The sequence below is a fragment of the Phenylobacterium sp. genome (assembly GCF_965284355.1).
Classification (GTDB): domain Bacteria; phylum Pseudomonadota; class Alphaproteobacteria; order Caulobacterales; family Caulobacteraceae; genus Phenylobacterium.
Map to the genome: position 1 here is coordinate 4,316,884 of NZ_OZ260078.1, position 56,020 is coordinate 4,372,903.

A 56,020-nucleotide genomic window follows, 5' to 3' on the forward strand; every position below is an offset into this window, starting at 1 on the left:
CTGGCCTATGAGGAGCGCCCGGTGGAGCTGCTCTATTCCACGGGCGCCGACCGGCTGGACCGGCGGCAGTGGAATCAGGCGGTGAACTACTTCCAGGAAGTGGAACGCCAGCATCCCTATTCGGAATGGTCGCGCCGTTCGATCCTGATGCAGGCCTACGCCCACTATCAGGGCAACGACTACGCCGAGGCGGTGGCCGACGCTGACCGCTTCATCCAGCTGTATCCGGGCAACCCGACGGCGGCCTACGCCCACTACATCAAGGCCATCTGCTACTTCGAGCAGATCGTCGACGTGAACCGCGACCAGGCCGCCACCGGCCAGGCGCTGGCGGCGCTGCGCGACGTGGTCCAGCGCTATCCGCGCACCGAGTACGCCTCGGACGCCCGCCTGAAGATCGACATGGTAAACGACCAGTTGGCCGGCAAGGAAATGACCATCGGCCGCTGGTACCTGCGCCAGGGCGACACCCTGGCCGCCACCAACCGCTTTCGCACGGTGGTCGACCGCTACCAGACCACCAGTCACACGCCCGAGGCGCTGTACCGACTGGTCGAGAGCTACCTGACCCTGGGTCTGTTGGAAGAGGCCAAGCGCAACGGCGCGGTGCTGGGCTACAACTATCCGGGCGATCCCTGGTACAACGACGCCTACAAGCTGCTGACGTCCAAGGGCCTGCGTCCGGCGGTCGAGCCCAAGTCGGGCAGTGGGGGCATGTTCCGGCTGCCGTTCACCCGCGACAAGAGCAAGACGGTCGCCCCGCCCGAGGCCAAGGACACGAACGTCGCGGTCCAGGCCAGCAAGGAAGCCGACAAGAAGACGATCTTCCGCCTGCCGTTCGGCAAGAAAGAAGACAAGCCGCTGCCGGCCCCCGCGCCGGAAACGCCCCCGTCCTGAACCTGGCGGCGGAATAACGCCGCGGCCCTTCTAACCCACTTGATTCCAGGCGATCCTCCGCAGCGATGCTGATCGGTCTGCAGATCCGCGATGTGGTGTTGATCGAGGCCCTGGACCTGTCCATCGGGCCGGGCCTCACTGCGCTCACCGGCGAGACCGGCGCGGGCAAGTCCATCATCCTGGACGCCTTGGGGCTGGCCACCGGCGCGCGCGGCGACGCCGGCCTCGTGCGCCGAGGCGCCCCGCAGGCGGTCGCGACCGCCATCTTCGCGCCGGCGCCCGCGCATCGGGTCTGGGATATTCTGGACGAGAAGGGCCTGACCTACGCCAAGGACGAGGATCTGGTCCTGCGCCGTTCGCTCAGCGCCGACGGCCGCAGCCGCGCCTTCGTCAACGATCAGGCCACGGGCGTCGGCGTGCTCAAGGAGCTGGGCGAGGCCCTGCTGGAAGTGCACGGTCAGCACGAGACCGTGGGCCTGCTCGACGCGCGCACGCATCGCCCATTGCTCGACGCCTACGGAGACCTCGACCGCCGGCGCCAGGCCGTCGCCGGCGCCTGGGCCGCCTGGCGCGACGCGCGAGATCGGGTCGAGACCCTGCGCGCCGACGCCGACCGGTCGGCGGCCGAGATCGAGGAGCTGACCTTCCGGCTGTCCGAGCTGGACCGGCTGGATCCCCGCGACGGGGAGGAAACCGCGCTGGCCGAGGAACGTGCGTTGCTGGGCGCCGCCGAGAAGGCGCTGTCGGACATCGGCGTGGCGCGCGACACCTTCGACGGGCTGGGCGGCAAGGTGGCGCAAGCCATCCGCGCCTTGGAGCGCGCCCGAGAGCGCGCGTTGACCGCCGGCGCCGCTACCGACGGCCCCGCCGTCACCCGCCTGGCCGCCGCCGCCGAGGCTCTCGACCGCGTGCTGGTCGAGGCGGGCGAGGCCGAGGCCGCCATCGACAGCGCCGCCGCCGCCTTCGACTTCGAGCCCGACCGCCTGGAGAAGACCGAGGAGCGGCTGTTCGACCTGCGCGGCCTGGCGCGCAAGCTGAATGTGGCCGTCGAGCAGCTGCCGACCCTTCGGCTCCAGTTCGCTGAGCGCCTGCGGGCCGTGGAGAGCGCCGACGAGACGCTGAAGGCCGCCGAGACCCAGGCCGCGGCCGCCCGCGCCGGCTACCTCGACGCCGCCAGGGCCCTGTCAGCTGACCGCCGCGTCGCCGGGGACGCCCTGGCCGCCGCCGTAATGGCCGAGCTCGCGCCGCTCAAGCTGGAGAAGGCCCGCTTCCGCGTCGCGGTCGAAGCCCTGCCCGAGGATCGCGCCGGTCCCACCGGCCTCGACCGCGTGGCCTTCGAGATCGCCACCAACCCCGGCGCGCCGTTCGGCGACCTGGGCGCCATCGCCTCGGGCGGCGAACTGGCCCGCTTCGCCCTGGCCCTGAAGGCGGCCCTGGCCGGCCGCGGGACGGGGCCCCAGCCGCTGATGATCTTCGACGAGGTGGACCAGGGCGTCGGCGGCGCGGTAGCCGACGCGGTGGGCTTGCGCCTCAAGCGCCTCGCATCGGCTGCCCAGGTTCTCGTGGTGACCCACAGCCCGCAGGTCGCCGCCCGCGCCGAAGCCCACTGGCGCATCGCCAAGGCCGGCGGCGCCGGCCAGGGAAGCGAGGGCCATGTCCGCACGGCGGTGGAGGTCCTTTCTCCCGCCGACCGCGAGGAAGAGATCGCCAGAATGCTGGCCGGCGCCCAGATCACCGACGCCGCGCGGGCCGCGGCGCGAGCGCTGATGGAAGCTTGAGCGTCGCCGCCTTTCGTGGCGGGAGCAGACGCCTCCGCACGGGGCAGAGGTCAGCGGAGGGCGGCGGAGGACAGGGCCCTCCGCCGGACGAGGTCACACCGCGAGCCGCCGGCGGCGGAGCGCGTGGCCGGCGAAGCCGAAGCCCCCGACCATGAGCGCCCAGACGCCCGGTTCGGGCACAGCGGCCCCGACGGCGACGTTGCGGCTCAGGAACCCGGCGCCGACGCTGTCCTGCGTGCCCGCGAACACCGTCTTCTCCTCATCGTACACGACGTGGAACGTGTTCATGGCGTCCATCAGGCCGTTGCGGTTCGAGATCGCCTGGAGGCTGGCCACGACCACGAAGCTGTCGCCCGGATTGAGACGGATGGCGCCTCCGCTGCAGCTCTGCGAAAGACCGATGCTCTGGTGATACTCGCCCGCCGCGAGGCCCGAGCTATTGAAGCCGCCGACAGCGATCACGCCAGCGGCCCCGCAGTCCGGAAAGCCGATCCCTGAGTTGCTGATGATGTCGATGGCGGATGCGCCAGGCCCGAACGCCGCGGTCACCGTGCTGACGCGCAGGAGGGAGAGCACAACGTTCAGCCCGCCGTCGCCGGCAAACTCATTGGCGCCCTGCGGGCCGGCCTGGTCGCCGGTCGTCTGGAAGTGCAACAGGCCTTCTAGGGCGAAATCGATCGCCGCTTCGCCCTCATAGGTGAAGCTGCGGAAGGCCGTGGCCGAGGCGCCCGTTCGCGTCTCCGCACCAGCTCCGGCGGCCAGCCGCACCGTCGGAAGGTAGTCGTCGCTGAATGTCACCTCGGCAGCCCCGGACGCGCCGCCAAGCAGGGTCGGGTTGGCCGACAGACCCTGGCCATATCCGCCGAAGTACTGGTGCGGCTGCAGCCGGGCCGCGCCCACAACACAGGTGGTCACGGACGTCGGACACGGCCGATTGGTGACGACGGCCCCTGAGCCGTAGACGTCCTCTGCCGCCGCCGCGCCCGGAGCCGCGGCAAAGGCGAGCGCGATGGCCGCCGCCGAAACCGCCGACCGCGTGTACAGCCAGCCCGCCGCTTTGAAACTGATCCTCATGAACCCCCCGTTGTTCAGACCGGATGTTTCCGGTTCTCGTCACAAGTTTCGCCAATCGAACACAGTTGGCAATTGAGATCGCGTGGAGCGGGAACTGCGACCGTGCTTTGCAAGTCATGCGAGGTGTCGCACTCGAGGCGAAAACTCGAGACGGCCAGCCTGAATTCGGCGCTTCATGAAGTCTACTCTCAGAAACCTGAGATTGAGTTTCTGGACTTCGACCCGATGTGCGCTCTGGCGCGGGCCTGAGGCGCCCTTCGGAAGACTCGGCGTAGCGTCCGCGCGTCGGGCGCCGCGCAATGTGGCCTTACGCGATCCGCGCTCCACGGCTACAGCTTCGGCCATGGCCGCCCTGAGTCCCGTCGATCAACTCACCGAAGCCGAAGCTGTCGAGGAACTCACGGCGCTGGCCGACGAGATCGCGCGGCACGACATCGCCTATCACCAGCACGACGAACCCGAGATCTCGGACGCCGACTACGATGCGCTGAAGCGGCGCAACGCCGAGATCGAGGCGCGTTTCCCGCATCTGGTCCGCGAGAACTCGCCGTCGCTGAAGGTGGGCGCGGCGCGGTCGGAGAAGTTCGGCGCCGTCGAGCATGGCGTGCCGATGCTCAGCCTCGACAACGCCTTCGCCGACGACGAGGCGGCCGAGTTCGACGCCCGCATCCGCCGCTTCCTGCGGCTCTCGCCGACCGAGACCGTCGGCTACACGGCCGAGCCGAAGATCGACGGCCTGTCGTGTTCGATCCGCTACGTGAAAGGCGAACTCGTCCAGGCGGCCACCCGCGGCGACGGTCGGGTCGGCGAGGATGTCACCGCCAACGTCCGCACTATCGGCGAAATCCCGCACAGGCTGGCCGGGTCAGGCTGGCCTGACGAGATCGAGGTGCGGGGCGAGATCTACCTGGGCCATGAGGAGTTTGCGGCGCTCAACGCCGCCGCCGCCGAGGCCGGCCAGAAGACCTACGCCAACCCCCGTAACGCCGCCGCGGGCTCGCTCCGCCAGATCGATCCCACCATCACGGCGGCCCGCCCGTTACGCTTCTTCGCCTATGCCTGGGGCGCCCACTCGCAGCCGTTTGCCCAGACCCAGTGGGAGGCGCTGCAAAAGCTGAAGGCCTGGGGCTTCCAGACGACGCCCCAGAGCGTGCGGGTCGAGAACGCCGCCGGCCTTCTGGCCGCCTACGCCACGATGGAACAGGTGCGGCCGCATCTCGCCTATGACATCGACGGCGTCGTCTACAAGGTCGACCGCCTGGACTGGCAGGGCCGCCTGGGCTTCGTCAGCCGCGCGCCCCGCTGGGGCATCGCGCGCAAGTTCCCGGCCCAGCAGGCCCGCACGATTCTGGAAGCCATCGACATCCAGGTGGGCCGCACGGGCGCCATCACCCCGGTGGCGCGGCTGCATCCGGTGACGGTGGGCGGCGTCGTCGTCGTCAACGCCACGCTCCACAACGCCGACGAGATCGCCCGCAAAGGCCTTCGTGTCGGCGACACGGTGATCCTGCAGCGGGCCGGCGACGTGATCCCCCAGATCGTCAGCGTCGTCGAGGATGAGCCCCGCGGGCCGGAGCCGTTCGAGTTCCCCACCCACTGCCCGTGCCCGCTCCACACCGAACTGGTGCGCGAGACCACGGCGGCCGGCGCCGAGACCGTGGTGCGCCGCTGTTCCGGCGAGTTCGCGTGCCCGTTCCAGAGGCTGGCCCACCTGCGCCACTTCGTCAGCCGCCGCGCCTTCGACATCGAGGGCCTGGGCGAGAAACAGCTGACCACCTTCTCGGAAAAGGGCTGGCTCAACTCGCCGGCCGACATCTTCCGCCTCAAGGACCGCCGAGACGAGATTCTCACGCTGGACCGGTTCGGCGAGACCAGCGTCGGCAACCTGCTGGCCAGCATCGAGGATCGCCGCAGCATCGAGCTGGACCGGTTCATCTACGGCCTGGGCATCCGCCACGTCGGCGAAACCACCTCGACGGCGCTGGCGCGACACTTCGAGACCGTGGCGCGGTTCGTCGAGACCTCGAAGCTGGCGGCGGACCAGATGGCGGGGCCGCTTTACGCCGAGCTGTCCGACCTGGACGGCCTGGGACCCACGGCGGTCTCGGCGGTGCTGGAGTTCGCGCGGTCGGGGCAGGGGCTGCTGGTCCCGCCGGACCTCTCGCTGGAAGCCCACCTGCGGCTGGCCATTCCCAAGCTGAACTCCAGAGCCCGCGCCGCCCTGGAGGCCCGCTTCGGCGACTGGGCCAGTTTCGAGGCCGGCGCCCGGCAGGCCGCCGCGGAGACCCCCGGCGACGCCTTCCTCGAGGTGGCCTCGGTGGATGCGGTCGGCGTGGTGGCGGCCCGGATGATCGCCGAGTTCTTCGCCGAGGCTCACAATCGCGCCCTGGTCGATGACCTGCTGGCCGAACTCAGGGTTATCGACGCCGAACGCCCCAAGACCGACACCGCCGTGGCCGGAAAGACGGTCGTCTTCACCGGCAGCCTGGAGCGCATGACCCGCGACGAGGCCAAGGCCCAGGCCGAGCGGCTGGGGGCCAAGGTCTCGGGCTCGGTGTCGAAGAAGACCGATCTGGTGGTCGCCGGCCCCGGCGCCGGATCGAAGCTGAAGGAGGCCGAGAAGCACGGCGTCCAGGTGCTGACTGAGGATGAGTGGATCGCCCTGGTGGGCGGCTGATGGCGACCACCGAAGAGATGCTGCTGATCGGCTTCGACCGGCTGCGCTGTCATCTCCTGAACCTGGCCGAACTGATCTTTCTCGAAGTGCTGGCCCGTGAGCCGGAGAACCCGACCGCGCTGCGCCTGCTGGGCGTCGTCCGCTGCAAGCTCGGTCGCGGGCACGACGGCGTCACGCTGCTCCGTCAGGCGGCCCAGCGCGCGCCGGGCCTCGAGGTGATCTGGAACGACCTGGCCGTGGCGTTGCGCGATGCGGGCGAGCCTGACGCCGAGGCCGCCCGCGCGCGGGCCGTCGCCCTGCGCGATCCGGCCGCCGCGCCCCTCGCGCCGCTGGCGGGTCTCGTGTTCGCCAGCGAGCGTGCGGTCCACCCCTTCGAGCTGGCCGACTACCGATATACCGCCACCCTGCGGCACGGCGCCGGCCGGGCATCGCACCCTGAGCTCTCGGCGATCCTGGAGCGCGGGCGCGACCGCTACGCCGCCTTCATCGGCGAGATGGGCGCGCTGCAGGGCGACTTCGCGCAGATTCCGTTAGGCGGCAGCTACGAGTCCGTGGACCCGTTCTGGTTCAATGCCTGGTTCCACGCGCTGGACGGCATGGCCCTGACGACCATGTTGAAGCGGCGCAACCCGAAGCGCTTCTTGGAGATCGGCTCGGGCGTCTCCACCAAGTTCGCGCGGCGCGCCATCGACCTCTACGGACTGCGCACGCGGCTGACCTCGATCGATCCCGAACCGCGCAACGCCGTGGACCAGCTCTGCGACCAGGTGATCCGCCGGCCGCTGGAACAGTGCGACCCGGCGATGTTCCAGGCGCTGGAGCCGGGGGACATCCTGTTCCTCGACAGCTCGCACCGCGCCTTCCAGGGCTCGGACGTCACGGTCTTCTTTACCGAGATCCTGCCGCGGCTGACGCCCGGGGTGATTGTGCAGGTCCACGACATCTACCTGCCCGACGACTACATCTCGGGCCACCTGCGCCAGTTGTGGAACGAGCAGTACCTGCTGGCGGTCGCGTTGCTGTTCGGGCCCGATCGGTTCGAGATCCTTTTCCCCTGCTGGTGGGCCGGTCGTGATCCGGCGCTTAGAAGCCAGGCCCGCGCGGCGATCTGCCAGGGCCCACTGGAGACGGTCGACCTCTACGGCGCCTCGTTCTGGATGCAGGTGAAGGGCTGATCGGTCAGCCAGGGCTTCCCTTCCGCTTCGTGAAGCTGGTGGTTTGTGGCAACGGCTGGGGCCCCGCCCGGAGGAGACAAGATGAGCAACGCGTTCGAGACGGCCTGGAGCTGCTTCTCCGTCACCCTGGAGGGTCGGGTCGCCCACATCCGGCTCAACCGGCCTGAGGCGTACAACGCCATGAACCGGGCGTTCTGGAACGAGCTGCCGGCCATCGTGCGCGACATCGACGATAACGCCCGGGCCCGCGCCATCGTCATCTCCTCCACCGGGAAACACTTCTCCGCCGGCATGGATCTGCAGAACTTCGCCGGCGTGGGCGAGGCTGGCGCGCGGCCGGGAGATCGCTGGGTGCAGGCCGAGGCCTCGCGCCACCACCTGCGTTCGTTGCAGGACACCTTCTCGTGTCTGGACGAGGCGCGCATCCCCGTGATCGCCGCCATCCAGGGCGGTTGCATCGGCGGCGGCGTCGACCTGACCAGCGCCTGCGACATCCGCTACGCCAGCGCCGACGCGTTCTTCTGCGTCCAGGAGATCAACATCGGTATGACCGCCGATGCGGGGACGTTCCCGCGGCTCTGCAAGCTGATTCCGCAGGGCTGGGTGCGCGAGCTGGCCTACACCGGGCGACGGATGCCCGCCGCCCAGGCGCTGCAGATCGGCCTGGTCAACGCCGTGCTGCCCGACCACGAAGCCGTCGTGGCCCATGCGCTGGCGGCGGCCGCCGAAATCGCCACGAAGGCGCCGCTCGCGGTGGCCGGATCGAAGGTGATGATCAATCATGCCCGCGAGCATGGAACCGCCGCGTCGCTGGACTACCTGGGCGCCTGGCAGGCGGGCATGTTCGCGGGCCCGCACATGGCCGAGGCGTTCAAGGCCAAGCAGGAGGGCCGCGAGCCGGACTTCCCCGATCTCGTCCCGATCCACCGCGGCATGTGACCGCGCGGTTCAGCCCGGGTTGTTGGCGGTCACGATCCAGGTCGCCGAGTCGAGCCTAACGCCGTCGGGGCCGTCATGGGCCGACAGCGCCGCGCGGACGGCGGCGATCACCGCGTCGCGCTGATCGGGGTTCTCCCTGAGGAGAGCTCCCAGCGGGCCCACCTTCAAAGAGACCGCCAGGGCCGTCTCGAGATCGCCGCTGCCGATCTTCTCCAGATGCGGCGTGATGACCACGTCCCGAAAGCCCGCGGCGTCCAGAATGCCTCGCAGGCGGTCCGCATCGGCGAATGCAAAAGGTCCCGGAGCCGTGGGATCGGCCGGCGGCGGGGGCGCGGGCACGTGCGCCAGCGCCGCCTGCATGGGCAGGGTCATGATCGGGTTCGCGCTCGATGCCTGCCAGCACACGAACGCCATCCGCCCGCCCGCCTTGAGGGCGCGCCGCAGGTTGGCGAAGGCGACAGTCGGCTCGGCGAAGAACATCACCCCGAAACGGGAGAACAGCGCGTCGTAGCTGGCGGGCGGAAACGGGTGGGACTGGCCGTCGGCCTCAAGGAACTCGACGTTCGCCAGCCGCTCGGCCCGTCGCCGCGCGGTCTCCAGCAGGGGCCGCGAGATGTCCACGCCGGTGGCCCGGCCCGCGGCGCCCACCTGTTGCGCCAACTCGAGGGTCGTCGCCCCCGCGCCGCAGCCCACGTCTAGTACGGCCTCACTGGGCCGCAGCGCGAGCGCCCGCATCGCGGCGCGGCCGAGGGGCGCCAGTTGCCGGTCCAGCGGATCGACCATGTCGACCCAGGTGGGGCCGGCCTGCTCGTTCCAATAGGCGGCCTGTTGGGCGTTGGGAGGCTGGCTCATCAGATCGGCGCCGTGACGTCGTTGAGCCAGCTGCGGACCTCCGGCTCCACCAGGGGGCCGATCAGGTCTCGCACCTTGGCGTGATAGGCGTCGAGCTGGGCGCGCTCATCGGGGCTCAGCAGGTCGCGGTCGATCAGGCGGCGGTCGATGGGCGCCAGGGTCAGGGTCTCGAAGCCCAGCATCGGCCGCTCGCCGCCCGGAATCTGCGCGGCCTCGGTAACGACCTGCAGGTTCTCGATACGGATGCCGTAGCCGCCTTCCTTGTAATAGCCGGGCTCGTTCGAAAGGATCATTCCCGGGCGCAGCGCCACCGCGTTGGGCGCCTTGGCGATCCGCTGCGGGCCCTCGTGGACGCCCAGGTAGCTGCCGACGCCGTGGCCGGTGCCATGGTCGTAGTCCAGGCCATGCATCCACAGCGCGTGACGCGCCAGGATGTCGAGGGCCGAGCCGGTGGTGCCGGCCGGGAAGCGGATCCCCGCCAGCGCCAGATGGCCCTTCAGCACCAGCGTGAACCGCTGGCGCATCTCGGCCGTGGGCTCCCCGATGGCCATCGTGCGGGTGACGTCAGTGGTGCCGTCCAGGTACTGGGCGCCGGAATCGATGAGCAGCAGCGAGCCGCTCTCGGTCCGTTTGTTCAGGCGCTCGGTCGGACGGTAGTGGACGATGGCCCCGTTCGAGGCGGCGCCGGCGATTGTGTCGAACGACAGGTCCTTCAACGCGCCCGTGGCTTCCCGGAAGCCTTCCAGCATGGTGACGGCAGTGATCTCGTCGGGCGGGGTCGTCTGCCCCTCGGTCGCCACCCAATGGAGGAAGCGGGTGAGGGCGGCGCCGTCGCGGATGTGTGCGTTGCGCGAGCCCTGGATCTCCACGGCGTTCTTGCAGGCGCGGGGCAGGGCGCAGGGATCGTCGGCGCGGATCACGGTGGCGCCGGCTTCGGCCAGGGTGTCGAAGTACCAAGCCGAGGACTGCGCGGGATCGACGACGACGCTCTGACCCTTCAGCTCGGCCAGAGCGGCGGGGAGCTCCTCGGGGGTCTCCAGCCGCACCTGATTGCCCAGCCACGCTGGCAGGTCCGGCGTCACCTTGGCGGGGTCCAGGAACAGGCGCGCCGTGCCGTCCTTGTTCAGTATGGCCTGGCCCAGGGGCAGGGGGGAGCGGATGACGTCCCCGCCGCGCACGTTGAACAGCCAGGCGATACTCGAAGGGGCCGTCAGCACGGCCGCGTCGCCGCCGCGCGCGGCCACCGCCTTGCCGACCCGGGCGCGCTTGGCGCTGGAGTCCTCGCCCGAGAACTCGGCCGGGTGGGGGACCACCGGGGCGGTCGGCTGGGCGGGGCGGGCTTGGCCCCAGGCGCGGTCCAGGGGGTTGTCGTTGACCGCGACCAGGTTGGCGCCGGCCTTGGCGGCGGCCTCCTTCAGGCGCGCCAGGGCGTCGGGGCTGTGCAGGCGCGGGTCGTAGCCGATCGTCTGGCCGCGGGCGGTCGCCGTTTCCAAATAGGCGGGCACGCCGCCTTCCACCAGATCGCGGATTTCGAACAGCTGGGCGTCCACCTGATCGCGGACCTGCAGGGTGTACCGGCCGTCCACGAAGACCGCGGCCTTGTCCTTGAGGATCACCGCGGCCCCCGCCGAGCCCGTGAAGCCGGTGGCCCAGGCCAAGCGGTCGTTGGCCGCCGGCAGGTACTCGTTCTGGTGCTCGTCCTCATGGGGCACGAGGAAGCCGTCCAGGCCCTGCTGGGCCATGGCCGCGCGGATCAGCGGCACATGGCGGGGCCCGAAGGAGCGGTCGGTGGTCTCATCGAAGGTCTGACGCATGGACATGGATGTAAGCCCTTCCCGCCCCCTCGGCAAAGCCCTGCCCGCCGACGTATTTTACCCGGATCATATTGGACATGCACCCCCGGCGTCTGTATGCTTCGTACATGGACAAGACCGCCCGAAGAGACGCGATCCGCGACTACAAAGAGAAGAAGGCCGCCGTCGGCGTCTATGCGATCCGCTGCGCGCCCACCGGAGAGGTCTGGGTCGCGGGCTCGCGCAACCTCGACGCCCAGCAGAACTCGCTCTGGTTCAGCCTGCGCACCGGCGGCCACGGCAACCGCGACCTGCAGGCCGCCTGGAACGCCCACGGGGCCGAGGCCTTCAGCTTCGAGCCGTTGGAGCGGATCGACGATGAGGACCTGACGCCGCTGGGACGCGCCGACCTGATCAAGGCCCGCGAGCGTCACTGGCTGGCGACGCTGGGCGCGAAGAAGGCGGTTGGCTAGGGGCGCTGCAGGACCAGCGTGGCCCAGGCGTCGCGGTGCAGGCGGCGGACCAGCCGGAAGCCCTTGGAGGTGTAGGCGGCGGTCACGCGCCGCTCCTGCGTGCGCAGCAGGCCCGACAGGATGGTCAGGCCGCCCGGCTTCAGCGCCCGCTTGATGTCCTGCGACAGCGCCACCAGCGGCGGGGCCAGGATGTTGGCGAACACCAGGTCGTAGGGACCGTCCTTGCGCACGAGGGCGTCGTTCAGGCCGAAGGCGTGGACGAAGCGGGCGGTCGACTGGTTCAGCCGAGCGTTCTCGTTGGCGATCCGGACCGACGGCGCGTCGATGTCGGTGCCGACGGCGATCGGCGTGCCGGTCCGCGCGGCGGCGATGGCGAGCACGCCGGTGCCGCAGCCCACGTCCAGCACACGCTGGAAGCGCCTGGCCTTCAGCAGGTCGTGGAACGCCTGGAGGCAGCCCACCGTCGTGCCGTGGTGGCCGGTGCCGAAGGCGGCGCCCGCCTCGATGCGCAGGTTGACCGTGCTGGCGGGCGCCAGGCCCTTGTCGTGGGCGCCGTAGACGAAGAAGCGGCCGGCGCGGACAGGCGGCAGGCCGGACAGCGCCATGGCCAGCCAGTCGGCGTCGGCCAGCTTCTCGACGAGAACGCGCAGCTCCGGGTAGCCCTTGAGGACTTCCACGATCGCCGTCTGCTCGTCGGCCTCGGTGGGGAAGGCGTCAATGCGCCAGACGTCGTGGTCCTCGTCCTCCTCCAGGATGGAGAAGGTGAGGGCCTCGGTCGCGGGGTCGGCCTCGAGGGCGGCCGCTGCGGCTTCGGCGACCGCGCGGGGGCCGCGGGCGATGATCTGGATGGCCTCGTCGCTCATGGGCGGGAGGCTCTATAGGCAGAGCTGCTGAAAGGCGAGGGGCGATACGCCTCAGGCGCTCGCGTCAGGCGGGATCGAACAGCTCGACCGGCGGCTCGGGCGGTTCCGGGAGGTCCGACGGGTTGTAGGCGTTGCCGACCTGCGAGGGGTAGAGCGGCGGCGCGCGCGGCTCGTCTTCCCAGCGGGTCGGCGCCGTCGCCTCGGCGGTCTGAGCGTGTTCGGCGACGTCGTAGGCGACGGGTTCGGCGCGGTCCTCGTAGGCCAGGACCCGGTCGGCCACGAGCGGCGCCTGGGTATAGTTCGTGCCGACGACGTAGTCGGGGACCTGGGCGGCGTAGGCGCTCACGCCGGGTTCGGGGCCGCGGGCGTAGTTTCGGGCGCCGCCGCCGGCCCATTCCTGCTGCGGGGCCAGGAGGCCGTCCGTCAGGGGCGGTTGCGCCGCTCCGCCCAGGAGCAGGCCCGCGAGTACGGCCAGGCCGGCGCCGGTAAAGATGCGCTTGAGATCGTCGCTGTGGATGAGCTTCCCCATGCGAGAGATACGCGCGAGGCGTAGGTTGGTTTCATGCTCACAGCCACTTGGCGCGGCGGAACGCGACGTAGAGCCCCACGCAGATCCCGACGACGACCCCGACCACGACAAGGTAGCCGTATTGCCAGCGCAGTTCGGGCATCACGTCGAAGTTCATGCCGTAGAGGCCGAAGATCATGGTGGGCACCGCGAGGATCGCGGCGCCGGCGGTGAGGCGGCGGCTGACATCGTTCTGGCGCTGCTGTTCGAACAGGTTGGCCACCTCGAACACCGACGACAGCACGTCGCGCAGGCCTTCGATGGCCGAGGACACGCGGCGCACGTGGTCGCCCACGTCGCGGAAGTAGGGGCGGATCGCGGCGTCCATGAACGGCAGGTGCAGATGCTCCAGCCTGGCGCAGACCTCCTCCATCGGCCCCAGCATGCGGCGGAAGCGGGTCAGCTCCTGGCGCAGGTTGAACAGGTGGGTGACGTCGTCCCGGCTGAGGAAGGCGTCGAGGCAGCGGCGCTCGATCAGCAGCACCTCCTCCTCGATCTCGTCGACGATGGGCTGGTAGCTGTCGACGATGAAGTCGAGCAGCGCATAGAGCACATAGGCGACGCCGGTGCTGAGCAGGGTCGGCGCGTCCTCCAGGCGACGGCGCACCTCGGTGTAGGCCTTGGCCGAGCCGCGGCGGATCGTGATGATCGTGTTCTTGCAGACGAAGGCGCAGGTCTCGCCGTAGAGGATCTCCTCGCCGTCGAGCCGGGCCGTGCGGGCGGCCACGAAGATCTGGTCGCCGTAGACGCTGACCTTCGGCAGCGGGTGGTCGCAGAGCGCATCCTCGACCGCCAGCGGATGCAGGCCGAACTTGGCCTGGAGCATCGCGAGTTCGGCGGGCTCGGGATCGACCAGCCCGATCCAGGCGAACTGGTGCGCCTGCACCGGCCGGTCGTCTACGTCATGCACCCGCAGGTGCCGCAGACGATGTCCCTCCGAGTAGACCCTGGCGGCCGCTATTGGCATGCGATGTCCCGATCCCCGGAGGGATGTGAGGGCAAAGGGGTAGGGATGGCAACGCCTTGGCGCGGCGCCAGCGCCCCTCCACCGCTTCGCGGTCCCCCTCCCCCATTGGCATGGGGGAGGAACTGAAGTGGTTCGATGGCCCCCAGTTCCTCACCCGCTTGCGGGGGAGGGGGACCACGAAGTGGTGGAGGGGGCGCTGCACCTACCCCTGCTTCTCCACGAAGCTGTCGATGACCTTCTTTTCGCCGGCCTTGTCGAAGGTGACGGTGAGCTTGTTGCCTTCGACGGCCTTCACCGAGCCGTAGCCGAACTTGATGTGGAAGACGCGATCGCCGCGCTTGTAGTCCGAGGCGGCCGAGCTGGCGGAGGTGGCGACGAGGCGGCCGTCGCCTTCGATGACCTGCTGTCGGCCCGGGTGGCTGCCGCGGTACTGGTTGGCCTGGGCGCGGCGCCAGCCGGGGGAGTCGTAGCCGTTGCCGAACTTGGGGTCCTCGTCCCAGCGGCTGCCGTGCTGCTGCATGCCGGGGCCGCCGCCGTAGTAGCCGGTCTCGGAGCTTGCCTCGACGTTGGCCAGGGGCAGTTCGTCGACGAAGCGGCTGGGCAGCTGGCTGGTCCAGCGGCCGTAGACCTGGCGGTTGGCGGCGAAGCTGATGCGGGCCTCTTCGCGGGCCCGGGTGATGCCCACGTAGGCCAGCCGGCGCTCCTCCTCGAGGCCCTTCTCGCCGCTTTCGTCCATCGAGCGCTGGGACGGGAAGACACCTTCTTCCCAGCCGGGCAGGAAGACCAGCGGCCACTCCAGCCCCTTGGCCTGGTGGAGCGTCATGACCTGGACGCTGTCGGCCTGGGGCCCGCGTTCCAGCTCCATGACCAGCGAGACGTGCTCGAGATAGGCCTCCAGCGTCTCGTAGGCGCCCATCGACTGGACCAGTTCCTTCAGGTTCTCGAGCCGGCCCTGGGCCTGGGGCGATTTGTCGAGCTTGAGGGCGTCGGTGTAGCCGCTCTCCTCCAGCACCGCTTCCATCAGGCGGGCGTGGTGGACCTGGCCGGCCTGGCCGCGCCAGCGGTCGAGGTCGCGCAGGAAGTTGGCCAGCGACGTGCGGGTGCGGGCGGCCAGTTCGTCGGTGCGGACGATCTCCTCGGCGGCCTGGGTCAAAGTGCGGAAGCGGGTCGCGCCCGAGATCTCGGCCTCGTTCACCACTTCGCCGGTGCGGCCGTCGAACAGCGGGGCGTCGTCGTGCAGCCGGGTGGGGCGCATGCCCGCGAGGGCGTGCAGGCGCTGGACGGTGGTGTCTCCGATGCCGCGCTTGGGCGTGTTGACGATCCGCTCGAAAGCCAGGTCGTCGGCCGGCGACTGGATCAGGCGCAGGTAGGCGATCGCGTCGCGGATTTCGGCGCGCTCGAAGAAGCGCGGGCCGCCGATGACCACGTAGGGGATCTGGAGCAGGACGAACCGCTCTTCGAAGGCCCGCATCTGGAACGAGGCGCGGACCAGGATCGAGATGTCGGAATACTTGCGGCCCTTGTGCCTGGCCCGCTCGATCTCCTCGGCGATCAGCCGGCTCTCGGCCTCGCCGTCCCAGATGCCGCGAACGACGACCTTCTCGCCGTCGTTGGCCTCGGTCCACAGGGTCTTGCCCAGCCGGCTTTTGTTGGTGGCGATCAGGCCCGAGGCGGCGGCCAGGATGTGGCTGGTCGAGCGGTAGTTGCGCTCCAGCCGCACCACCTTCGCGCCCGGGAAGTCGCGCTCGAAGCGCAGGATGTTGTCCACCTCGGCGCCGCGCCAGCCGTAGATCGACTGGTCGTCGTCGCCCACGCAGCAGAGGTTCTGGCTTTTCTGGGCCAGGAGACGCAGCCACAGGTACTGGGCGACGTTGGTGTCCTGGTACTCGTCGACCAGCAGGTAGCGGAAGCGGTTGTGGTACTCGGCCAGCACGTCGGGCTGGCTGGTGAAGATGGTCAGGTTGTGCAGCAGCAGGTCGCCGAAGTCGCACGCGTTCAGGATGCGCAGCCGCTCCTGATAGAGCCGGTACATCGCCTGGCCCTTGCCGTTGGCGAAGGCCTGGGCCTCGGCGGGCGGCAGCTGGTCGGGCCGCCAGCCGCGGTTCTTCCACTGGTCGATCAGCCCGGCCAGCATCTTGGGCGACCAGCGCTTGGCGTCGATGTTCTCGGCTTCGAGGATCTGTTTGATCAGGCGTTCCTGATCGTCGGTGTCGAGGATCGTGTAGCTCGACTTCAGCCCCACCAGCTCGGCGTGCTTGCGCAGGATCTGGGCGGCCACCGAGTGGAAGGTGCCCAGCCAGCGCAGGCCCTCGGCGGACGGGCCGATGATATGGGCGATCCGCTCGCGCATCTCGCGCGCGGCCTTGTTGGTGAAGGTGACGGCCAGCAGCTCCCAGGGCTTGGCCCGGCCGGTGGCGAGGATATGCGCCAGGCGGGTGGTCAGCACCTTGGTCTTGCCGGTGCCCGCGCCGGCGAGGACCAGCACGGGGCCGTCGACGGTCTCCACCGCCTCGCGCTGTTCGGGATTGAGGCCCGCGAGATAGTCGTCCGGCCGCGCGTCGACGCGGGCCAGGTCGGAGATGCGGGGGGAGGGGGTCGAGTCGAAAAGGGACATTTGGAACATATGTAGCACAACGGGGCCCGGGCTTAAGGGGCGGAACGGCCTGCGGTTTGAACCACGGAAAACACGGAGAAGACGGAAGGCGCTGGGCCTCGGGCGCTGTGCGCGCCGCAGGCGCTGTTTGGACTCAACCACGAACCACACGAACCCCACGAACATGCGGCGGCGCGCTCGGAGGTGGACCTGGAGCGTTCGTGTGGTTCGTGGTTCGAAATGGAGGGCGCTTCGCGCGGAACCACGGACCATCGCGGACCAGCACGGACGGAGTCGCGTGGGTGTCGGTGATGGTCGGTGATGGTCCGTGGTTCGATGTCGAGGGCGCTTCGCGCGGGCGGCGCGTCAGCCGGAGGGGCGCCAGGGCGGTTTCGGGGGACGCGCGGGCGCGGAGTCCGCGGCGGACGATCGCAGGCCGGCGGTGAAGGCGCGGGCGGCGGCGTTGGCGGCGGCGACGTCTTCGGGTGTGGCGGGTTCGGGGTCGGGGAAGAAGGTGGGGGTCGGCAGATCCCGCCAGCGTTGGGCGTAGCCGTCGGGGAGGCCCAGGGTCTTGCAGGCGCGGCGGATGACGGCGTCGACGTCGTCCACGATCCAGTCGGGCTTCTCGGTCCAGTCGTCCACTTCGCGGTCGAAGCGGTGGCACCAGTCGGTGTGCAGCTGCTCGTCGCCGTCGGCGGCGGCGGAGATCACGCGCTCGACGGCGTCCTGCACCTGCGCGGTGCGCTCATCGATGGCCTGGTCGTGGAGGTCTCGTGCGGAACGGCGGGGCGCCTCGCGGTCGGCCTTGGCGCGATCGGCCCTCTGCTTGCTGAGGAGCGCCAGGGTCTGGCGGAGCGAACGGGTCAGGCGGGTGTAGGCGCGGGCCAGGTCGGCGAGTTCGGCCGTGTCTTCGGTGGCGAACGCCCTGGTATGGAGGCGCTCGGCGAAGGTGAAGTCCATGCGGGCCGCGCGGGCCAGCAGCTGGTCTTCCTCGAAGATGTCGGGCGTAGGCTCGGACATGATCGGGAGTGGAACACGCCCCTACGACAGATTCGGTCGTAGAAGCGCTCTTCGCTTCCGATTTTTCTCAGATCGTCATGGCCGGGCCTGTCCCGGCCACCCAGAAGCGCCGCCGTGTCCGGAGGGGCTCGGGCGGGGATGCGGTGCGCCTTGCTGCCAGCGCCTCGTATCTGGGTGGCCGGGACAGGCCCGGCCATGACGTTCTGGGATGATGATGTGCGCGGGCTATTTCGCCCGGCGCCACACCGTCTTGCCCTCCTTGATCGTCTCGGTGACCGCGATGTCGCGGATGGACGCGACGGGCGTGGTGAGCGGGTTGCGGTCGAGCACTACGAAGTCGGCGAGCAGGCCGGGGGCGATGCGGCCGCGGCGGGTCTCCTCGAAGGTCTGCCATGCGGGGCCGGTGGTGAGGGCCTGTAGCGCGCGGTAGGCGCTCTCGCGCTGGCCGGGGCCGCTGACCACGCCGGTGCGCGAGGTGCGGGCCATGGCGGTCCAGAGCTGGAACCGGGTGTCGAGCGACGTCACGGGGTAGTCCGAGTGGTTGGAGGGCGTGAGGCCGGCGGCGCGGGCCGCGGCGAACGGACTGATGAAGTCGGTGACCTCGGGGCCGAAGTTGCTGCGGTGGACGTCGGCCCAATAGAACGTGTGGTTGGAGAAGAGCGCGGGCCCCACGCCGATGCGCGCATAGTCCCTGAGCTGATCCGGCCGCACGAACTGGGAGTGGATGACGATGGGGCGGCGGTCGTCGGCCGCCTTGATCCCCAGCGCGTCGAAAGCGTGGACGGCCATGTCGATGGCCGCGTCGCCGTTGGCGTGCACGAAGATCTGCCAGCCGCGCGCGTGGGCTTCCTTCATCATGGCCTGGACCTGGGCGTCGCCCGCCAGCGGCCTGCCGCGCCAGGGATGGCTGCCGTCTGGCGCGCCTCGGGCATAGTCGCGGGTGAAGAAGGCGGTGCGCGCCTGGGGCGACCCGTCCAAGATGAACTTGACCCCCTGGAGCTTCACGCGGCCCAGCCAGGCGTGGGGTCGGAGGGCGGGGTTCGCGTACAGCTCGTCGAGCCCGGTGAGCGACAGCGGTAGAACGGCGAGGTCCAGCTTCAGCTTGCCGCGCGCCCCCTGCGAGGTGAGGAAGGCGAGGTCCGCGGGCGAGGTGGCCGCGTCCTGGGCGAAGGTGAAACCCTCGCGCAGGTAGAGGTCCTGTGCGTCGTCCAGGGCGGCGAGCTTGTCGGCGGCGGTCTTCTGCGGGAGCACGGCATTGACCGGGCCCATCGCGGTTTCGAACAGTCCGCCCGTGAGCCGGCCCTGAGCGTCGGCCGTCACCACGCCGCCCTCGGGCGCGGGCTGGCCGTCGGCGAGACCTGCGGCGTCGAGGGCGCGGCTGTTGACCACCATCCCGTGGCCGGACACGTGCAGCAGCGCGACCTTGTGGTCGGGCAGGGCGGCGTCCAGCTCGGCGCGGGTGATGTAGCGCTTCTCGGCCAGCGCCTCCTGGTCGTAGCGGGTGGCGACGACCCACTGTCCCTTGGGGACGTTGGCCGCAAAGCGCCGCACGGCCGCGATGAGGGACGCGTTGTCGGTGATGGGCCCGGCCTCGGGCCCTGCGAGATTGAGCCGTCCCGCCTCCTGGACAGCCAAGGCGAAGTGGGAGTGGGCGTCGACGAAGCCGGGCAGCAGGGTCTTTCCGGCCAGGTCGTGTTCCAGAGCGCCCGCGCCCGCCGCCTTTCGCGCCGCCGCGAGGCTTCCGGCGAACAGGATCCTGCCGTCGCGCGCCACGACGGCCTCGACGGTCTGGGGGGCGTCGCCGGCCATCGTGAGGATGGGGCCGCCGCGCCAGAGGGTCGCCGTCTGCGCGCCGGCCGGGCCGGCGAGCGCCAGGGCGAGCCACAGTCCGACTGTGGCCAGGATGTCTTTGTTCACGCTGGTCTCCCCCCGATGGGCTCTGACGGCCCCACGTCAGGACGCACGCAATCTGGGCCCGGCGTCAACGGCGCATCGTCAGCCCTGCGCGTGCTTCAGCGCCGCGACGCGGCAGGCCGAGGCGAGGGGCCGGCCCTCGCGGCCGCGGTCGATGCTGATGACCAGCTGCGCCAGGCTGGAGCCGCGCTCGGCGGCCATGGCGTCGAGGACGGCCCAGAACTCGGGCTCGAGCGCGATCGACGTCGCGTGACCCGACAGCAGGAGGGAACGCTTTTTCAGGCCGGCCATGCCCGTTCTTTACGAACTTTTCGGCCTGCGCCGATAGCCTCTTGCCAAAAGGTGACGCCTGCGTCATTTTTATGTGGACACTGTTTAGTTAGGGCTTCCCCCCATGGCCATGACCGCCGACGCCGCCGATTTCCGCGCTCCGCCGAGCAAGGGCGCCCGGGACGTCTCGACCAAGCTGGACTGGGCGCACGCCTGGCGCTCGCTGCAGAAGCTGCTGGCCGACAAGGAAGACACCCGCCAGGTCTTCGAGATCATGCGGGCGCTGAACGGCAAGTCGACCGCGCACGGCTACCTTCGCCTGCTGGAGACCGCCGAGGGCGGCCGCATCGCGTTCGAGCGCAAGGAGTTCGCCGATCGCCTAATGGACGACGCGTGGCTGGACAGCCTGCCCGAGGGCAGCGTGGGCGCCGCGTACCGCACGTTCATCCGCACCGAGCAGCTGTCGGCCGACGGCCTGGCCGAGGTGAGCCGGGAGGGGATCAGCGACGTCGACAACCCGCACCCCTACGCCTGGTTCGGGCGCCGCACCCGCGACGTGCACGACATCTGGCACATCCTGTCGGGCTATCACCGCGACGCGCTGGGCGAGGCCTGCCTGGTGGCGTTCTCCTACGCCCAGACGGGCGGCCTGGGCTGGGCGCTGATCGCCTTCGGCGCGGCGTCGCGCTCGCGCGGCACCGGCTATCCGGCGATCAAGGCGATCTGGCAGGGCTACAAGCGCGGCAAGGCGGCCAAGTGGCTGCTGGGCGAGGACTACGAGCGCCTGATGGCCGAACCGCTGGAGGCCGCGAGGCTGCGCCTCGGCATCACCCCGGCGACGATCTACGACTCGATCCCCGCCAACGTGCGCGACGGCGTGGTCCCGCAGGGGGCGTAGGGTCGCGCCGCGGCGATACCCGTCCCGTTCCGTACGCGCCGCAGGCGCCGTCATTTGGAACCACAGAAGACACGGAATGACACGGAAAGGGCTCCGCGGCTGAACCTGCCTTCCGTGTTTTCCGTGGTTCATTTCTAGCGGCGCTGACGCGCCATCGCGGCGGCTCAGTCCTCGCGCTTCACGCCATCCAGATTGCGTCTGGCGCGTTCGGCTTCGAGTTTCGTCGCGGCCTTGGCGCCTTTGGTCACGCCGTGCTTCGCGCGGTTCTCGGCGGCCCGGGTCTTGGCGGCGGCCTTTTCGCGGGCCTTCCGGGCCTTGTTGAGATTGATCAGCTCGGCCATCGCAACCCCGTCCTCATCGGCCCGTTACGCGGTCCCCTATCGAGGAGACCATCATGATCCAAGCCACTCTGATCCGCGAGCACATGGAAGTCATCGGGTCCGACGGCGGCCATGTCGGCAAGGTGGACCACGTGCTGGGCGACGAGATCGAGCTCGCCAAGCTGGACCTGGGCTCGGGCTTCAAGCACCACCTGATCCCGCTCAGCTGGGTCGAGAGCATCCGCGACGACAAGGTTTGCCTGAACATGACCAAGGACGCGGCCAAGGCCGGCTGGCGCGAAAAGCACTAGCGGGCACGGGACGGGGAGGCGGAAGCCTCCCCGGTCCGGCCTATTTCACGTTGGCGCAGAAGCGCTGGATGCGCTGGCAGGCGTCTTCCAGCACCGCGTTGGCGGTGGCGTAGCTGATGCGGAAGTGCGGCGAGAGGCCGAACGCCGCGCCGTGCACCACGGCCACGCCCTCGGTCTCCAGCAGCTCGACCGCGAAGTCGGCGTCCGAGGTGATGACCTTGCCCGAGGGCGCGGTCTTGCCGATGAGCTCCTGGCACGACGGGTAGACGTAGAACGCGCCCTCGGGCGTCGGGCACTTGATGCCGCGCGCCTGGTTCAGCATCGAGACCACCAGATCGCGGCGCTGCTCGAACAGCTTGGCGTTCGGCTTGATGAAGTCCTGCGGGCCGTTCAGCGCCTCGACCGCCGCCCACTGGCTGATGGACGAGGGGTTGGAGGTGGTCTGGCTCATGACCTTGGCCATGGCCTTGATGAGGGGCTCGGGCCCCGCCGCGTAGCCGATGCGCCAGCCGGTCATGGCGTAGGCCTTGGAGACCCCGTTCATGGTCAGCGTCCGGTCGTAGAGCGCGGGCTCGACCTGGGCGATGGTGAAGAACTCGAAGTCGCCGAACACCAGGTGCTCGTACATGTCGTCGGTCAGGATCCAGACGTGCGGATGCTTGAGCAGCACATCGGCCAGGGCGCGCAGCTCGGCCTTGGTGTAGGCCGCGCCCGAGGGGTTGGACGGCGAGTTCAGGATGATCCACTTGGTCTTGGGCGTGATCACCCGTTCCAGGTCGGCCGGCTGGACCTTGAAGCTCGTCTCGGCCGAGGTGGCGCAGGCCACCGGCGCGCCGCCGGCCAGCAGCACGATATCCCAGTAGCTGACCCAGTAGGGCGTGGGCACGATCACCTCGTCGCCCGGGTTCAGGGTGGCCAGCAGCGCGTTCCAGATCACCGGCTTGCCGCCCGGCGAGACGTTCACCTGGCTGGGCTTGTAGGTGAGGCCGTTCTCGCGCGCGAACTTCGCGACGATGGCCTCCTTCAGCTCGGGAATGCCGTCGACGTTGGTGTACTTCGTCTTGCCGTCGCGGATCGCCTTGATGGCCGCTTCCTTGATGTTGTCGGGCGTGTCGAAGTCGGGCTCGCCGGCGGCCAGCCCGATCACGTTTTTCCCCTGGGCTTTCAGCTCGCGGGCCTTCGCGTCGGCCGCGAGGGTCGCGGACGGCTTTACGCGGGCAAGCGCGGCGGATTCCAGGGACATGGATCGAGACTCCCGGCTGAGATTGAACGGGCGCGGGTGTAACCCATGCTGCGCCGCATTCAAACCGCCGGTTTCAGCGAACCGGCCTCAGACGAAGTTGTCGAACGCGATATCGGCCAGGCCGCGTCCGACAAGGATCACCGAGGCGGGGTCCGAGCCCCCGCCGAACCCGAACACAACCACATCCGCGCCGACCTGGACGGCGACGTACTGCGAGCCCTGGGCCGCGGCCACCGCGGCCTTCGCCGCATCGAACGACGCAGCATAGCTGCCCGCCGTGATCTCGCGGTAGTTCAGGGCGCTGCCGAAGGTGAAGCCCTCGAACGCGAACTTCAGGCGGTCGCCGGTCTCCCAGTCCAGCACCGAGATCGGGTCGGCCGGCGCGCCGTCGCTGTCCTGGGCGTAGCTGCGGATCTGGAACTGGTCCTGGCCCTCGCCGCCGGTCACGCGGTCGCGGCCGCCCAGGCCGTCGATGGTGTCGCCGCCCGCGTCGCCCGCCAGGGTGTCGACGCCGCCCGAGCCCTGCAGGCTGTCCTGTCCCTCGCCGCCCGAGAAGCGGACGTTGAGCGCCCGGCTGGCCAACTGGGCCTGGAGCGTGTCGGCCCCGTCGCCGCCCAGCACGACCGCCTCGCCGGCGCCGAGGCGCACCTCAATGCGGTCGGCGCCCAGCCCGCCGTCGGCCTGGCCCTGCGCCATGGTGATGCGATCGTCGCCGTCGCCGCCGAACAGGCTGTCAGCCGCGCCCGTCCCGATCAGCGTGTCGGCGCCGCCTTCGCCCAGCAGCGTGCCCGCGCCCTCGATCCGGTCGTCGCCCAGGTTCCCGTTCAGGATGTCCGTCCCGCCCGCGAGGCTGCTGATCGAGTCGTTGCCCTGGCCGCCCAGCAGGGTGTCGGCGCCGGGGCCGCCCACGATGACGTCGTCGCCGCGGTTGCCCTGGGCGAAGTCGCCGCCGTCATTGGCGGGCAGGGTGACCCCGTCCAGGGCCTCCACCGTCGTGACGATCCGGTCGTTGTCCTGGCCGCCGTAGATCACGTCGCGTCCGCCGCCGCCCAGCAGGTAGTCGGCGCCCTGGTTGCCCTGCAGCAGGTCGTCGCCCAGGCCGCCGTCCAGGGTGTCCTCGCCGCCGCCGCCGTAGAGGCCGTCGCTGAGGACCACGCCGTTGGGGGCCGGGGATGCGTTCGCCCCGTTGTCGCCCACGAACAGCCGGGCGTCCGTCGACAGCGGCGTCCGGCCGTTGGCGCCCAGCGTCGCGAACGCCGACCCGAACTCCACGGTACGCCCGGCGGCCGTGACGGTGACGGTTCCCGCCGGGTTGTAGATGACGGTCACCTGGTTGGCGGCGACGTTTCCGAAGAGCACCGCGTCGGCGGCCGTGATCGCCAGCGCTTCGGCCGGCGTGATCGTGCTGAACGTGTAAGTGGCCACTCTATCCCCCGAACGGTTGCGGGCATGCTAGCGGCGCCCTTGGGCCGCGCCAATGGCAGGCCCTGTATTGGTGGCCGTCGGGGGCTGCGCAGAGGTAAGAGAGCGGGTCAGGACGAGGGCGGCCATGCACGTGCGGAGTCAGAGGCGCTGGGCCCTCATTTGCCTGAGCGTCGCGGCCGTGAGCGCCGCCTCGATCGGGACGGGGGCGCAGGAGATGACGGCGCTCGGCCACGAAACCATCAGCACCGCCGCACGGATCGGCATCGGCCTGTTCCTGCTGATCATGAGCCTGGCGATGGCCGTGGTGTTCTTCCTGGGCCATCGCGTGATCCAGGCGCTTCAGGCTGGCCGCACGACGTTCGAGGCGTGGCGCATTGCGCCGGCGGACTACGACCGGTTTCGCACCATCGACGCCGCCTTTGCCGAGGAGAACGACTATCGCGCCCTTGCGGTCGCGCCCGGCGAGGGCGTTCCGGTGGCTTTTTCGCGCGACGGGGTCCTGATCGGCGACCACTACTTCGGTCTCGCCCGCACGGGGCTGCAATGCTTCTACGGCGTCGCGATGACCCGCTCGAGCCCGCCGATGCTGGAGTTTCGGATCGTGACCACGGCCGCCAACCGCTTCGGCTTCCGGCGCTTCCAGAGCGTCCTGCGCGTGCCCACGGCCGCCGATGGGTTCGGCCAGGCGCAGACGGTGCTCGCGCACTACCAGGCGGCCCTGCGGGGCGAGGTCATCGTCCGGCCTATCTGGAAGCGTCGGCGTCGGCCTGAGTAGGCGCCAATCGGCGTTGGCCCGGCGACGCGGCCAAAGCCGCCGCGCCGCCGGGCGCCGCTCTCCAGAGCCTGAGGGACGAGTTCCGACTCTAGACGAAGTTCGACAGCCCGATGTCGGCGAGGGTGCGGCCTGTCAGCAGCACCGAGACGTCGGCGCCGTCGGCCGGGTCGCCCAGGTCGGCGAAGACGAAGACGTTGCCGCCCACCTGCGCGGCGACGTACTTCGCACCAGCCGCCGAGATATGCTCGTTCGCGATACGCAGGGCCTGTTCGTAGCTGTCGGCCACGAACTCGGAGTAGCTGCGGGGCAGGATGGCCGCGTCGGCCGCGGCGAAGATGCTGACTTCGGGGAAGTGCAGGGTGTCGTGGGCCTCGAAGTCCTGGATCTCGGCGTCGACGCGCGTCGCCGGGTCGGCCTTGGCGACGATCTCGAAGCGGTCGCGGCCCGAGCCGCCCAGGAGGATTTCCTTGTCGGCTCCGGCGGCGGTCAGCGTGTCGTTCCCGGCGTCGCCTGCGAGGACCGCGATCTCCGGGCCCTGCGCGACCAGCCGGTCGTCGCCGTCGCCGCCGCTCAGGAAATCCAGGCCGAAGCCGCCCTGCAGGATGTCGTCGCCGGCGCCTCCGATCAGGGTGTCGGAGCCCATGCCGCCGTGCAGCTCGTCATCCCCCAGGTCGCCCGATAGAAAGTCCGAGCCATCGACGCCGCCGATGAAGTCGTCGCCCTGGCCGCCCAGCAGGGTGTCGCCGCCCTGGCCGCCCACGATCTCGTCGTCGCCCAAATTGCCGTGGGCCCAGTCGCCCTGGGTGTCGCCGCCGCCGGTCTCGGACCCGGTGAAGATCGTGTCGTTCCCCTGGCCGCCGTAGATCGAGTCCCGGCCCGCGCCTCCGACCAGCCGGTCGTCGCCGGCATTGCCCTGGAGCAGGTCGCGGCCGTCACCGCCGCTGACCGTGTCCGATCCCGGGCCGCCGAACAGACCGTCGTCCAGCGCCGAGCCCGTCAAACGCTCGTCGCTGGTGTCGCCGATGTAGAGCTTCGAGCCGTCGGCCATCACCAGCGCGCCGGCCTTGGACAGCTGCACCAGGTTGGTCGAGAACGCGACCGTGCGGCCTTCGTAGGTCACGAACACCCGTGGGACCTCAGGCGACAGGGCCAGGGGGTCGTAGCTCTGGTAGACCACCGTCACGCCGCGCGCCGGGCCGCCGTTGAACGTCAGGGTGTCACCGGCCTGGATGTTCAGCGCCTGGTCCGCGGTGATGGTGTCGAACGCGTACGCCAGCAAGGGAAGAGCCTCCGCCGTCAAGCTTGGGCGACGTCAGATGGCGCATGTTGCGTAAAAACGCAACATGAGATTACGCAATTGCGACGAGCGGTCGGACGAACGGGCCACCCGCCCACCGCCTTGACCCCGCCGCACGAACACGCGACGCCTCGGCGCCAGATGCGCCGGCTCTTCGCCTTTCTCTCGAACATGGACGCCCAGGCCCTGCGGGCGCTGGCGGTGTCGTTCGTGCTGTTCGGCGGGGTGGGGATCGTCTTCTTCTTCGGGGCCCAGGTGCTGGGGTTCGACGGCGAGCGGGCGCTGGAGGGCTGGCTGGGCGCGGCGCGGGGGCCGTGGTCGCTGCCGGTGGCGGTGGCGGCGTTCGCGGCGCTGGCGTTCATCGGCACGCCGCAGATCGTGCTGATCGCCGCGGCGGTGGTGGCGTTCGGGCCGATGACGGGCGCCGCCTACAGCTGGATCGGGACGATGGCCTCGGCGCTGGTGGGCTTCTATCTGGGACGCAGCGCGGGCGCGAAGACGTTGGAGCGGTTCTCGGGCGAGGGCGTGCAGCGGTTCATGCGGCTGGTGGGCGAGAACGGGTTCCTGGCCAGCCTGATCGTGCGGCTTGTGCCCTCGGCGCCGTTCATCGTGGTCAACATGGCGGCGGGCGTGACGCCGATGCGGGCGTCGCATTTCGTGGCCGGCACCGGGATCGGCATCGTGCCGAAGATCGTGCTGACGGCGTTCGCCGGCGCCTCGATCCTGCAGCTCATGCGCGGCGAGATCGGCCGGCACGCCTGGGCCATCGCGGCGGTGGCGGCGCTGTGGCTGGCCATCGGCTGGTTCGCGCGTCGGTGGCTCCGGGGGCGGGCTGACAACAGGACCGACCGACCCTAAGCCAACTGCAGGGGGCTGCCGGTCCGCAGGGAAGTGGGGACGTTTCTTGCCCCGGATGCGCCGAATGGCCACGCTGCGCGCAAGATGCTTGCCCTGAAGCGGTCCATTCGGTAGATGCAGCGCCATGCGCACGCGGCTCGACAGCCTGCTTCTTCTCTCGCTGGGGCTTAGCCGCCCCTGGGCGCCTCTCTAGGCACGCGCATCGTTCGCGGCCGGGCGACCAGGGGACTCGATCCTCGCCCCTTGTAGAGAAAACACCGCGAAAGACCTGACCATGACCGCCCCCATCACCGAGTCCACGCCGGCGCCTGCATCCGACAGCGACCGCGTCATCATCTTCGACACCACCATGCGCGACGGCGAGCAGTCGCCCGGCGCCTCCATGTCGCTGGACGAGAAGCTGGAGCTGGCCAAGATCCTCGAAGACATGAAGGTCGACGTGATCGAGGCGGGCTTCCCGATCGCCTCGAACGGCGACTTCGAGGCCGTCTCCAGGATCTCGGAGATCATCACCGAGAGCGTCGTCTGCGGTCTGGCCCGCGCCGGGCAGGGCGACATCGACCGCGCCGGCGAGGCGATCAAGAGGGCCAAGCGCGGCCGCATCCACACCTTCCTGTCCACCAGCCCGGTGCACATGAAGTGGAAGCTGCAGATGGAGCCGGAACAGGTCCTGGAGCTGGTGACCAAGTCGGTCAGCCACGCCCGCAACCTGACCGACGACGTCGAGTGGTCGGCCGAGGACGCCACCCGCACCGAGCGCGACTTCCTGCTGCGCTGTGTGGAGGCCGCCATCAAGGCCGGCGCCACCACGATCAACCTGCCCGACACGGTGGGCTATACCTATCCGTCCGAGTACGCCGACCTGTTCCGCGACGTGATCGCCAACGTGCCGGGCGCCGACCGGGTGATCTTTTCCACCCATTGCCACAACGACCTGGGGCTGGCGGTGGCCAACTCCATCGCCGGCGTGCAGGGCGGGGCGCGGCAGATCGAGTGCGCGATCAACGGCATCGGCGAGCGGGCGGGCAACGCGGCGCTGGAAGAGATCGTGATGGCGCTGAAGGTGCGCGGTGACCGGCTGCCGTTCGTGACCGGCGTCGAGACCCAGCACATCACCCGCGCCAGCCGCTATGTCTCGGCCATCACCGGCTTCCCGGTGCAGTTCAACAAGGCGATCGTCGGCAAGAACGCCTTCGCCCACGAGAGCGGCATCCACCAGGACGGGATGCTGAAGAACGCCGAGACCTACGAGATCATGAAGCCCGAGGACGTGGGCCAGATCGAATCCAACCTGGTCATGGGCAAGCACTCGGGCCGCCACGCCTTCCGCGAGAAGCTGAAGGACCTGGGCTACGAGCTGGGCCAGAACGCGCTGAACGAGGCGTTCCAGCGCTTCAAGGACCTGGCCGACAAGAAGAAGCACGTCTTCGACGACGACATCGTGGCGCTGGTGGACGACGCCCTGGCCAGCGGGTCGGACAAGATCCAGGTCAAGCACCTGCGCGTGATCGCCGGCACCGAGGGGCCGCAGGAGGCCTTCCTGACGGTGTCGATCGACGGCGAGGAGAAGAGCGCCAACGCCCAGGGCGACGGCCCGGTGGACGCGGTGTTCAACGCCATCCACGCGGTGGCGCCGCATGCTGCGATCCTGCGGCTGTTCCAGGTGCACGCGGTGACTGAGGGCACCGACGCCCAGGCCCAGGTCTCGGTGCGCCTCGAAGAGGATGGCCGGATCGCCACGGGCTCAGCGGTCGACACCGATACGCTGACGGCCTCGGCCAAGGCGTATGTGAACGCGCTCAACAACCTCTTCGCGCGCAAGGAAAAGAGCGCCCCGGACGCCCGCGTCGCCAGCGGGTTCTAGCGGGCGCTTCCCTCCCCACCGGGGAGGGACAGCTCGCCAGAGGCGGGCAGGGTGGGGAAGCGTCGATCAGGCGCCGCCTCTCAGGAGACCCGCCCTGCCGCCAATCACTTTGCGCCGCACTCCGACCCACACTTCCCCACCCTGACCGCTGCGCGGTCTGTCCCTCCCCACAGGGGAGGGAAGGAGCCTTGCCTTGCTCTGGATCCTTCTGACCGTCGCCGCAGCGCCGCTGCAGGTGGCGCGCAACGCCATGCAGCGCGGGCTGGTGGGCGACGCCGGACCGTGGGGGGCGACGCTTGTGCGCTTCCTGTTCGGCCTGCCGTTCTCGATCGCGATCTTCCTCACGGTGTTCCTGGCGACGCCGGGCGCGACGCCGCACTGGACGCCGGTGTTCTGGACGGCCGCCATCCTGGGTGCGATCGCCCAGGTGACGGCGACCGCGGTGCTGCTGATGGCCATGAGCCGGTCGGGCTTCGCGGTGGCCACCATGCTGCAGCAGTCGTCGCTGCCGCTGGCGGCGATCATGGGCTGGTTCGTGCTGGGCGACGCGCTCAGCGGGGCCGTGTGGCTGGGCGTGGCGGTGGCCAGCGCGGGGCTCGTGGTGCTGTCGTGGCCGCGGGCGGGGCAGGGCAAGGCGGACCTGTCGGGCGCGCTGCTGGGCCTGGCGGCGGGGGCGGCGTTCGCGGTGGCGTTCAACGGCTTCCGCGAGGGCGGCCGGGCGCTGGACCCGGCGCATCCGATCTTCTCGGCGACGGCGACCCTGGTGGTGGCCCAGGCGATGCAGGCCTGCGTGCTGACCTCGATCCTGGCGGTCACGCGGCCTCAGGCGCTGCGGGCGGTGCGCGGGGCCTGGCGTCCGTCGCTGGCGGCGGGGTTCTTCGGCTCGGCGGCCTCCGTCTGCTGGTTCGGGGCGCTGGCGCTCGCGCCGGCGGCGCCGGTGCGGGCCGTGGGGCTGATCGAGGGGCCGATCGCGGCGGCCGTCGGCCGCAAGCTGTTCCGCGAGAAGCTACGGGTGAGCCAGTGGGTCGGCGGGGCGCTGACCGGGGCGGGCCTGCTGCTCTGCGCCCTGGGCTGACGCCGGCCGGACCCTCGGCTTCAGATCGTCTACTCCACGGCCAGGATCACGTGCGGCGCCTTGATCAGCGCGGTCACGGCGTCGCCGACGGCCAGTGCTAGAACATCGGCGCTCTCGGTGGTGATGGTGGCGGCCAGGGTCTTGCCGGCGCCGATGTCGAGGCGGATCTCGCTGGTGACGGGGCCGTCCTCGCGGCTGGCCACCACGCCCGCGATCTGGTTGCGCGCCGAGGTGCGCAGGCCCTCGCCCTTGGCCAGGACGATGAAGCTGGACTTGATGAGCGCGATGGCCGGCGCGCCGACGCGCAGACCCAGGTCTTCGACGCTCTGCCCGGTGACGACGGCGACGATCTCCAGCCCGTCGGCGACGCGCAGGACCACCTCGGTGTTCACCGCGCCGGGCGCCAGTCGGGACACCGTGCCGCGCAGGGCGTTGCGTGCGCTCGTCTTCATGCCAAGGCTCCAGAACACATCGGCTTCGAAGGCGCCGTCGAGTTTGGCCAGCGCCGCGTCCATCTCGGCCTGGACCCGGCGAAAGGCAGCCAGGGCAGCGGTCCCTCGCGGCGTCAGGCTGGCCTGGCCGCCGCGGCTGCCGCCCGGCGCGGCCTGGATCAGGGGCCCGTCGAACAGGTTGTTGAGCGCCTGCACCGCATCCCAGGCGCCCTTGTAGGAGAGCCCGACCTTGCGGGCCGCCGCGCTGATCGAGCCCAGGTCGCCGATCGCCTCGACCAGCGCCATGCGGGCCAGGGCGACGCGCGGCAGTCCCGGACGCTCGAGCGTGACGGTCGCGCTCAGCATGGTTTCCTCCGATATGCAGTCGAGGTACATAACGCACCATGCGCCTGATGACACGCCTGATCGCCGTGCTGATCGTCCTGTTTGCGGCGAGCCCCGCGGCGGCGGCGGAGACCCGCGTGGCGGTGGCGGCCAACTTCGCTGAGCCCGCGAAGGTGATCGCGGCGCGGTTCACGGCGCGGACGGGTCATGATGCGACGCTCAGCTTCGGGTCGTCGGGCCAGTTCTACGCCCAGATCGCCAACGGGGCGCCGTACGAGGTGTTCCTGTCGGCCGACCGCGAGCGGCCCGAGAAGGCCGAGGCCGAGGGACTGGGCGTCGCGGGCAGCCGCTTCACCTACGCGATCGGCCGGCTGGTGCTGTACTCGAAGACTCCGGGGCTGGTGGACGGGCGCGGGGCGGTGCTGTCGCAGGGGCGGTTCCAAAAGCTGGCCATCGCCGATCCGCGCACCGCGCCCTACGGCGTCGCGGCGGTGGAGACGATGAAGAAGCGGCGCGTGTACCAGGCCCTGCAGCCCCGGCTGGTGCAGGGAACCTCGATCACCCAGGCCTATCAGTTCGTCGAGACCGGCGCCGCCGAGGTGGGCTTTGTGGCCGCCTCGCAGCTGATCGGCGTGAAGGGCGGGTCGCGCTGGCTGGTCCCGGCCAGCGATCACACGCCGATCGACCAGCAGGCCGTGCTGTTGAAAACCGGCGCGAACAGCGCCGCGGCCCAGGCCTTCATCCGGTTTCTCAAGGGGCCGGAAGCCAGGGCGATCATCCAGCGGTATGGCTACGAGGTCCGGTGAGCGAACTGGCCTCCGTCATCTGGCTGACCCTGAAGCTGGCGGGGATCACCACGCTGATCCTGCTGGTGGCGGCCACGCCCCTGGCGTGGTGGCTGGCGCGCAGCCGCAGCTTTGCCGGTGAGCTGGTGGGCGCGGTGGTGGCCCTGCCCATCGTGCTGCCGCCGACGGTGCTGGGCTTCTACCTGCTGATCGCGCTGGGGCCGAACAGCCCGCTGATGGCGCCCTTGCAGGCCTTCGGCGTCCGCACGCTGGCCTTCACCTTCACCGGCCTGGTGATCGGCTCGCTGATCTATTCGCTGCCGTTCGCCGTGCAGCCGCTGCGCAACGCCTTCCGGGCCATCGGGGAAGAGCACTTCGACGCCGCCGCGACGCTGGGCGCGACCGGCCTGCAGACCTTCACGCGGGTGGCGCTGCCGCTGGCGGCGCCCGGCTATGTGGCGGCCGCGATCCTGACCTTCGCCCACACCATCGGCGAGTTCGGCGTGGTGCTGATGATCGGCGGCGCGATCCCCGGGGTGACCAACGTGCTGTCGGTGGAGATCTTCCGCGACGTCGAGGCGCTGGCCTGGGATCGCGCGCACATGCTGGCGGGCATCCTGCTGGTTTTCGGCTTCGCCGTGGTGCTGTCGCTTCTGACCCTGGAGCGGCGAATGCCCGGTTCGGGCTCTGCGAACCGCTGAATCAGCGGGCGACCGCTCTACGCCTTGCGGTTGAGGGGCGATGCACCTCATAGATGGACTCACGGGCGGGCGGAGTCGTGTCGGGACGGCTTTCGTCAGGCCCAAGAGGTGTCATATGGCGAGGGCTTCCGCGTGACGGGCGCCGAGCCGTTGCCGATGAGCCGCGCCACCGCGGCGACGTCGGCTGAGCGCTTGGATGCTGCGTTCCAGCATTGGAGTTCGCTTCTCGAGGCGCTGCCGGTCGGCGTCTATGTCTGCGGCCTGCGGGGCGAGGTGCTGCGCTTCAACAGCCGCGCCGTGTCGCTCTGGGGCCGCCCGCCCACGGACCGGTTCGGCGGGCAGCTGGGGGTCTACTGGCCCGACGGCCAGCCGGTGGAGAAGCCGGACTCTCCGGTGGGCCGGGTGCTGAGCTCGGGCGAGGGCGTGGGCGACGTCGAGGCGATCCTCGAGCGCCCGGACGGATCGCGCATCGACATCCTGGCCAGCATGCAACCTCTGCGGGACAGCGACGGCGCCTTGCTGGGGGTGGTGACCTGCTTCCAGGACGTCAGCGAGGTGAAGCAGACCCGCAAGCGCGCCATCCGGCTGGATTCATGGGTGCGCCGCGTGGTCGATCTCTCGCCGGTGGCCATGTACGTCACTGACCCGCAGGGCTTGCTGCAGAGCTTCAATCCGGCGGCGGCGCAGTTGTGGGGCCGGACGCCCGTGATCGGCGAGGACGCCTGGTGCGGATCCCATCGCCTCTTTCACCCGGACGGCCGGCCGATGCCGTTGGACACCTGTCCGATGGCCGTGGCGTTGAAGGGCGGCGAGGCGACGCAGGGGCTCGAGGTGATCTTCGAGCGTCCCGACGGCCACCGGGGCGCCTTCCTCGCCTATCCGACCCTGCTGCACGACAGCGAGGGCGCCCTGATGGGCGCCGTGAACATGCTGGTCGACATCAGCGACCGGAAGCTGGCCGAGGAGCGCCAGAAGCTGCTGGTGGACGAGCTCAACCACCGCGTGAAGAACACTCTGGCCTCTGTCCAGTCGCTGGCGGCCCACAGCCTGCGAGGCGGCGTCGAGCCCGTACAGATGCGCGAGCGGTTCGAGGCGCGGCTGCTGGCCCTGTCCAACGCGCACAACCAGCTGGCCGGCCGGCGTTGGCAGGACGCCGACCTGCGCGCCCTGGCCGAGGATGTGCTGGCCGCCTACCTCGCGCAGGACCGGCTGACCCTGTCGGGACAGGCGTTGAACGTGTCGGCGAAGACCGCCATCAGCCTTTCGATGGTGCTGCACGAACTGGCGACCAACGCCGCCCAGCACGGCGCGCTATCGGCCCCCACGGGCCATGTCCTCCTGGCCTGGACCGTCGCGGCGCCCGACCAGCTGGTTCTTGTCTGGGAAGAGATCGGGGGACCGCCGGTGGCGCCGCCGACCCATCAGGGCTTCGGCGCACGCTTCATCGCCGGCGCGATCGGCGGTGAGCTGGGGGGCCGGCTGGAGCACGTCTACGCGCCCGAAGGGGTCCGCTGTCGCATCGAAGCGCCACTCTAGATGAGGCCCCGGGCGGCTGCCGCGAAATCATGGCGGGACCGGGGCGGAGGCCCTTGGCGAACTCGCGCGCGACGCGAAAGCGCACACCACTCATTAAGCCTTGAAATGCCGAATGGCGCAGGGCAGAGGGACGGATTAAGCCCGCCAGACAAAGCGTACCGACTCGCCGCATCCTCGCGCGTTAGTCGAACCGCCTTTGGTTCCTCTGTCGGAACGTCTTAGCCCCTATCCCCTCAGGGCCCTGCATGATCTCGTCTCTCTTCGGCGCCATCTCGAACGACATCGCCATCGACCTCGGCACCGCCAACACGCTCATCTACATGAAGGGCAAGGGCATCGTGCTCAACGAGCCCTCGGTCGTCGCGCTGCGCAACGTGGGCGGGCGCAAGGTCGTGCACGCCGTGGGCATAGAGGCCAAGCAGATGCTGGGCCGCACCCCCGGGCACATGGAAGCCATCCGCCCGATGCGCGACGGGGTGATCGCCGACTTCGAAGTCGCCGAGGAGATGATCAAGTATTTCATCCGCAAGGTTCACAACCGGAAGGGCTTCGTGAACCCGAAGGTGATCGTGTGCGTGCCGTCGGGCGCCACCGCCGTGGAGCGCCGCGCCATCAACGACAGCTGCCTGAACGCCGGCGGCCGTCGCGTGGGCCTGATCGACGAACCGATGGCCGCCGCCATAGGGGCTGGCCTGCCGATCCACGAGCCCACCGGCTCGATGGTGGTCGACATCGGCGGCGGCACCACCGAGGTGGCCGTGCTGTCGCTGTCGGGCATCGTCTATTCGCGGTCGGTCCGCGTCGGCGGCGACAAGATGGACGAGGCGATCATCAGCTACATGCGCCGCAACCATAACCTGCTGATCGGCGAGACGACGGCCGAGCGGATCAAGAAGGAGATCGGCACCGCCCGGGCGCCGGCCGACGGCGAGGGCCTGTCGATCGAGGTCAAGGGTCGCGACCTGATGCAGGGCGTGCCGCGGGAAGTCCGCATCTCGGAGAAGCAGGCGTCGGACGCCCTGTCGGAGCCGGTCGGCCAGATCGTCGACGCGGTGAAGATGGCGCTGGAAGCGACGCCGCCGGAACTGGCCTCGGACATCGCCGACAAGGGCATCATGCTGACCGGCGGCGGCGCGCTCCTGCGCGGCCTGGACGCCGAGATCCGCGACCACACCGGCCTGCCGGTGACGGTGGCCGATGACCCGCTGTCGTGCGTGGCCCTGGGCTGCGGCAAGGTGCTCGAGCATCCCAAGTGGATGAAGGGCGTCCTCGAATCCACGCTGGCGTAAGTCACGGCGCGTCGGGGGGCGCGACGTTAGGGGCAGCTGCTAGATGTCCTTGAGGGACAACCCGCTCGGCGAACTGAAGGTCCCGCTGACCTGGACGGCGGGCGTCGTGTTCATTGTGGTGCTCATCGCCGCGGTGGCCATGCTGCTGAGCGACAGCCGCGAGTCGTTCGACACCGACGAGTACGGCAATCCGCGCACCCTTTCCGACCGTGTCATGGCGCCTGTGGGTGATGCGCTGTCGACTCCGGGCCGGCTGACGGGGCAGGGGGTCGAGGGGATCCGCGGATACTTCTTCGCCGTGTCCGAGAACCGCCGGCTGCGCGCCGAGCTGGAGAACATGCGTCAGTGGCGCGACGTGGCGATCGCGCTGCGCGACACCAACGAGCGCTATCGCGACATTCTGGGCCTGAAGACCGATCCGCCGATCCCGATGGCGACGGCGCGGATCGTGACCGACAGCCGCGGGCCCTTCGCCAACTCGCGCCTGGCCAACGCGGGCAGCGAAAAGGGCGTGCGGCCCGGCAATCCGGTGATGAGCGAGAACGGCCTGGTGGGCCGGGTGGTGGGGGTGACCACCGGGGTGTCGCGGGTGCTGCTGCTGACCGACGCGGCGGCGCGAACGCCGGTGATGATCGACAGGACCAATGCGCGGGCCATCCTGACCGGCGACGGCGGGCCCAATCCCAAGCTGGAGTACCTGCGCGGGCAGGACCCGGTGAAGACGGGCGATCGCATCCTCACCTCGGGCGACGGCGGGGTGTTCCCCCGCGGCCTGCCGGTGGGCGTGGCGGTGAAGGGTCTGGACGGGCGCTGGCGGGTGGCGCTGGCCTCGGACAAGGCCGCCGTCGACTACGTCCGCATCCTGCTGTTCCAAGACTTCACCCAGGTGGCCGACGCCAAGCGGCTGGAGCATGCGGCGCCCCCGCCGCCGACGCCCGGCTACTCGACACTGCCGCCGGCGCCGACCGTCGTGGCCCCGGCGCCCGCCGCCCCGCCGCCCGCTGCGGCCGGCGCGACGCCGCCGACGAAGGTCACCGCCACGCCGCCCACGAAGGCGACTGCGACGCCGGCGCCGAAAGTGACGCCGCCGGCGAAGACGACCACGCCGCCCGCCAAGGCCGCGACGCCGGCGCCCAAGGCGACGCCCGCACCCAAAACCGCGGGGGCCGCCCGGTGAGCACGACCGCCGCCCGAGGGCTCGCGCCCTGGCGCTGGCTGGGGCTGCCGATGCTGCTGGTCATGGTCGTGACCTTCATCTTCGCCCTGCCGCTGCGCTTCTGGGGCCTGGGGCTGCCTGAACCCCTGTTCGCCATGCCGGTCGCCTTCGCGTGGGCGGTGATCCGGCCGTCGATGCTGGGCCCGATTGCGATCCTGGTCCTGGGCCTGTTCCTGGACTTCCTGTGGGGTGCGCCCACCGGCTTCTGGCCCGTGTGTCTGCTGCTGCCCTACGGGGTGGTGCTGGCCGCCCGCTCGATCCTGGCCGGCCAGTCGCAGCTGATGATGTGGATCTGGTATGCGCTGTCGACGGTCATGGCGATGGGCGCCGGTTACCTGTTCACGATGCTCCACACCCAGAGCACGCCCGATCTCGTAACCGTGGGTTGGCAATTCCTCGCCACAGTCGTCCTCTATCCCTTCGCGAACCTGCTGATCGAGCGGTTCGAGGATGCCGACGTGAGGTTCCGCTAGAGCCCATGACCCAACCCGCCATCTTCTTCGAAGAGGTCAACGAGCGGCAGGGCGTGTTCCATCGCCGCGCGATCCTGCTGGGCGGCTTCGCCGGCCTGGGGATCACGGCGCTGGGCGCGCGGCTGGCTTACCTCCAGCTGCTGGAGACCCAGCGCTACGAGAAGCTGGCCACATCGAACCAGTTCAACTTCAAACTCCAGCCGGCCCCGCGCGGCGTCATCGTCGACCGCAACGGCGCGGTGCTGGCCGCCAACCGGCCGAACTTCCGGCTGATGGTGGCGCGCGACAAGGGCGTGGATCCCGAGGCCACGATCAAGACCCTGGCCAACTATGTGCCGCTGGACGAGACCCGTCAGCGCCGCCTGCTCAAGGACATCAACTCCGCGCCGAAGCGGGCGCCGGTCTCGGTCATGGAAGACATGAGCTGGGAGCAGTTCTCGGCCATCAACGTCCGCGCGCCCGAGCTGCCCGGCGTGACCGCCGACATGGGCGAGGTGCGGGTCTATCCGCACGGCGGCGCCTTCGCCCACGTGATCGGCTACGTGGCCAAGGTGAACAAGGACGACATCGACGCCATCACCAAGGCCGGCAAGACGCCCGACCCGATCATGCTCCATCCCGGCTTCCGGATCGGCAAGCAGGGGGTGGAAAAGGCGCTGGACGACGCGCTGCGCGGCCGCCCGGGCGCCCGCAAGGTCGAGGTGGACGCCAACGGCCGCGAGGTGCGCCACGACGACAGCGGCGACATCCCGGCCACGCCCGGCGCCGAAATCCAGCTGACCCTCGACGTCGATATCCAGAACCGCGCGCTGGAGGTGTTCGGCGAGGAGAGCGGCGGCGCGGTGATGATGGACTGTCGCACCGGCGACATCCTGTGCATGACCTCGGCGCCCTCGTTCGACGCCAACCGTTTCGTGCGGGGCCTTACGGGCGGCGAGTACCGGGCGCTGGCGGGCTATGAGCGCAAGCCGCTGCTCGACAAGTGCCTGTCGGGCCTCTATCCGCCCGGCTCGACGTTCAAGACCATGACCGCGCTGGCGGTGCTGATGGCCGGGATCGATCCCGAGGCGCGGGTCACCTGCGGCGGGGGCATGAACTTCGGCGGCCGCTACTTCCACTGCCACAAGCGTGGCGGCCACGGGTCGCAGAACCTGAACGATGCGCTCAAGAACAGCTGCGACACCTACTTCTATTCGATGTCGCTCAGGGTGGGGCCGGACCGGATCGCCCAGGCGGCGCGCGCCTTCGGCCTGGGGCAAACCTTCGATATCGGCATCCCCGGCCAGAAGAAGGGCATCGTGCCCGATCCGGCCTGGAAGAAGCGCTACTTCAAGAAGAACGAGGCCATGCAGCCCTGGTGGCCGGGCGAGAACCTCAGCTACGCGATCGGCCAAGGCTATCTGCAGGTGAACTGCCTGCAGCTGGCCGTGATGACGTCGCGGCTGGCCAATCCCGAGTACAAGGCGCTGAACCCGCGGCTCATCAAGTCGGTGGGCGGGAAGGAGTTGCCGCGAGGCTCGGATGTGCCTGTCCTGCCGTTCCCGCGTGACCACATCGACCGCGTGCGCGCCGGCATGGCCGCCGTGACCGATGTGGGCGGCACCGGTTATCGCGCCAGCCAGCTGGGCCTGGGCGATATCCTGATGGCCGGCAAGACCGGCACGGCCCAGGTGCGCAACTACGACTCGGGCGGGTCGCGCGGGAAGGGCGGCACATGGGGCCTGCGTGACCATGGGCTATTCGTCGCCTTCGCGCCCATCGATGCGCCCCGCTATGCGATCGCGGTGATCGTGCAGCACGGCATGGGCGGATCGACCGCCGCCGCGCCCCGGGCCCGCGAGATCATGCGCACGGCGCTGCTCAAGGACCCCGAGATGATGGCGCGGGTCCAGAAGCCGCTGCCGATGCCCGAGGTGGCGCCTGATATCGAGCAGGATTCGGCGCCTACGACACCGACCGTACTGCCGCCGGGGGGCCGCGCGATTCCCACCGTTGCGCCGGCTCCGGCGCCCGCTCCCGGACGCCCGACATGACCGTTTCGGCCCTGACCCGTCCCGGCGAGCGCGACCGGCTGGTCGTCAAGTTCTCCGAGGTCGACTGGATCTTCGTCCTGGTGCTCTGCCTCATCGCAGGCGCCGGCGCGCTGATGCTGTTCTCGATCGCCGGATCGTCCTGGGATCCCTGGGCCGCCCAGCACGTGGGACGCTTCGCCTTCTGCCTGGTCCTGATGCTGGCCCTGGCGATGATCGACATCCGGGTCTGGTTCGCCCTGGCCTATCCGATCTACGGCGTCGGCGTCTTGCTGCTTATCGCGGTGGAGGCGGTGGGGGACGTGCGGCTGGGGGCGCAGCGATGGCTCTCCATCGGCAGCTTCAGCTTCCAGCCCTCGGAGGTGATGAAGCTGGGCATCGTGCTGGCGCTGGCGCGCCTCTACCACGGCGTCTCGGCCGAGCGGGCGCGGCTGTCCTGGTGGCTGCTGATCCCCGCGCTGATGATCGCCGTGCCCGTGGGCCTGGTGGCGCACCAGCCCGACCTGGGCACCGCCATGCTGATCCTGCTGACCGGCGTGGCGATCGTGGTGATGGCGGGGCTGTCGTGGAAGATCATCGGGGCCGGCGTGGCGGCGTTCCTGGCCGTCGTGCCGCCCTTCGTGCTGTTCGTGATGCACGACTATCAGCGCCAGCGGGTGCTGACGTTCCTCGACCCCGAGAGCGATCCGTCAGGCTCGGGCTATCACATCCTGCAGTCGATGATTGCCCTGGGCTCGGGCGGCCTGCTGGGCAAGGGCTACGGCCTGGGCTCGCAGAGCCAGCTCAACTTCCTGCCCGAGAAGCAGACGGACTTCATCTTCGCCACCCTGGCCGAGGAGTTCGGCTTCGTGGGCTGCATCTCGATCCTGATCCTGTACGCGGCGGCGATCTTCATGGCGCTGCGCACCTCGTACCTCAGTCACAGCCACTTCGGCCGGCTGGCGGCCGCGGGGGTGACGGCGACGTTCACGCTGTACGTGCTGATCAACGGGGCGATGGTGATGGGGCTCGCGCCGGTCGTGGGCGTGCCGATGCCGATGCTGAGCTATGGCGGCACGGTCATGCTGACGGTGATGATCGGCTTCGGCCTGGTCCAGTCGGTCCGCGTCCACCGCTACGCCGAGGTGACGAGCGGCAAGGGGTCGTTCGTCTAGAGGCGTCAGGGATTGGCGGTCTGCAGTCCCAGATGCTCAACGAACGGGTCGAAGTCGCGGTCGCTGTAGAGCAGAGAATGACCGGAGACGAGGCACCGGGTCGCGATCAACGTGTCGATCGTCTTCCGGACGGTGACGCCGAAGCCGCGTAGGCGTCGATAGTTCTGCGCAGCTTCCACGGCGATGTCGCGGCCGCCGATCTCGATCATGGTCAGGGCGTCCAGGCGCGTCTGGGCGAGGCGAAACGCGCGGTCGTCGGTGAAGCCCTGCAGCAGTTCGGTCAGGATGATGTCGCCCATGAGGACGTCGTCGGCGCCAAGCAGGCGGTCGAGTTCATCGGTGACCGGCGAGCGCAGGCCGCGGAAGTAGTCGATCCAGACGCTGGTATCGACGAGGATCAATCCCGGCGCATGGCGTCGAGATCGCCCTCCCAGGCGAGCGTTCCGCGAAGCTCGCGAATGCGCGCCTGCCTGGCCAGGCGAACCAACGTGCGGAGACCTTCCTCAACGACCTCGCGCTTTGTGCGAGCTTTCGTCGCCGCGAGGGCCTCGGACATGAGGGTGTCGTCGATCTCGATATTCGTGCGCATGATGTGTATTGTTGGCGCACATCGTACACATTGCAAGCGTCAGAACGGCTCGAAGCAGTCGTAGTTGCGCTGGCGGCGGATCTTGTCGCCGGCGAACTCGAAGAAGACGCCGAAGCGGGCCTTCATGACGTCGCCGGGCTTCAGGCTGCGGATCGGGACGGCCAGGACGCCGCGCCACAGCACTTCGCAGGCCACCAGGTCGCCGGCCTCGACCAGGTTGACGATCTCATAGGTCTCGGACGTCAGGACGCCCTGGCCGCGCGCGCTGGCCTCGCGGAGGTCGGCGAGCGTGCGGCGCGCGCCGGCGGGGACCAGGGCGTTGGGGAACTCCTCCTGAACCGCGTCGTCGGCGAAGAAGGCGAGCGAGTCGCTGCGGTCCTCGATCGCTTTCAGATAGGCGCGGACGAGGTCGGCGCGGCGCATCTGGCCTACAGCTTCAGCGCCTGGTCGGTGGCCCGGACCAGGCCGTCGACGATGCCGGGCTCGGTCGAGGCGTGGCCGGCGTCCCAGACCACCTCGAACCGGGCGCCGGGCCAGGCGGTCTTGAGCTTCCAGGCGCTTTCCATAGGCGTGACCACGTCGAACCGGCCCTGGACGATCCAGCCCGGGATGTCCTTCAGCACATGGGCGTTCTCGAGCAGCCAGTTCTCGCTCTCGAAGAAGCCGCCGTTGGCGAAGAAGTGGCACTCGATCCGGGCGAAGGCGATGGCGAAGTCGATCTCGTTGAACTTCGACGGCCGGGCCTCGGGGCCGCGGATCGAGATGGTGTCGCCTTCCCACTGGCTCCAGGCGGCGGCGGCCTCGGCCTGCACCTGACGGTCGGGGTGGGTGAGCCGCTTGTGGTAGGCGCTGATCATGTCGCCGCGCTCGGCCTCGGGGATCGGCGCCACGAAGCGGGCCCAGGCGTCGGGGAACAGCATCGAGGCCCCGTCCTGGTAGAACCAGCGCAGCTCGCGCGGGGTCAGCAGGAAGATGCCGCGCAGCACCAGGCTCTCGACCCGCTCGGGATGCTTGATCGCGTAGGCCAGGGCCAGCGTCGAGCCCCACGAGCCGCCGAACACGCTCCACTTCTCGACGCCCAGGTGGACGCGCAGCCGCTCGATGTCGTCGATCAGCGACCAGGTGGTGTTGTCGTCCAGGCTGGCGTTGGGGCGCGAGCGCCCGCAGCCGCGCTGATCGAACAGGGCCATGCGCCACTTCGACGGGTCGTAGAACCGCCGCATGGTGGGGTTGATCGCGCCCCCCGGACCGCCGTGCAGGATGACGCACGGCTTGCCGTTCGGATTGCCGCATTCCTCGTAGAAGATCTCGTGGGGACCGCCGGTGGACAGCCAGCCGCTCGCGAACGGCTCGTTGTCGGGGAACAGGCCGCGACGGTGCTGCGAAGAGGAGACGGAAGGCGCGGCGAGGGTTCGATCCATACGGGCCTTCTACTTCGGGAACCGCCTGTCCAACCAGTCCAAGATCAGTCGGTTCACTTCGTCCGGTTTCTCCTGCTGTGTCCAGTGGCCGGAACCGCGCACCAGCTTGGTCTCGAGATCGCCGATGAACGCCGGCATGTGCTCGGCGGCCGACGGCGGCAGTACAGCGTCGAGTTCGGCGGTGATCATCAGGCAGGGCAGGCCGTCGATCCGCGTGGGCAGGCTTTCGGCTCGCTCCCAGTTGCGGGTGAAGTTGCGATACCAGCTGACCGGCCCGAAGAACCCGCCGTCACGGAAGGCGTCGGCGAAGACGGCCAGTTCTTCGGCGGTGAGCAGCGGCTCGCGCGGATCGACCCCCGGGCTCCACATCTTCAGCAGGTCGCGGAACGCGAAGGTCGAGCCCGAGCTGGAGGGCGGCGGCTCCACCGGCGTCGCCGCGGGCCGGCGCATGAAGAAATCCATGGTCTTGTGGGTGTCGGCGCCCAGCACGGCCTCGGGCTCGTCCGGGTTCTGGAACCAGACGATGTACATGTCGGGGCCGAAGCGCTCGCGCATGGCCGCGATCGGGTCCGTCGGCGCGCGGGGCATGAAAGGGGTATTCAGGCCGATCACGCCGGCGACGCGGCTGGGATGGATCAGCGGCATCTGCCACACGACCAGGCCGCCCCAGTCGTGGCCGCAGAAGATCGCCTTCTCGACGCCCAGGTGGTCGAGCAGGGCGGCCATGTCGCCGGTCAGATGGTCGATGTCGTAGTCGGTGACGTTGGCGGGCTTGGACGATGCGCCATAGCCGCGCTGGTCGGGGGCGATCACCCAACGGCCCGCGTCGGCCAGGGCCTTGATCTGGTGTCGCCACGAGAACGCCAGCTCGGGGAAGCCGTGGCAAAGCACGATGGGCAAGCCCGTGCGGGGGCCGGCCTCGTACCAGGCGATCTCGACGCCGTTCACCGCGGCGCGCTGCACCGGCGGCATCATGGTCTCCAGCGCCGACATTTCCGACTCCCTTGGGTTGTTGCTTGGCTCGCGAACCAGTAGGGCAGGCGCCGTGACGTCCGCCAATCCGTCTTCGGCGCCCGACCCGGGAACGCCCGTCCCCGCGCCGGTCGCGACCCCTTGGGGCCTGGTGATCCTGCTGGGCGCGCTGACGGCCATGGGGCCGCTGGCGATCGACATGTACCTGCCCAGTCTGCCGGCCATCGCCGCCGGGCTGAAGGCCGACCCGGCCCAGGCGCAGACCACGGTGGCCGCGTTCCTGGCCGGGATGGCGGTGGGCCAGCCGTTCTACGGCCCCTGGTCAGACCGGATCGGGCGGCGGATCCCGCTGATCCTGGGCGCTGTGATCTTCATTGCCGGGTCGATCGCGTGCGCGACGGCGACCTCGATCGAGCTGATGCTGGCCGCGCGTTTCCTGCAGGCGCTGGGCGCCTGTGCGGGCGGGGTGGTGTCGCGCGCGGTGATCCGCGACCGGTTCGACCACACCGAGACGGCCCGGATGCTCAGCCTGATGATGCTGATCATGGGCCTGGCCCCCATCCTGGCGCCGATCCTGGGCAGCGCGCTGCTGGCGCTGGGCGGCTGGCAGTGGAACTTCTGGTTCATGACCGCCTTCGGGGTGGCGATCTGCATCACCGCACTGGTCCGGCTCAAGGAGTCGCGGTCCGAGGCCACGGCCCTGCAGGCCTCCAAGGAGAACCCCTTCCAGTCCTATGCGGCGGTGCTCAAGAGCCCGCGGCTGATCGGCTATGCGCTGTGCGGCGCGCTGAACGGCGCGACGCTGTTCACCTACATCTCGTCGTCCCCGGGGCTGATCATGGGGACATATGGCTACTCGTCGGCGGTCTATCCGTGGATCTTCGGCCTGAACGCCCTGGGCGTGATCGGGGCGGGGCAGGTGAACCGGATGGTCCTGCGCTATGCGACGCCCGACCAGGTGCTGTTGCGCGCCAGCCTCGTCGCCTCGGTCTTCGGTCTGGCCCTGACGCTCGCGGCGGTGACCGGGGTCGGCGGGCAGTGGACCGTGCTGCCGCTGCTGTTCCTGCTGCTGTCCAGCTACGGCTTCATGCAGGGCAACACCATGGCCGGCGCGCTCAACGTCGACCCGACGCGGGCGGGCGCGATCTCGGCGCTGATGGGGACGCTGTCGTTCGGCGTCGGCGCGGGCGCGGCCAGCCTGGCGGCGCTGTTCCATGACGGCACGCCGCGAACCATGGCGGTGGTGATGCTGATATCGCTGGTGGGCTCGGCGATCAGCCTGCGGGCGCTGGCGCTGCGGACCTCCACCTAACCACTGTCATCCCGGTTTGGGCGCAGCCCAAGACCGGGATCCACCCGTTGCACAGCGGAGCGGATGGCGTGAGCACCGCGCCCGGTCGTGGGTCCCGGTCTTCGCGTGCCGCGAAACCGGGATGACATCCTATTTTGGATCGACCCCGCGGGCAGCCCAGGCCAGGATGGCCCAGCCGGTCAGGAACAGCAGGCCGCCCAGCGGCGTCACCATGCCCAGCCAGCGCGGCGCGCCAGCCGCCATGGCATAGAGCGAGCCCGAGAACAGCACCACGCCCGACAGGAAGAACGCCGGAGCCAGCCGGGCGCGCCGCGCGCCGATGTTCATGAAGGTGGCGCAGGCGAACGTCGCCATGGTGTGCATGAAGCCGTAGGTGGACCCGGTCCGCAGCCATTCCGCCGCCTTGGGATCCTTCACGCCATGGGCTGCGAACGCGCCCACCGCCACGGCCACGAAACCGCCGATGGCGGCCAGCGTCATCCAGTTGCGCCGCGTCCAGAACCCCATCAGCCCCAGACCTGCGGACGGCGGCCCGCCCAGGGGGCTTCCTTCTCCAGCTGGCCGGCCAGGCGGAACAGCGTGGCTTCGTCGGCGAACTTGGCGGTGAACATCATGCCGATGGGCAGGCCGTTCGCGGACATCTCCAGCGGCAGGCTCATCGAGGGCTGGCCCGAGAAGTTGAACGGCGGGGTGAAGGGGAAGACGCGGCCCTGGCGGCGGTTCACTTCCTTGGGCTCCAGGTTCACCGGATCGATGTGGCCGATCTCGGGGACGGTCGTGCCCATGACCGGCGACAGGTAGACGTCGATGTCCTCGAAGGCGGCGAGCGTCTTGTAGTTGAGCATCCGCGTTTCCTGCAGCGAGCGCATGACGTCGGCGCCGGTCTGGCGGCGGCCGGCCTTCAGCGAGGCCCAGGTGAGCGGCTCCAGCTCGTCGGGCTCGGGCTCGCGGCCGACTTCCTCGATCAGCCGCGCCATGCCCGCGGCGAAGTTGGCGGCCGCCGCGGCGCCGCGCGACGCGTAGAGGGCCCGGTAGTCGACGCCCAGGCCGCGCTCGAACACCTCGTGGCCCAGGCCCGTCAGCAGCGCGACCGTGCGCTCCAGCGCCGCCTGGATCTCATCGTCGATGGGCCGGCCCGACGGGGTCTCGCTGGACCACGCGATGCGCAGCTTGCCCGGACTGCGGCTCACTTCTTCCAGATAGGGACGGTCCTTGGGCGGTGCGGGGTAGGGCGCCCCCGGCTCAGGCACGCCGGTCACGTCCAGCATGGCGGCGGAGTCCCGAACCGTCCGGCTGACGACGTGATCGACCACATTGCCCATGGCGTAGTCGTAGCCGTCGGGCAGGTTGGGGTTGCGGTCGCGGGTGACCTTCAGGCCGACCAGCCCGCAGCAGGCGGCCGGGATGCGGATCGAGCCCAGGCCGTCCGAGGCGTGCGCCAGCGGGACCATGCCCGCCGCCACGGCCGAGGCCGAACCGCCCGACGAGCCGCCGGCGATGTGGTTGGGGTTCCACGGATTGCGGCAGGGCCCGAGGCGCGCGCCTTCGGTCGTGCCGGTGATGCCGTATTCGGGGGTGTTGGTCTTGCCCAACGCGATGACGCCCGAGCTGCGATAGCGGGCCATCAGGCCGCTGTCGGCGGCGTCGATCAGGTTGCCGAACCGGCTGCCGTGAGTGCGGGGCCAGCCGGCGACCGAGATGCCGAGGTCCTTGATCAGGAAGGGCACGCCCTTGAACGGCCCGTCCGGCAGCGGCTCGGTGGCCTGGCGCAGCGCGTCGTCGAAGCCCTTGTAGACCACGGCGTTCAGGGTGGGGTTGTGGTCCTCGATCCGGTCGATGGCGGCTTCGACCAGCTCGCCGGGCGTCACCGCTCTGGTCTTCACCAGTTCAGCCAGGCCCAGGCCGTCGTACTCGGAGAAGGTGGTCATCTTGGGCATCAGCGGGCTCCGGCGGATAGGAAGGCGAGCTTCTCGACGGGGGTCAGGTCGCGGACCTGGCGCTTGAGGGCGCCGAACGAGGCCTCGGCGGCGTCGAGCGCGCCGTCGATGTCGGCCTCGGTCATGGCCGCGCAGAGGAACATGTTGTGCCAGGGGTGCACGTAGACGCCGCGGCTGAGCATCTCGGACGACCAGCAGAAGCCCTTCCGCAGGTCGGGGTCGTCGTCGAACAGGAACAGCGGCATGACGCCGGGGCCGGTCTGGCGCAGGCCGAAGCCGGCGGCGGAGGCCCGCTCGGCCAGGCCGGTCCGCAGGCGCTGGCCCAGGGCGGTGATGCGCTCGAGATAGTCGGTCTCGCGGATGAGCCGGAGCGTCTCCAGCGCCGCGGCCATGGTGGCGGCCTGATACCAGAAGGAGCCGGTGACATAGATCGAAGCCGCCGCCGCGCGGGCCTTGTCGTTGCCCAGGAGGATCGACAGCGGGTGGCCGTTGGCGACGCACTTGCCCCAGGAGGACAGGTCGGGCTGCACGCCGAGGCGGCTCCAGGAGCAGTCGCGATCCAGACGGAAGCCGGCGCGCACCTCGTCGACGACCAGCAGGGCGCCGGTGCGGTCGCAGAGCTCGCGGGCCTTCCGGGCGTATTCCGGCGTCGGATCCGACTGGTCGATGAAGGCGTCGTGCTTGAAGGGGGCGGCGAAGACGGCAGCGAGGTCGTCGCCGGCCTCGGCCACCGCGGCCTCCAGGCTGGCCACGTCGTTGTAGTCGTAGAAGATCTGGTGGCTGCGGTCGGTGTCGATCACGCCCGCCGGCCGGGGCGTGCACCAGGGCAGGGCGCCGTGGTAGGCGCCCTTGGCCCGCACCACGATGCGGCGCTTCGTATGCGCCCTCGCCGTGGTCAGCGCCATGGTCGTGGCGTCCGAGCCGTTCTTGCAGAAGATCGCCCAGTCGGCGTGGGTGACCATGCCGGTCAGCGCCTCGGCGAGCTCCACCATCAGGGCCGTGGGGCCGGTCAGCGTGTCGCCCCTCTCGAGCTGGCGTACGAAGGCCGCGTCGATCTCGGGGTGGGCGTAGCCGAAGAGGTTCGGCCCGTAGGCGCACATGAAGTCGAGGTAGCGGTTGCCGTCGGCGTCCCACAGGTGGGCGCCTTCGCCGCGTTCGAAGAACTGCGGATAGTCGTCGGGCAGCAGGCCCACCGACTGGTGGCCGTACATGCCGCCCGGGATCACCGCGGCGGCGCGGTCGCGCAGCTCCCGGTCGCGGCTGTTCGTCCGGTCCATCGCGCCTCTCCCTTATCGTTGTTCACGTGAGTGTAGTCGCAGCCGTCGATCCGTCTACCTCCTCGCCCTGGCGAAGCCCTCTCCCCCTTGCGGGGAGAGGGTTGGGAGTGGGGGTGTCAGCTCCGAGCCTCAAGGTTCGCACCCCCACCCCCGACCCCTCCCCGCAAGGGGGAGGGGAGCATCAAGTGAAGTTTCAAGCGACGAACCGGAAGGCGTCGCCGTCGCGCTTGACGTGGCCGGCGGTGGGCGCGGCGTAGTGGGTGCCGATGACCAGGATCGGCTGGTCGGCCCATTCGCCGAACATCCGGGCCCGGGTCGCCGCCGCCGCCTTGGGATCGCTGTCGAACGACGGCGACCAGTGGGGATGGGCCAGCTGGCAGGGATGGTGGGTCATGTCGCCGGTGATCACCGCCCGCTCGCCGCGGGACTCGATGGCGACGCTGACGTGGCCGGGCGTGTGCCCGGTGGTGGGCGTCAGCCGCACGTTGGGCGAGATCACGTGGTCCAGGCCCACGAACTCGGCCAGGCCCGCGTCCAGGATCGGCTGGACCGAGTCGGACAGGATCGCCTGCTGCTCGTCGTCGCCCTCGGCCGTCCAGTGCTCGAACTCGGTGCGGCCGATCAGGTAGCGGGCGTTCGGGAAGGTGGGGACCCACTTGCCTTCGACCAGCATGGTGTTCCAACCGACGTGATCCACGTGGAGGTGGGTGCAGACCACCGCGTTCACGCTCTCGCGCGTCCACCCGGCCGCCTCGAAGGCCTCCAGGAATCTGGTCTGCAGGCCGCCGGGGCCGGTCATGCCGCGGGGCTTGTCGTTGCCGATGCAGGTGTCGACCACCAGGCGCAGGCCCGGCCCCTCGACCAGCAGGGCGTGGATCGACAGCAGCAGGTGGTCGTCGGCGTTGACGAAGTTGGGGTAGAGCCACGGCAGCTTGCGCAGCTCGGCCGGCGTCGCCTCTTTCAGGAAGACCGTGTCAGGGCTGTAGGGGATGGGCATCTCCATCTCCACCACCCGCGTGATCTTCACGTCGCCGATCCGCCAGCTGAGCATCGTCGTTTCCCCCGTGTGTTGTTTGAGGCGACGCTAGCCCATTCGTCGCTCGGGTCGATACAGGTTCAGCACGACGAATGGGCATTCCTAAGCCAAGTCCTGAGCATTCGCAGGCGAATGCTCGGGGCGCTGGGCTGGCGCCTGTCACGGCGACTCCTGTAAGGCGGACCGATGTCGCTCCCCGTCCGGCTCGGGCTGTTCTACTCGGCGATCTTTGTCGGGACCGGCGCCAGCTCGCCCTATATGCCGGTGTGGTTCGCCGACCGCGGTCTGTCCGGGGCGCAGATCGGGCTGATCCTGTCGCTGCCCATGCTGGCGCGGGTGTTCACCGCGCCGCTGATCGCGGTCTGGGCCGACAGCTTCAAGCTTCGCCGCACGGCCCTGGCGTTCCTGAGCCTGGCGGTGATGGCGGCCTACATCCTGATGGCCCTGCCGCTGGGGTTCGGGGGCTGGACGGTGGTCTGGTTCGCGGCCTCGTCGGCGTTTTCCACCGTCTCGCCGCTGACCGACGTGATCGTGCTCAACCGGGCGCGGCGCGACGGATTCAACTACGGCTGGCCGCGGGGCATCGGCTCGGCGGCCTTCATCGTCGCCAATATCGGCATGGGCGCGGTGCTGACCTGGGGCTCACCCGACCTGGTGCTGGTCTGGATCACCGCGGCGGTGGCGCTGACGGCGCTGGGGGCGCGGCTGCTGCTGCCGCCCGATCCGGTTCATGAGGAAGGTCACACGGCCAAGGTCTCGGACCGGTTCGCGGGCATCGGAGAGCTGTTGCGCGATCCGGCGTTCATGACCGCGGCGGCGGCGGCCGGCCTGATCCAGTCGGCGCACGCCTTCTACTACGGGTTCTCGACCCTGGCCTGGAAGCAGCAGGGCATCCCCGAGAGCCTGACCGGCGTCCTGTGGGGCGTGGGCGTGGCCGTGGAGGTGGCGTTCATGTGGTTCATGGAGCCTTGGCGGCGGAGGGTGGGCCCGCGGAACCTGCTGGTGCTGGGTGGCGTGGCGGCGGTGCTGCGCTGGACGGTGATGGCGTTCTCGCCGCCGCTCTGGGCGCTGTTCCTGCTGCAGCCGCTGCACGTGCTGAGCTATGCGGCGACGTTCCTGGCCTCGCTGCAGCTGATCGAACGGCTGTCGACGCCGCGCAACGCGTCTGCGGCCCAGACGATCAACTCGGCGCTGTCGGCCGGCGTGCTGATGGGCGTGGCGACCATGGCCTCAGGCCCGCTGTTCGACCGCTTCGGCGCCCAGGGCTATCTGTTGATGTCGGCCATGAGCGTGGCAGGCGTGATCTTCGCGCTGCGGCTATATGGCGTGCGTCGGCTGGATCCGGCATGAGGAGGGGGCGACCATGAGCCTGCGTCTGTTCGGCTGCCTCTGCGGCCAGTTCCGCAGTCCCGGCGCGGGCATGGGCATGGACGGCGACCGGGTGAGCGTGCCGGTGCCGTTCTATGTGCTGGAGCATCCGGATGGCGTGGCGCTGTTCGACTGCGGCCTGCCGGCAGCGATGATCGACGAAGACGACACCTATCGCGCGGCGCTGCGGACCCAGGACCTGGACGCGACGCTTTCCGCCGAGGAGACGTTGACGGCCAACCTCGAGCGGCTGGACATCGATCCCGGCCGCGTGCGGTTCGCCGCCCTTTCGCACCTGCATTTCGATCATGTGGGCGGGCTCAGCGAGCTGCCCAACGCCACCATCGTGGTCCAGCGGCGCGAGTGGGAGGCCGGCTTCGAGAAAGAGGTCGCCAACCGGTATGGCCTGCGGAAGCGCTACTTCGATCATGGACACCCCGTGACCCTGGTCGACGGCGAGCACGACCTGTTCGGCGACGGTTCGGCGGTGTTGATCCCCAGCTATGGCCACACGCCGGGCCACCAGTCGCTGCGGGTGAGGAGCGAGCAGGGCGACCATCTGCTGGTGGGCGACGCCTGCTATCACTGCGGCGTGGTCGAGACCCGGCGGTTCCCCGAGCACGCGGACCACGCGGCCATGAACCGCGCGCTGGACGCGCTGCTGGCCCTGCGCGGGCCGGAGACCGTGATGGTCTGGGGCCATGACCCGGATCAGTGGGGCGCGCAGCGGGTGCTGCCTCTCGCGAGGGCCTGACCTCGGGGCGGCTGACGTGGCGACACGCTTGCGGCCGACCGGGCAGCCGAGCCAGATGAGCGCAGGAGGAAAGTCATGCGTGCTCTGAACGTCGCGGCCCCGTGGGGCCTGGATGCCATCAAGGTGGTGGACCTGCCGGACCCGAAGCCCGGGCCGGGGCAGGTGCTGGTGCGCATGAAGGCGGTGTCGCTGAACTACCGCGACCTCTTGATGGTCAACGGGATGTACGGCCGCGGGCCCGCGTCCACGACCGACGTGATCACGCCCTTCTCGGACGGCTGCGGCGTGGTCGAGGCGGTGGGCGAGGGCGTCACCCGCTTCAAGACCGGCGATCGCGTCGCCACGCTGTTCTTCCAGGGCTGGGTCTCGGGCCCGCCGACCCTGGAGAAGCTGGTCACCGCCCTGGGCTTCCCGATTCCCGGCGCCGGCTCGGAGCTGCAGACCTTCACCGAGGAGGGCCTGTCGAAGGTCCCGGACTTCCTGACCGACCATCAGGTGGCGACGCTGCCGTGCGCGGCGCTGACCGCCTGGCGCGGGCTGTTCGTCGACGCCCGGCTGGAGCCCGGCGACACCGTGGTGCTGCAGGGCACGGGCGGCGTCTCGATCTTCGGGCTGCAGTTCGCCCATGCGGCGGGCCTGCGGACCGTGATCACGTCGTCGTCCGACGAGAAGCTGGAGCGGGCCAAGGCGCTGGGGGCCGACCACGTCGTCAACTACAAGACCACCCCCGGCTGGTCGGGACCGGTGCGCGCCGCCACGAACGGCCGCGGCGCCGACTTCATCATGGAAGTGGGCGGCGGCGGCACGATCCAGGAGAGCATGAAGGCCATCAAGATCGGCGGCCACATCGCCATCATCGGCGTGGTGGCCGGCGCGGGCGAGCCGTTCAATCCGGCCGCCCTGATCGGCAACTCGGCCAAGCTGCAGGGCCTGTCGGTGGGCTCGCGCGACATGTTCGAGGCCATGGGGCGGATGATCGACCTGAGGAAGATTTCCCCGGTCGTCGACAAGGTCTTCCCGTTCACCGAGGCCAAGGCGGCGTTCGCGGCCATGGCGGGCGGCGAGCACTTCGGGAAGATCGTTCTGGAATTCTAGAGACCCCAGGGAGGGGGAACGCGATGCAGACCAAGGGGATCAACCACCTGGCGCTCGTGTGCCGCGACATGGCCGAGACGGTGAAGTTCTACACCGAGGCCTTGGGCATGCCGTTGGTGAAGACGGTGGTCCTGCCCGACGGCGGGCAGCACTTCTTCTTCGACTGCGGCGGCGGCTCGCTGCTGGCGTTCTTCTGGTGGGGCGATGCGCCGCCGGCGGCGCCCGGGATCGCCTCGGTCGCCGACTTCCCCTCCCAGCCGAAGACGGCGGTGGGCTCGATGAACCACGTGGCCTTCCACCTGGACGAGGACCAGCTGGACGCCTCGATCGCGCGGCTGCAGGCCAATGGCGTGCACGTGTCGGTCCCGATCGTCGTGAACCACGACGACAGCCCGATGGGCGTCGCGCGCGACATGCACGAGGGCGTCTGGGTGCGCTCGGTCTATTTCCGCGACCCCAACGGCGTGATGCTGGAGTTCGCCGCCACGCTCCGGGACTTCCGTCCTGAGGACGTGGCGCACGAGCCCGCGCGGGCCCTGGAGCCGGCGGAGTAGCGCGTCAGATTCCCGGGTCGAAGCCGCGTTCCAGCCACTCGAAGATCTGCTCGGCCGCCTGTTCCGCGGTGAGCGCGGTGGTGTCGATGCGGATCTCGGGGGTCTCGGGCGCCTCGTAGGGGCTGTCGATCCCGGTGAAGTTCTTGAGATCGCCGGCGCGGGCCTTCTTGTAGAGGCCCTTCACGTCGCGCGCCTCGGCTTCGGCCAGGGGCGTGTCGACGAACACCTCCACGAACTCGCCTTCGCCCAGCAGCTCGCGCGCCATCTGCCGCTCGGCCCGGAACGGGCTGATGAAGCTGACCAGCACGATCAGGCCGGCGTCGACCATCAGCTTGGACACCTCGGCGACCCGGCGGATGTTCTCCACCCGGTCGGCGTCGGTGAATCCCAGGTCCTTGTTGAGGCCGTGGCGGACGTTGTCGCCGTCCAGCGCATAGGTGTGGCGGCCCTCGGCGTGCAGCCGCTTTTCCAGGAGGTTGGAGATCGTCGACTTGCCCGAGCCCGAGAGGCCGGTGAACCAGACCACGCGGGCCACCTGGCCCTTGGCGAACGAGCGGGTCTGCTTGTCCACGTCCATCGCCTGCCAGTGGATGTTCTGGCTGCGGCGTAGCGCGAAGTGCAGCATCCCGGCGCCGACCGTGCGGTTGGTGATCCGGTCGATCAGGATGAAGCCGCCCAGGTCCTTGTTGTCGGCGTAGGCGTCGAAGGCGATGGGGGCGGCGAGCGAGAGGTTGCAGACCCCGATCTCGTTCAGCTCGAGCTTCTTGGCCGCGAGCTTCTCCAGCGTGTTGACGTTGACCTTGTACTTGGGCTCGTGGACCTGGGCCTGGACGGTGCGCGCGCCCACCTTGAGCAGGTAGGGGCGGCCAGGCAGCAGGGCTTCGTCGTCGAACCAGACGATCGTGGCTTCGAACTGGTCGGCCACCTCGGGCGGCTGGCCGGCGATGGCCAGGACGTCGCCCCGGCTGATGTCGATCTCGTCCTTCAGCGTCAGGGTCACCGACTGGCCCGCGACGGCCTCGTCGAGGTCGCGGTTGAAGGTGACGATGCGGTCGACGGTGCTCTCGCGGCCCGAGGGCAGGGCCTTCACCTTGTCGCCGGGGCGGATGACGCCCGAGGCGATCAGGCCCGAGAAGCCGCGGAAGTCGAGGTTCGGCCGGTTCACCCACTGGACAGGCATCCGGAACGGCTTGCCCTGCAGATCGTCCTCGACCGGCGCGTTCTCCAGCCAGCGCATCAGCGCGGGGCCGGTGTACCAGGGCGCTTTGTCGGACGGCTCGGTGATGTTGTCGCCCTTCAGCGCCGACATGGGGATGGCGGTGAAGTCCTTGATCCCGATCTGGGCGGCGAAGTCGTGGTACTCGGCCACGATCGTGTCGAAGGGCTCCTGGCTCCAGCCCACCAGGTCCATCTTGTTGATGGCGACGACCACGTGGCGGATGCCCAGCAGGCTGACCAGATAGCTGTGGCGGCGCGTCTGGGTCAGCACGCCCTTGCGCGCATCGATCAGGATGATGGCCGCGTCTGCCGTGGAGGCGCCGGTGACCATGTTGCGCGTGTACTGCTCGTGGCCGGGCGTGTCGGCGACGATGAACTTGCGCCTGTCGGTCGAGAAGAACCGGTAGGCGACGTCGATGGTGATGCCCTGCTCGCGCTCGGCGGCCAGGCCGTCCACCAGCAGGGCGAAGTCGATGTCGCCGCCCTGGGTCCCTACCTTCTTGGAGTCGGCTTCGAGAGCGGCCAGCTGATCCTCGAAGATCATTTTGGAATCGTAGAGCAGGCGGCCGATCAGGGTCGACTTGCCGTCGTCCACCGACCCGCAGGTCAGGAAGCGCAGCAGGCTCTTGTGCTCGTGGGCCTTGAGATAGGCCTCGATGTCTTCGGCGATGAGGGCGGACTGGTGCGACATCAGAAGTAGCCCTCCTGCTTCTTCTTCTCCATCGACGCCGACTGGTCGTGGTCGATCACCCGGCCCTGGCGCTCGGACGTCGTCGCCAGGAGCATCTCCTGGATAATCTCGGGCAGGGTGGCGGCGGTGCTCTCGATGGCGCCGGTCAGGGGATAGCAGCCCTGGGTGCGGAAGCGGATCGAGCGCATTTGCGGCACTTCGCCCGGCCGCAGCCGGAAGCGGTCGTCGTCCACCATGATCAGGTTGCCGTCGCGCTCCACCACCGGCCGCTCGGCGGCGAAGTAGAGGGGCACGATCGGGATATCTTCCAGGTAGATGTATTGCCAGATGTCGAGCTCGGTCCAATTCGAGATCGGGAAGGCGCGGAAGTTCTCACCCTGGCTCTTGCGGGTGTTGTAGAGGCGCCAGAGCTCGGGCCGCTGGTTCTTCGGGTCCCAGCGATGCTCGGCGGTGCGGAAGCTGAGGATGCGCTCCTTGGCGCGCGACTTTTCCTCGTCGCGGCGGCCGCCGCCGAAGGCCGCGTCGAAGCCGTACTTGTCCAGCGCCTGCTTCAGGCCCTCGGTCTTCCACATGTCGGTGTGTAGGCTGCCGTGGTCAAACGGATTGATGCCACGCTCGCGGGCTTCCGGGTTCTGGTGGACCAGCAGCTCCATGCCGCTTTCGCGGGCCATGCGCTCGCGAAGCTCGTACATGGCCCGGAACTTCCACGTCGTATCGACGTGCAGCAGCGGGAAGGGCGGCTTGGACGGGTAGAACGCCTTCTGCGCCAAGCGCAGCATCACCGCCGAGTCCTTGCCGATGGAGTAGAGCATCACCGGGCGCTCGCACTCGGCCACGACCTCGCGGAAGATCTGGATGCTCTCGGCCTCGAGCCGCTGCAGGTGGGTCAGGGTCTTGGGTGACAACACGGCCGGCTCTTGAACGCCTTTGGCGGCTGCATGGGGAAGGACGCTGACGTCCATGGGGCGGGCCCCTACACAAAGCTGATGAAACCCGCTCGCGGATGCGTGCGGGGTCGGCCCGGGCGATGAGTTAGCTGTCGGCTCTGGGGCGCGCAAGGCGACCGGACCCCAGGATTTCTCGACGGGCGTCCAGCGCCTCTGGTCCGCCGCGCCTCCCCGCAACAAGGCGTCAGGCCTGCAATGCAATGCCGCTTGGAGTCGCCTGCCACGGCGTGGCACAAGCGATCGACGGAAGCGCATACCCGTCTTTCGAGCCGGAACACCGGCCGGAGGCGGATCAGGTCGGGGGCTATCGGTATGAGTGAGCAGGCAGCGACGGCGCCGAAGCAGGCGTCCGCGGGCTACAGCTGGTTCGTCGTCTGGTTCCTGGCGCTCATCTACACGCTGAACTTCCTGGACCGGCAGATCGTCTCGATCCTGGGCAAGCAGATATCAGCGGATCTCAACCTGTCGAAAACCGAGTTCGGCCTGCTGGGCGGCACGTCGTTCGCGCTGCTGTACACGACGTGTGGGATCGGCGTGGCGTACCTGGCCGACCGGGTCAGCCGCAAATGGATCATCGGCGTGGCCTGCGCGATCTGGAGCGTGTTCACCGCGCTCTGCGGCACGGCCCAGAACTTCACGCAGATCCTGCTCTACCGGATGGGCGTCGGCTTCGGCGAGGCGGGCGGTTCGCCGCCCTCGTACTCGCTGATCTCGGACTATTTCCCGGCGGCGAAACGCGGCACGGCGCTGGCGATCTATTCGCTGGGCGTGCCGGTGGGCTCGATGCTGGGGGCGTTCTTCGGCGGCAAGCTTGCCCTGGAGTACGGATGGCGGATGGCCTTCGTGATCATCGGCCTGCCGGGGATCTTCCTGGGCATCCTGACGCTGATCCTGGTGCGCGAACCCAAGCGGGGCGGTCTGGACGCCTTCGTTGACGGGGCCACCGAGCATCCGCCGGCGCCGCCGCTTC

The 56,020-nt window shown here is 69.7% G+C and carries 51 protein-coding genes and 1 pseudogene (2 of these 52 running past the window's edge); 26 read left to right on the top strand and 26 right to left on the bottom strand.

Features of this window, described 5'->3' with window-relative positions:
- Positions 1–765, top strand: a pseudogene (locus tag ACQ66R_RS21190) (outer membrane protein assembly factor BamD); its annotated part reaches 72 nt to the left of the window's first position; the annotation flags it as partial.
- 197 nt (positions 766–962) lie between these two features.
- On the top strand, positions 963–2,675 hold the full coding sequence (recN, locus tag ACQ66R_RS21195; protein ID WP_430425282.1) for a DNA repair protein RecN: 1,713 nt from the start codon (positions 963–965) through the stop codon (positions 2,673–2,675).
- A 93-nt stretch (positions 2,676–2,768) separates the two neighbouring features.
- Here recN and ACQ66R_RS21200 read toward each other — a convergent pair whose 3' ends face one another.
- Entirely contained in the window at positions 2,769–3,749 is a 981-nt protein-coding gene (locus ACQ66R_RS21200) for a PEPxxWA-CTERM sorting domain-containing protein (protein ID WP_430425283.1), read from the bottom strand.
- 343 nt (positions 3,750–4,092) lie between these two features.
- Here ACQ66R_RS21200 and ligA point away from each other — a divergent pair, with 343 nt between their 5' ends.
- The 3 genes from ligA (at position 4,093) to ACQ66R_RS21215 (ending at position 8,540) form a co-directional block, all read left to right on the top strand.
- Positions 4,093–6,426, top strand: coding sequence for an NAD-dependent DNA ligase LigA (gene ligA, locus ACQ66R_RS21205; protein WP_430425285.1), 2,334 nt, complete (start codon positions 4,093–4,095; stop codon positions 6,424–6,426).
- Positions 6,426–7,601: a class I SAM-dependent methyltransferase gene (locus ACQ66R_RS21210; protein ID WP_430425287.1), complete on the top strand. Its 1,176-nt coding sequence runs from the start codon at positions 6,426–6,428 to the stop codon at positions 7,599–7,601. Before ligA ends, ACQ66R_RS21210 begins: the two co-directional genes overlap by 1 nt.
- Before the next feature lie 81 nt (positions 7,602–7,682).
- Entirely contained in the window at positions 7,683–8,540 is an 858-nt protein-coding gene (locus ACQ66R_RS21215; protein WP_430425289.1) for a crotonase/enoyl-CoA hydratase family protein, read from the top strand.
- A 9-nt stretch (positions 8,541–8,549) separates the two neighbouring features.
- On the opposite strand, the gene ACQ66R_RS21220 is transcribed toward ACQ66R_RS21215, so the two are convergent.
- Entirely contained in the window at positions 8,550–9,392 is an 843-nt protein-coding gene (locus ACQ66R_RS21220; RefSeq protein WP_430425291.1) for a class I SAM-dependent methyltransferase, read from the bottom strand.
- The gene (locus tag ACQ66R_RS21225; protein WP_430426376.1) at positions 9,392–11,206 is read right to left on the bottom strand and encodes an aminopeptidase P family protein; all 1,815 of its coding nucleotides are present in this window, start codon (positions 11,204–11,206) and stop codon (positions 9,392–9,394) included. The genes ACQ66R_RS21220 and ACQ66R_RS21225 overlap by 1 nt, the downstream gene beginning before the upstream one ends.
- Positions 11,207–11,313: 107 nt before the next feature.
- Between ACQ66R_RS21225 and ACQ66R_RS21230 the strand changes: the two genes are divergently transcribed.
- A complete protein-coding gene (locus ACQ66R_RS21230) occupies positions 11,314–11,658 on the top strand; it encodes a GIY-YIG nuclease family protein (RefSeq protein WP_430425293.1) in 345 nt (114 codons plus the stop codon).
- Here ACQ66R_RS21230 and ACQ66R_RS21235 read toward each other — a convergent pair.
- From ACQ66R_RS21235 to ACQ66R_RS21265, 7 genes are all read right to left on the bottom strand, one after another.
- A complete protein-coding gene (locus ACQ66R_RS21235; protein WP_430425295.1) occupies positions 11,655–12,521 on the bottom strand; it encodes a 50S ribosomal protein L11 methyltransferase in 867 nt (288 codons plus the stop codon). The two genes, ACQ66R_RS21230 and ACQ66R_RS21235, sit on opposite strands and share 4 nt — an antisense overlap.
- A 64-nt stretch (positions 12,522–12,585) precedes the next feature.
- Positions 12,586–13,050, bottom strand: coding sequence for a hypothetical protein (locus ACQ66R_RS21240; RefSeq protein WP_430425297.1), 465 nt, complete (start codon positions 13,048–13,050; stop codon positions 12,586–12,588).
- A gap of 37 nt (positions 13,051–13,087) precedes the next feature.
- Positions 13,088–14,056 carry a magnesium/cobalt transporter CorA gene (gene corA / locus ACQ66R_RS21245; protein WP_430425299.1) on the bottom strand — a complete coding sequence of 323 codons (969 nt, stop codon included), beginning with the start codon at positions 14,054–14,056 and terminating at the stop codon, positions 13,088–13,090.
- Between the two features lie 202 nt (positions 14,057–14,258).
- On the bottom strand, positions 14,259–16,679 hold the full coding sequence (locus tag ACQ66R_RS21250) for an ATP-dependent helicase (protein WP_430425301.1): 2,421 nt from the start codon (positions 16,677–16,679) through the stop codon (positions 14,259–14,261).
- Between the two features lie 336 nt (positions 16,680–17,015).
- The gene (locus ACQ66R_RS21255) at positions 17,016–17,669 is read right to left on the bottom strand and encodes a hypothetical protein (protein WP_430425303.1); all 654 of its coding nucleotides are present in this window, start codon (positions 17,667–17,669) and stop codon (positions 17,016–17,018) included.
- A gap of 225 nt (positions 17,670–17,894) precedes the next feature.
- Entirely contained in the window at positions 17,895–19,586 is a 1,692-nt protein-coding gene (locus ACQ66R_RS21260; protein ID WP_430425305.1) for an amidohydrolase, read from the bottom strand.
- A gap of 78 nt (positions 19,587–19,664) precedes the next feature.
- Positions 19,665–19,874: a ribbon-helix-helix domain-containing protein gene (locus ACQ66R_RS21265; RefSeq protein WP_430425307.1), complete on the bottom strand. Its 210-nt coding sequence runs from the start codon at positions 19,872–19,874 to the stop codon at positions 19,665–19,667.
- Between the two features lie 103 nt (positions 19,875–19,977).
- Between ACQ66R_RS21265 and ACQ66R_RS21270 the strand changes: the two genes are divergently transcribed.
- The gene (locus ACQ66R_RS21270) at positions 19,978–20,751 is read left to right on the top strand and encodes a Coq4 family protein (protein ID WP_430425309.1); all 774 of its coding nucleotides are present in this window, start codon (positions 19,978–19,980) and stop codon (positions 20,749–20,751) included.
- Between the two features lie 164 nt (positions 20,752–20,915).
- On the opposite strand, the gene ACQ66R_RS21275 is transcribed toward ACQ66R_RS21270, so the two are convergent.
- Entirely contained in the window at positions 20,916–21,092 is a 177-nt protein-coding gene (locus ACQ66R_RS21275) for a DUF4169 family protein (protein ID WP_430425311.1), read from the bottom strand.
- Positions 21,093–21,145: 53 nt separating this feature from the next.
- Between ACQ66R_RS21275 and ACQ66R_RS21280 the strand changes: the two genes are divergently transcribed.
- Complete coding sequence (locus ACQ66R_RS21280; RefSeq protein WP_430425313.1) at positions 21,146–21,382, top strand: DUF2171 domain-containing protein; 237 nt, start codon at positions 21,146–21,148, stop codon at positions 21,380–21,382.
- A gap of 40 nt (positions 21,383–21,422) precedes the next feature.
- Here ACQ66R_RS21280 and ACQ66R_RS21285 read toward each other — a convergent pair whose 3' ends face one another.
- A complete protein-coding gene (locus ACQ66R_RS21285; protein WP_430425315.1) occupies positions 21,423–22,625 on the bottom strand; it encodes a pyridoxal phosphate-dependent aminotransferase in 1,203 nt (400 codons plus the stop codon).
- An 87-nt stretch (positions 22,626–22,712) separates the two neighbouring features.
- Positions 22,713–24,050, bottom strand: a complete 1,338-nt coding sequence (locus ACQ66R_RS21290) for a calcium-binding protein (RefSeq protein WP_430425317.1) — start codon at positions 24,048–24,050, stop codon at positions 22,713–22,715.
- A 178-nt stretch (positions 24,051–24,228) separates the two neighbouring features.
- Here ACQ66R_RS21290 and ACQ66R_RS21295 point away from each other — a divergent pair, with 178 nt between their 5' ends.
- Positions 24,229–24,825: a hypothetical protein gene (locus tag ACQ66R_RS21295; protein WP_430425319.1), complete on the top strand. Its 597-nt coding sequence runs from the start codon at positions 24,229–24,231 to the stop codon at positions 24,823–24,825.
- 88 nt (positions 24,826–24,913) lie between these two features.
- On the opposite strand, the gene ACQ66R_RS21300 is transcribed toward ACQ66R_RS21295, so the two are convergent.
- Positions 24,914–26,104 carry a calcium-binding protein gene (locus ACQ66R_RS21300; RefSeq protein ID WP_430425321.1) on the bottom strand — a complete coding sequence of 397 codons (1,191 nt, stop codon included), beginning with the start codon at positions 26,102–26,104 and terminating at the stop codon, positions 24,914–24,916.
- 159 nt (positions 26,105–26,263) lie between these two features.
- Here ACQ66R_RS21300 and ACQ66R_RS21305 point away from each other — a divergent pair, with 159 nt between their 5' ends.
- From ACQ66R_RS21305 to ACQ66R_RS21315, 3 genes are all read left to right on the top strand, one after another.
- Positions 26,264–26,980, top strand: coding sequence for a TVP38/TMEM64 family protein (locus tag ACQ66R_RS21305; RefSeq protein WP_430425323.1), 717 nt, complete (start codon positions 26,264–26,266; stop codon positions 26,978–26,980).
- 274 nt (positions 26,981–27,254) lie between these two features.
- The gene (locus tag ACQ66R_RS21310) at positions 27,255–28,844 is read left to right on the top strand and encodes a 2-isopropylmalate synthase (RefSeq protein ID WP_430425325.1); all 1,590 of its coding nucleotides are present in this window, start codon (positions 27,255–27,257) and stop codon (positions 28,842–28,844) included.
- 193 nt (positions 28,845–29,037) lie between these two features.
- The gene (locus ACQ66R_RS21315) at positions 29,038–29,919 is read left to right on the top strand and encodes an EamA family transporter (protein WP_430425327.1); all 882 of its coding nucleotides are present in this window, start codon (positions 29,038–29,040) and stop codon (positions 29,917–29,919) included.
- 29 nt (positions 29,920–29,948) lie between these two features.
- Here the strand turns inward: ACQ66R_RS21315 and ACQ66R_RS21320 are convergent, their stop codons facing one another.
- Positions 29,949–30,716 (bottom strand): TOBE domain-containing protein, encoded by a 768-nt coding sequence (locus ACQ66R_RS21320; protein ID WP_430425328.1) that lies wholly within the window; start codon positions 30,714–30,716, stop codon positions 29,949–29,951.
- Positions 30,717–30,754: 38 nt separating this feature from the next.
- On the opposite strand from ACQ66R_RS21320, the gene modA reads away from it, so the two are divergent.
- The 8 genes from modA (at position 30,755) to rodA (ending at position 39,879) form a co-directional block, all read left to right on the top strand.
- A complete protein-coding gene (modA, locus tag ACQ66R_RS21325) occupies positions 30,755–31,501 on the top strand; it encodes a molybdate ABC transporter substrate-binding protein (protein WP_430425330.1) in 747 nt (248 codons plus the stop codon).
- Between the two features lie 5 nt (positions 31,502–31,506).
- Positions 31,507–32,181 carry a molybdate ABC transporter permease subunit gene (modB, locus tag ACQ66R_RS21330; RefSeq protein ID WP_430426378.1) on the top strand — a complete coding sequence of 225 codons (675 nt, stop codon included), beginning with the start codon at positions 31,507–31,509 and terminating at the stop codon, positions 32,179–32,181.
- 108 nt (positions 32,182–32,289) lie between these two features.
- A complete protein-coding gene (locus ACQ66R_RS21335; RefSeq protein WP_430425332.1) occupies positions 32,290–33,717 on the top strand; it encodes a sensor histidine kinase in 1,428 nt (475 codons plus the stop codon).
- 245 nt (positions 33,718–33,962) lie between these two features.
- Entirely contained in the window at positions 33,963–35,006 is a 1,044-nt protein-coding gene (locus tag ACQ66R_RS21340; RefSeq protein WP_012522835.1) for a rod shape-determining protein, read from the top strand.
- 43 nt (positions 35,007–35,049) lie between these two features.
- A complete protein-coding gene (gene mreC / locus ACQ66R_RS21345; RefSeq protein WP_430425335.1) occupies positions 35,050–36,183 on the top strand; it encodes a rod shape-determining protein MreC in 1,134 nt (377 codons plus the stop codon).
- Complete coding sequence (locus tag ACQ66R_RS21350) at positions 36,180–36,695, top strand: hypothetical protein (protein ID WP_430425337.1); 516 nt, start codon at positions 36,180–36,182, stop codon at positions 36,693–36,695. Before mreC ends, ACQ66R_RS21350 begins: the two co-directional genes overlap by 4 nt.
- 5 nt (positions 36,696–36,700) lie before the next feature.
- Entirely contained in the window at positions 36,701–38,728 is a 2,028-nt protein-coding gene (mrdA, locus tag ACQ66R_RS21355) for a penicillin-binding protein 2 (protein ID WP_430425339.1), read from the top strand.
- A complete protein-coding gene (rodA, locus tag ACQ66R_RS21360; RefSeq protein ID WP_430425341.1) occupies positions 38,725–39,879 on the top strand; it encodes a rod shape-determining protein RodA in 1,155 nt (384 codons plus the stop codon). The genes mrdA and rodA overlap by 4 nt, the downstream gene beginning before the upstream one ends.
- Before the next feature lie 5 nt (positions 39,880–39,884).
- On the opposite strand, the gene vapC is transcribed toward rodA, so the two are convergent.
- From vapC to ACQ66R_RS21385, 5 genes are read right to left on the bottom strand one after another with little or no spacing between them, the layout of a single operon-like run.
- The gene (gene vapC / locus ACQ66R_RS21365) at positions 39,885–40,280 is read right to left on the bottom strand and encodes a type II toxin-antitoxin system VapC family toxin (RefSeq protein ID WP_430425343.1); all 396 of its coding nucleotides are present in this window, start codon (positions 40,278–40,280) and stop codon (positions 39,885–39,887) included.
- Positions 40,277–40,468, bottom strand: a complete 192-nt coding sequence (locus ACQ66R_RS21370) for a type II toxin-antitoxin system VapB family antitoxin (protein ID WP_430425345.1) — start codon at positions 40,466–40,468, stop codon at positions 40,277–40,279. The genes vapC and ACQ66R_RS21370 overlap by 4 nt, the downstream gene beginning before the upstream one ends.
- A gap of 39 nt (positions 40,469–40,507) precedes the next feature.
- On the bottom strand, positions 40,508–40,891 hold the full coding sequence (locus ACQ66R_RS21375) for a nuclear transport factor 2 family protein (RefSeq protein ID WP_430425346.1): 384 nt from the start codon (positions 40,889–40,891) through the stop codon (positions 40,508–40,510).
- A 5-nt stretch (positions 40,892–40,896) separates the two neighbouring features.
- The gene (pip, locus tag ACQ66R_RS21380; RefSeq protein ID WP_430425348.1) at positions 40,897–41,889 is read right to left on the bottom strand and encodes a prolyl aminopeptidase; all 993 of its coding nucleotides are present in this window, start codon (positions 41,887–41,889) and stop codon (positions 40,897–40,899) included.
- Positions 41,890–41,898: 9 nt separating this feature from the next.
- Positions 41,899–42,882 carry an alpha/beta fold hydrolase gene (locus ACQ66R_RS21385; RefSeq protein WP_430425350.1) on the bottom strand — a complete coding sequence of 328 codons (984 nt, stop codon included), beginning with the start codon at positions 42,880–42,882 and terminating at the stop codon, positions 41,899–41,901.
- Between the two features lie 52 nt (positions 42,883–42,934).
- Between ACQ66R_RS21385 and ACQ66R_RS21390 the strand changes: the two genes are divergently transcribed.
- Positions 42,935–44,173 (top strand): multidrug effflux MFS transporter, encoded by a 1,239-nt coding sequence (locus ACQ66R_RS21390; protein ID WP_430425352.1) that lies wholly within the window; start codon positions 42,935–42,937, stop codon positions 44,171–44,173.
- 129 nt (positions 44,174–44,302) lie between these two features.
- Here ACQ66R_RS21390 and ACQ66R_RS21395 read toward each other — a convergent pair whose 3' ends face one another.
- From ACQ66R_RS21395 to ACQ66R_RS21410, 4 genes are all read right to left on the bottom strand, one after another.
- Complete coding sequence (locus ACQ66R_RS21395; RefSeq protein WP_430425354.1) at positions 44,303–44,680, bottom strand: DUF423 domain-containing protein; 378 nt, start codon at positions 44,678–44,680, stop codon at positions 44,303–44,305.
- A complete protein-coding gene (locus ACQ66R_RS21400; RefSeq protein WP_430425356.1) occupies positions 44,680–46,110 on the bottom strand; it encodes an amidase in 1,431 nt (476 codons plus the stop codon). Before ACQ66R_RS21400 ends, ACQ66R_RS21395 begins: the two co-directional genes overlap by 1 nt.
- Entirely contained in the window at positions 46,110–47,387 is a 1,278-nt protein-coding gene (locus ACQ66R_RS21405) for an aminotransferase class III-fold pyridoxal phosphate-dependent enzyme (protein WP_430425357.1), read from the bottom strand. The genes ACQ66R_RS21400 and ACQ66R_RS21405 overlap by 1 nt, the downstream gene beginning before the upstream one ends.
- Positions 47,388–47,580: 193 nt before the next feature.
- Positions 47,581–48,438: an MBL fold metallo-hydrolase gene (locus ACQ66R_RS21410; protein ID WP_430425359.1), complete on the bottom strand. Its 858-nt coding sequence runs from the start codon at positions 48,436–48,438 to the stop codon at positions 47,581–47,583.
- Positions 48,439–48,609: 171 nt separating this feature from the next.
- Between ACQ66R_RS21410 and ACQ66R_RS21415 the strand changes: the two genes are divergently transcribed.
- From ACQ66R_RS21415 to ACQ66R_RS21430, 4 genes are all read left to right on the top strand, one after another.
- Positions 48,610–49,773, top strand: a complete 1,164-nt coding sequence (locus tag ACQ66R_RS21415; RefSeq protein ID WP_430425361.1) for an MFS transporter — start codon at positions 48,610–48,612, stop codon at positions 49,771–49,773.
- 13 nt (positions 49,774–49,786) lie between these two features.
- Positions 49,787–50,545 carry an N-acyl homoserine lactonase family protein gene (locus ACQ66R_RS21420; RefSeq protein ID WP_430425363.1) on the top strand — a complete coding sequence of 253 codons (759 nt, stop codon included), beginning with the start codon at positions 49,787–49,789 and terminating at the stop codon, positions 50,543–50,545.
- Positions 50,546–50,620: 75 nt separating this feature from the next.
- Positions 50,621–51,640: a zinc-dependent alcohol dehydrogenase family protein gene (locus ACQ66R_RS21425; RefSeq protein ID WP_430425365.1), complete on the top strand. Its 1,020-nt coding sequence runs from the start codon at positions 50,621–50,623 to the stop codon at positions 51,638–51,640.
- Positions 51,641–51,663: 23 nt separating this feature from the next.
- Positions 51,664–52,194 (top strand): VOC family protein, encoded by a 531-nt coding sequence (locus tag ACQ66R_RS21430; protein WP_430425367.1) that lies wholly within the window; start codon positions 51,664–51,666, stop codon positions 52,192–52,194.
- A 4-nt stretch (positions 52,195–52,198) separates the two neighbouring features.
- Here ACQ66R_RS21430 and cysN read toward each other — a convergent pair whose 3' ends face one another.
- Complete coding sequence (gene cysN, locus ACQ66R_RS21435) at positions 52,199–54,103, bottom strand: sulfate adenylyltransferase subunit CysN (protein ID WP_430425369.1); 1,905 nt, start codon at positions 54,101–54,103, stop codon at positions 52,199–52,201.
- On the bottom strand, positions 54,103–55,065 hold the full coding sequence (cysD, locus tag ACQ66R_RS21440) for a sulfate adenylyltransferase subunit CysD (protein WP_430425371.1): 963 nt from the start codon (positions 55,063–55,065) through the stop codon (positions 54,103–54,105). Before cysD ends, cysN begins: the two co-directional genes overlap by 1 nt.
- Positions 55,066–55,362: 297 nt before the next feature.
- Here cysD and ACQ66R_RS21445 point away from each other — a divergent pair, with 297 nt between their 5' ends.
- Positions 55,363–56,020: the 5' portion of a spinster family MFS transporter gene (locus ACQ66R_RS21445; protein ID WP_430425373.1), read on the top strand. The gene runs 647 nt beyond the window's last position; 658 of the gene's 1,305 nt are visible here — the first part of the coding sequence; its start codon is at positions 55,363–55,365; the stop codon falls past the right edge of the window.

Excerpts from the sequence above, each read along its gene's own strand:
- ACQ66R_RS21430 (WP_430425367.1), top strand. The coding sequence starts at position 51,664 with ATGCAGACCAAGGGGATCAACCACCTGGCGCTCGTGTGCCGCGACATG.
- mrdA (WP_430425339.1), top strand. The coding sequence starts at position 36,701 with ATGACCCAACCCGCCATCTTCTTCGAAGAGGTCAACGAGCGGCAGGGC.
- ACQ66R_RS21410 (WP_430425359.1), bottom strand. The coding sequence starts at position 48,438 with ATGCTCAGCTGGCGGATCGGCGACGTGAAGATCACGCGGGTGGTGGAG.
- ACQ66R_RS21270 (WP_430425309.1), top strand. The coding sequence starts at position 19,978 with ATGGCCATGACCGCCGACGCCGCCGATTTCCGCGCTCCGCCGAGCAAG.
- ACQ66R_RS21400 (WP_430425356.1), bottom strand. The coding sequence starts at position 46,110 with ATGCCCAAGATGACCACCTTCTCCGAGTACGACGGCCTGGGCCTGGCT.
- ACQ66R_RS21420 (WP_430425363.1), top strand. The coding sequence starts at position 49,787 with ATGAGCCTGCGTCTGTTCGGCTGCCTCTGCGGCCAGTTCCGCAGTCCC.
- ACQ66R_RS21405 (WP_430425357.1), bottom strand. The coding sequence starts at position 47,387 with ATGGACCGGACGAACAGCCGCGACCGGGAGCTGCGCGACCGCGCCGCC.
- mreC (WP_430425335.1), top strand. The coding sequence starts at position 35,050 with ATGTCCTTGAGGGACAACCCGCTCGGCGAACTGAAGGTCCCGCTGACC.
- ACQ66R_RS21275 (WP_430425311.1), bottom strand. The coding sequence starts at position 21,092 with ATGGCCGAGCTGATCAATCTCAACAAGGCCCGGAAGGCCCGCGAAAAG.
- ACQ66R_RS21250 (WP_430425301.1), bottom strand. The coding sequence starts at position 16,679 with ATGTTCCAAATGTCCCTTTTCGACTCGACCCCCTCCCCCCGCATCTCC.
- ACQ66R_RS21265 (WP_430425307.1), bottom strand. The coding sequence starts at position 19,874 with ATGGCCGGCCTGAAAAAGCGTTCCCTCCTGCTGTCGGGTCACGCGACG.
- ACQ66R_RS21415 (WP_430425361.1), top strand. The coding sequence starts at position 48,610 with ATGTCGCTCCCCGTCCGGCTCGGGCTGTTCTACTCGGCGATCTTTGTC.
- cysN (WP_430425369.1), bottom strand. The coding sequence starts at position 54,103 with ATGTCGCACCAGTCCGCCCTCATCGCCGAAGACATCGAGGCCTATCTC.
- ACQ66R_RS21370 (WP_430425345.1), bottom strand. The coding sequence starts at position 40,468 with ATGCGCACGAATATCGAGATCGACGACACCCTCATGTCCGAGGCCCTC.
- ACQ66R_RS21225 (WP_430426376.1), bottom strand. The coding sequence starts at position 11,206 with ATGCGTCAGACCTTCGATGAGACCACCGACCGCTCCTTCGGGCCCCGC.
- recN (WP_430425282.1), top strand. The coding sequence starts at position 963 with ATGCTGATCGGTCTGCAGATCCGCGATGTGGTGTTGATCGAGGCCCTG.
- ACQ66R_RS21255 (WP_430425303.1), bottom strand. The coding sequence starts at position 17,669 with ATGTCCGAGCCTACGCCCGACATCTTCGAGGAAGACCAGCTGCTGGCC.
- ACQ66R_RS21210 (WP_430425287.1), top strand. The coding sequence starts at position 6,426 with ATGGCGACCACCGAAGAGATGCTGCTGATCGGCTTCGACCGGCTGCGC.
- ligA (WP_430425285.1), top strand. The coding sequence starts at position 4,093 with ATGGCCGCCCTGAGTCCCGTCGATCAACTCACCGAAGCCGAAGCTGTC.
- ACQ66R_RS21235 (WP_430425295.1), bottom strand. The coding sequence starts at position 12,521 with ATGAGCGACGAGGCCATCCAGATCATCGCCCGCGGCCCCCGCGCGGTC.
- ACQ66R_RS21305 (WP_430425323.1), top strand. The coding sequence starts at position 26,264 with ATGCGCCGGCTCTTCGCCTTTCTCTCGAACATGGACGCCCAGGCCCTG.
- corA (WP_430425299.1), bottom strand. The coding sequence starts at position 14,056 with ATGCCAATAGCGGCCGCCAGGGTCTACTCGGAGGGACATCGTCTGCGG.
- ACQ66R_RS21215 (WP_430425289.1), top strand. The coding sequence starts at position 7,683 with ATGAGCAACGCGTTCGAGACGGCCTGGAGCTGCTTCTCCGTCACCCTG.
- modA (WP_430425330.1), top strand. The coding sequence starts at position 30,755 with ATGCGCCTGATGACACGCCTGATCGCCGTGCTGATCGTCCTGTTTGCG.
- ACQ66R_RS21280 (WP_430425313.1), top strand. The coding sequence starts at position 21,146 with ATGATCCAAGCCACTCTGATCCGCGAGCACATGGAAGTCATCGGGTCC.
- ACQ66R_RS21425 (WP_430425365.1), top strand. The coding sequence starts at position 50,621 with ATGCGTGCTCTGAACGTCGCGGCCCCGTGGGGCCTGGATGCCATCAAG.
- ACQ66R_RS21310 (WP_430425325.1), top strand. The coding sequence starts at position 27,255 with ATGACCGCCCCCATCACCGAGTCCACGCCGGCGCCTGCATCCGACAGC.
- ACQ66R_RS21230 (WP_430425293.1), top strand. The coding sequence starts at position 11,314 with ATGGACAAGACCGCCCGAAGAGACGCGATCCGCGACTACAAAGAGAAG.
- ACQ66R_RS21200 (WP_430425283.1), bottom strand. The coding sequence starts at position 3,749 with ATGAGGATCAGTTTCAAAGCGGCGGGCTGGCTGTACACGCGGTCGGCG.
- rodA (WP_430425341.1), top strand. The coding sequence starts at position 38,725 with ATGACCGTTTCGGCCCTGACCCGTCCCGGCGAGCGCGACCGGCTGGTC.
- ACQ66R_RS21240 (WP_430425297.1), bottom strand. The coding sequence starts at position 13,050 with ATGGGGAAGCTCATCCACAGCGACGATCTCAAGCGCATCTTTACCGGC.
- ACQ66R_RS21285 (WP_430425315.1), bottom strand. The coding sequence starts at position 22,625 with ATGTCCCTGGAATCCGCCGCGCTTGCCCGCGTAAAGCCGTCCGCGACC.
- ACQ66R_RS21385 (WP_430425350.1), bottom strand. The coding sequence starts at position 42,882 with ATGTCGGCGCTGGAGACCATGATGCCGCCGGTGCAGCGCGCCGCGGTG.
- ACQ66R_RS21340 (WP_012522835.1), top strand. The coding sequence starts at position 33,963 with ATGATCTCGTCTCTCTTCGGCGCCATCTCGAACGACATCGCCATCGAC.
- pip (WP_430425348.1), bottom strand. The coding sequence starts at position 41,889 with ATGGATCGAACCCTCGCCGCGCCTTCCGTCTCCTCTTCGCAGCACCGT.
- ACQ66R_RS21395 (WP_430425354.1), bottom strand. The coding sequence starts at position 44,680 with ATGGGGTTCTGGACGCGGCGCAACTGGATGACGCTGGCCGCCATCGGC.
- ACQ66R_RS21375 (WP_430425346.1), bottom strand. The coding sequence starts at position 40,891 with ATGCGCCGCGCCGACCTCGTCCGCGCCTATCTGAAAGCGATCGAGGAC.
- ACQ66R_RS21320 (WP_430425328.1), bottom strand. The coding sequence starts at position 30,716 with ATGCTGAGCGCGACCGTCACGCTCGAGCGTCCGGGACTGCCGCGCGTC.
- ACQ66R_RS21220 (WP_430425291.1), bottom strand. The coding sequence starts at position 9,392 with ATGAGCCAGCCTCCCAACGCCCAACAGGCCGCCTATTGGAACGAGCAG.
- cysD (WP_430425371.1), bottom strand. The coding sequence starts at position 55,065 with ATGGACGTCAGCGTCCTTCCCCATGCAGCCGCCAAAGGCGTTCAAGAG.